The sequence below is a fragment of the Microcoleus sp. PH2017_08_TRC_O_A genome, assembly GCF_020738665.1.
GTDB lineage: Bacteria > Cyanobacteriota > Cyanobacteriia > Cyanobacteriales > Microcoleaceae > Microcoleus.
This window is the reverse complement of the sequence record NZ_JAEQCE010000032.1, coordinates 19402-77072: the sequence shown is the minus strand read 5'-3', so window position 1 is coordinate 77072 and position 57671 is coordinate 19402. Positions and strand designations below refer to the sequence as shown.

Sequence of the window (57671 nt, the reverse complement as noted above, 5' to 3'; positions counted from 1 at the left end):
CGAAGCTTGTATGGCCGTTTTGCGGCTGATGCGAGCCTTCACCGGGCGCGACAAACTGATTAAATTTGAAGGCTGCTATCACGGACACGCCGATATGTTCCTGGTAAAAGCAGGTTCCGGCGTGGCAACTCTCGGCCTTCCAGACTCTCCCGGCGTGCCGAAATCCGTTACCGCCAACACCCTCAACGCTCCTTACAATGATTTGGAAGCAGTCAAAGCTTTATTTGCCGAACATCCGGGCGAAATCGCAGGCGTGATGCTAGAACCTGTTGTAGGAAATGCCGGTTTTATTGTACCGGATGCAGGTTTTCTCGAAGGTTTGCGGGAAATTACCAAAGATAACGGTGCTTTGTTGGTGTTTGATGAAGTAATGACTGGTTTCCGCATCGCCTACGGCGGAGCTCAGGAAAAATTCGGTGTCACCCCAGATTTGACAACTTTGGGTAAGGTTATCGGCGGCGGCTTGCCCGTGGGAGCTTACGGCGGACGGCGCGATATTATGGGGATGGTGGCTCCCGCAGGCCCGATGTATCAAGCTGGTACGCTTTCGGGAAATCCTTTGGCGATGACTGCTGGGATTAAAACTTTGGAATTGCTGCAAAAACCCGGCACTTACGAACAGTTGGACAGGATTACGAAAAAACTGTCCGAGGGATTGCTGAAAATTGGTAAGGAAGCGGGACACGCTGTTTGCGGCGGACAAATTAGCGGGATGTTTGGCTTGTTTTTTGCGGCGGGCCCGGTTCACAATTACGATGATGCGAAAAAGTCTGATGTAGCAAAGTTCGGCCGCTTTCACCGGGGAATGTTGGAGCACGGAATTTATCTCGCTCCTTCGCAGTTTGAAGCTGGATTTACTTCTTTGGCCCATACTGACGAAGATGTCGATCGAACTTTAGCAGCCGCCCGCGAAGTGATGGCTAGTATTTAAGGCTTTGCAGTCAGGAATGCAAGTTCTTAAAACTCAGAGATAAAAAATTAAAGTCCTGACTGTTTTTTGCAGTCAGGACTTTAATTTTTAACAAATAGCCAATCCGCGTTAAAAACCTCTCGGGGCTGTAGCAAAAGGCGAGAAACCCGGTTTCTACAAAATTTTGTGTTTAGTAATGAGAAATCTATGAAGAAACCAGGTTTCTGAGAATTTTTTATTTTTTCGACAACCTATTTAATAACTAATGACTAATGACTGCTATTCGATCGCGGGGACAGCACTATGACTAATGACTAATGACTAATGACTGCTATTCGATCGCGGGGACAGCACTATGACTACTGTCAACTGTCAACTGTCAACTGTCAACTGTCAACTGTCAACTGTCAACTGACTAATTCACTCATTGAGAAATTCACCTTCACAGATTATCGAGTCTCTGTTCTCCAAATCCTCTTGATTCCAAATCGCATTTAATGCTGCCGAACTTAAGGAACTTGAGATCGTATTTAATGTGGTGTTGTAGTATTCTACAGCATTATTAAGTTCCATCTGTGGGGCTTCTTTGAAATAGGAATTAATATCAGGCGTGCAGCGCTGGGCTTGATAGTACAAATAAGCTTCAGCATTAATACACATTACGTGGTAAAAATCCCTATTTGCTGTTGCAATATCTCCCAATTTGTACAGCGCTAAACCCCGGTTGAGATAAGCTTTAACGTAGTTGGGTTCGAGTTCCACTGCTTTGTTAAAGTCTTCAATCGCCAGCTCCATTTGTTTTAATTTATAGCGAACGCATCCTCTGTTATAATAGGCATAAACATTGTTGTGGTCGATGCCGAGTGCTGTGTTATAATCGGCGATCGCCTGGGTGTTGTCTCCTAATTGGTGATAACAGAGTCCGCGATTTATGTAAGCTTTGATATATCTTGGATTCAACCGTAGCGTTTCGTTAAAGTTCTCCGTTGCTGCTTGTTTTTCTCCCAAAAGGTAGTAAGCGCGGCCTCGGTTGTAATAGGTTTTATAATTTTGCGAATTGATCGAGAGAGCTCGATCGTAGTCTTCTATTGCTTCTTCGTAATGTCCTAAATTAGCAAGTACGAGTCCCCTGTTGTTGTAGATAGCGTGGCTGTCAGGCTTATTTACTAAAGCACAGTTGAGATCGTCAATGGCTTTTTCGTTTTCTCCGAGATGGCGCCAAGCATTGCCTCGATTCAAGTATGCCTCGAACAAATTAGGATTGATATCTAGTGCTTGGCTGAGGTCTGCGATCGCCTTTTGGTAGTCTTTCATATAATAGTAAACCAAGCCGCGATTGTTGTAAGCTTTGGCATCGGCGGGATTGACTTGCAGTATCTGATCGAAGTCCTCAAGTGCCGCTTCGTAGTTGCCTTGCTTGGCGCTGTGCAACCCGCGCTTATAAAAATGGTTGAGGTTCGATTCTTTGATGTTCATAGGTCAACTTTCATTCCTTGCTGGATTCTGGATTGATTCCTTTGCACTCAGTGTTGAGTTCGACAGAGGTTAATCTGTTGAAAGAGCATCCACACAGCACCCCGATTAACTCTTAACTGATTCCAGGAAATCTACCCGAAACAGGATTTTAGGTTTATCTTAACAGCAGTTAAATCCTGTTAAAAGAGCCTGTAGCTCGGCTGCATTTACTTCGTGAGTTCGATTTTTTACCCGATCGACTTTTGAGCAAAAATCGAGTTTTCGTTGGCGTTATCTGTCTCTAGATGCCGAGGCGATCGGCTAATCACCAAATTTTGCTCTCGCGGCTGCGAGGCTACAAATCACTACACGTACTCTGTTCTGGTAAGATTTATATCTCGATTCTCAAATTGGTCTCAGTATTTTCCGCACCTAGTCTCTACAAACTTTTGTTGGGTAATTACCAATTCCCGATTACCCATTACCAATTAGCGATTGATTTCCTCTTCCACATAAACTCTCAATTTCTCCAAATCGGGAAGTTCGACCAATTCTTTTTCCTTTTCCTGAACAGAGATAGGCACCCTCACAGGTGTGCGCTGTTCTATCCAGCAACTCGCCAGCGGCAAAGTTTGTTCCAAATCTTCCAAAGGCCTGGGAATTACCATCACGGCGTTCAACTCGCCAATGCGCTCAGCTTCGTACATCCCGGCTTCTACGGCGACTGCGACATCTGCGACTGCACCGCGAATAATTGCCGTGCACAAACCGGCGCCAATTTTCTCGTAGGCGGCTAAGTGTACGTCGGCGGATTTGAGCATAGCATCGCAAGCGCCGACCATTGCGGGAAATCCCCGCGTTTCGAGCAAACCGATCGCCTGATTGCTCAGTCGAGAATAACTACCGCTTTCCGACAGTTGAGTTAGGCGAAAGCCGATCGGCAAAACCACTTCCAAATTAGCCAAAGGCCTAGCAATCACCAGCTTAGAAACAAACTGTCCGAATTGTTCGGCTGTCTGAGCTCCTGCTTCCACAGCCAAACGCACGTCGGAAATGCGCCCGCGGACGATCGCCGTACAGTGACCGGAACCAATTTTCTCGTATCCTACTAAAATGACCCCTGCGGACTTCAGCATCATGTCAGCAGTCCCGACAATTGCCGGAAAACTCTTGGTAGATACCAAGCCCAAAGCGGTGTCTTTGAAATATTCCTGGCGCTGCGATCGCCCGGAGTCACTGCTGTTACGATCTATTTGTCCGTCCATCTTCGATTACCCTTAGAAACTTCCAAAAATAAAAATTTGTTGATAGTTTTAGTGTCTCAGATGAGAAGACAAACTGCACGAGCTGCAAGATACATATTTATGCTGCAAGACCTTAAAAATTGCTGAGCTACAAATAATATGAGATTACCTATTTATATTTTTTTGATTCTTCCTTAAGCATAACTGCCTTTTGTAGAAATTACCATGCCCCAAAATGGATACCAGCACCAGACACTCATGAGGGTCGAGATCGAAAATTTAGACAATATTTTAACGTCTCAGATTCATCTGTGGAATAAATCTCAAATCGAAAAATGGAAAATCTCAAATCCAATGACCTCTATCCGGTACCGCCCGAGAGAGTTTGACCGTTGTCCTGCGATCGATTAAAAGCTTGTCGGTGCGGAAACAGCGTCCCCAGCAACTGATTGATGTGAGCTTGACCGTACAGAATAGTTGGGACTTCTCCTGGTTGGGGAGGCGGATTGGCGGCGGTTTCTGGTGATGGATCTGGGGCTGTCTCTGGCGGTGTTTGAGGCTGTGTTTGGGCGGGTTCGGGCGGGTCGTCGATCGGGCGATCGACGGTTGGTTCAACTGGTGGCGTAGTGCCTGTGGGGGTTTCCGGTGCAGCGGTTTGGGCTTCTGCGGTTTCTGCGGTTTCTGCGGTTGGTTCTGCTGCGACTCGGCGACTGGTATCTCCAATCAGAGAACCTGCGGGCAAAATTTGCATTTGGTCGATCGCAGGATTAATCAGCGTTGTTCCCGCGCCAATACAGGCATTTGCGCCAATCTTCCCCGCACCTACCACCAACACTCCTGCACCCAGCATTGCGCCCGCTGCGATTTCGAGAGTACCTTCGCGGGCGTGAAGGATAACTCCCATACCGATACAGGCACCGGCGGCGATCGAGATCCGGCTACCCGGATCTGCTTGGAGGATGACTCCTGGGGCGATCGCCACACCTTCATTCACAACTACATCGCCACTCAGGAAAATCTGAGAGTTGCTACTTAATTGCAGTGGCGATAAATACATTCAACTTCACCTTGAAATGAGCTATGATTTTAGATAAAACGACTTTAATTTATCGCTTTTTAGAATGATTTCTTTAACTCTATCAATCTAATAAACGATTATTTACTAATAATGAAAAGCTCGATTTGGACTTACAAATTACCCGAAATAATTGCTTGAAAGCCGGAAGCCTTTTAAGGAGTCAACTGTCAACTGTCAACTGTCAACTGTCAACTGTCAACTGTCAACTGTCAACTGTCAACTGTCAACTGTCAACTGTCAACTGTCAACTGTCAACTGATTCTCCCGCTAGCCCAACGCGAGCACTTAACGGGAGAAAGCAGCTAATTACCTGACAAATTATGGTCGTTGGATAATTTCTTCGAGTACCCGGCGCTTGGCCTTGGAGTCGATACCGAGCAAGCGGACGTAATCGCCACTGTGTTCTGTCATACAGCTTTCGAGAGCCGAAATTACTTCGGATTCGCGGTTGGTGGCGATCGGCGCGCAACTGCTCCAAGAACCTGTGCGGAAACGGCGCGCGTCGGCGTGTTCCGTGCCAATTTTGTAGCCTTGGGAGAGCAGATTGCGGATTTGGTCGATCGTCTTGCCGGTCAACTTTCCACTTCCAGCCGAACCAGTCGTCGTGGCTTTGAATGCTGATGTTGCACCCGGTTTAGCCGATTGAGCCACAGGGCCATCGGGACGCTGAATCAGTTCTTCAACTACGCGGCGCTTAGCTTTCGGGTCAATCCCGATCAAGCGCACGTATTCGCCCGGATATTGGTTCATCACAGATTCTAAAGCGGCGATCGCCTCAGATTCGTTTCTGACTTGCAGCGAAGCCCCGCTTTGCCAAGAACTGGTGCGGAAGCGGCGCGCGTCGGCGTGTTCTGTGCCAACCTTGAAGCCTTGAGCTAGCAAGCCGCGAACTTGAGCCACTGTTTCCGCGCTCAATTTGCTGGATGCGGAACCGCCATTTTGATAGGCAGTTTGTGCAACTTTACCGTTAGATTTGTGAGTTGTGGCGCCGTTACCGTTAGAGCCGTTTTCTCCCGGTCTTTGGACGATTTCTTCGAGTACGCGACGCTTGGCTTTGGTGTCAATCCCGATCAAGCGGACGTATTCTCCTTGGTGATCGGCCATACAAGCCGACAAAGCTGCGATTACTTCAGAGTCGCGAGTTGAGGAAATTGGGCCGCAAGTGCGCCAAGAACCGGTACGGAACCGACGGGCGTCGGCATATTCCGCTCCCACGCTGTATCCTTGGGCTAGCAAATTGCGGATGCTATCGGCTAGAGAGGAACTCAATTGGGTGCCGGCATAGGTAGAATAATTCATTTGAGTGATATTTGAGTTTTTAGCTTGCTCGTTGCGAATTGGTGCTAGACAAGCGATGTTGTCAGCGCAGCGATAACCCGTTCTCAGAGCGTCATTGATGCCGATGACGTGGGTCGCAAATTTAACATCTGAATCTTGAACGTCAGGCAGGCGATCGGCTTGCTGCTGATTAGTGATGATGGCTCCCGAAGGTATGTACTTACCGGGAGGAATCTCCACATCTTGAATTAATACGTGCATCATGACAATGCAGCCGTTGCCCACTCTGGCATTGAACACCGTAGAGCGAAAGCCGATAAAGCACTCGTCGCCCACGTATGCCGGGCCGTGAATTAAACTCATGTGGGTGAGGGAAGTATTTTTCCCCACCCACACAGAATAGGATTTGTCGTCGTCTCCTGTGACTCGGCCTTGTTCTAAACCGTGAATCACTACTCCGTCTTGAATGTTGCTTCCTCCTCCGATATAAAAAGGAGTGCCTTCATCGGCGCGGATAGATGTCCCGGGGGCAATCATCACATTAGAACCGATATGCACATCCCCAATAATGTTAGAAAAGGAATGTACGTAGGCGGTGTCATGAATTTTGGGCTCAGCCAAGTTTTTCGACCAAGGCGTCGGGGGAGCCGCAACGTTGCGGACTGCCATAAATTAAGTTCTCCTAAAACTGAAAATTTTTTTTAGTTGTTAGTTGTTAGTTGTTCACTGTCAACTGTCAACTGTCAACTGTCAACTGCCAACTGTCAACTGTCAACTGCCAACTGTCAACTGTCAACTGTCAACTGCCAACTGCCAACTGCCAACTGCCAACTGCCAACTGTCAACTGTCAACTGTCAACTGTCAACTGTCAACTAGCGGTACGGGTCGTCTTTTTTACTGTAAATGAGGCGATTTTCTACATTGACAGTATCTATAATGCCTACTACCAGAGCATCGATCGGACGGTTTTCGCTCCCTGGCGCGATCCGGGCCCCGCTGCCGCGGGTGACTAAAACCCATTCATCTATACCAGCGCCCACACAGTCAGCGGCTACTTCATAGCCGGGAACTGGCGAACCTTCTTCATCGATGAATTGCAGCAGTAGAAATTTCGATCCTCTCAGCGTCGGCTCTTTTTGGGTACTGACAACTGTGCCGAGAACTTTGGCCATTTGCATTTTAGGTAATAGGTAATAGGTAATTGGTAATTGTCATTTTTACACCGTCACTTGTCTTTTTTTTATGAGTTTTTTTTAGTCTAATTTCTGCATAAAATAGTAGTTTCTTCTACTAACTAATGACTAATGACTCATAACTCATAACTCATGACCCGTAAAACAAACGGATACAAGCTCTAGACGATTTTGACTGTCGATTCCAAAATCTTAGATTTAAACTTAAATCTCCCAGATTAATCTGTGGAGTCAATTTTAAAATCTAAAATCTAAAATCTAAAATCTAAAATCGACTGACTAATAACCAATATCCCATGACTACCTCAATTAAAAATTAAAAATATTAAATCAAAAACATCGCGATTTTTAATTTTTAATTTTTAATTTTTAATTACCAAACGCCCCTAACAGCCTCGGGCTTGTATTAAGATCTGTTGAGAGGACGAATGCCGCTCACGCCTTCGCGGAACTGTTCTACAGCTTCGGTGTAGCGAATGGGTAGCACGTATTCCAAGTTTTCGTGAGGGCGGGCGATAATGTGGGTGGACATCACTTGTCCGCCGTTAACGCGCTTCACTGACTCTACTCCGGCGGCTACGGAAGCTTGCACTTCCGAGACATCTCCTCTTACAATGACAGTAACGCGAGCGCTACCGATTTTTTCGTATCCTACCAAGGTGACGCGGGCTGCTTTGACCATCGCGTCAGCGGCTTCTACAACTGCGGGGAAGCCTAAGGTTTCGATCATGCCAACTGCAATTGCCATTGGTTTTACTCCTGATTGAATATTTTGGGAACTAAACTGTAAATTTTTGACGATCGCGCTGCTTTTCGTCAAACGTTTCGTCAAACGAATTTTTAGCGCGCTAAGAACTTAGTAGCCTCGGAACTGCTCTACTGCTTCTGTATAACGAATTGGTAGAACGTATTCTAGGTTTTCGTGGGGGCGAGCGATGATGTGGGTAGAGACGACTTCTCCGCCGTTCACCCGCTTGACGGATTCCACTCCTGCTGCAACTGAGGCTTGGACTTCCGACACGTTGCCGCGCACAATTACGGTGACGCGAGCGCTGCCGATTTTTTCATAGCCCACGAGGGTAACGCGAGCAGCTTTAACCATAGCGTCGGCAGCTTCCACAACAGCGGGAAAACCTTTTGTCTCAATCATTCCCACGGCAATTGACATTTTTGAATCTCCAAGTTGAGGATTAGCGGAATTACCGTAACAAATCTTTGAGAAATCTAAAAATTTGGACGGGGAGGCCCACATTATTTAGGAATGCAGTGTAAAGCTTCCTATCCTTATAGAATAGGGGAAGCTGTCCACCTTGACAATATAAACTAACATCATAATGTTTAATAACAAAAATTAAATTTTTTTATGTTACTTCAAATATTTTAATATTTATTTAATAATCTTAATATATAGAGGAGTAGATGCGGGCGGCGAGCAGGCAGTCAAGTGAGCATAAATACCTGTAAACTAGAGTTCGGTGGGTAAAAGCTGGGGCGATCGGTTTTAGGAAATTTGGGGATTTCCAAAGGGGGATCGCGGATAAACTGGCAAAAAAAGCTGTCTTGACTCATCTGCGGGCATTTTTTTTCTGTGAGTGCCGATGCTGAGAAAACTATAATTTTGTCTTGACATAATTCTCAGTTTTGATGTTTTAATGTATAGTTAATTTTGGGTGCAAATTATTTTGCTAAAGCTATACGATCGGGTTTAGTCAAAGTTTTACGTTGTGGCGCGATCGCCCGGAACTGCCTTTGTATAAAGGTAGCCGGTAATTTGAAGTTTAAGGAATAAATTAAATGACAGAATTTCTCCTCCAAACCTGTTGGTGGATACCTTTATATGGCTTAATAGGCGCGATTCTAACTTTGCCGTGGTCTACGGGAACCGTTCGCACAACAGGGCCAAGACCTGCGGCTTACTTCAATTTACTGATGAGTGTGTTGGCTTTCATCCACGGGTCAGTGATTTTTACAGCAACTTGGGATCGAGCGCCCCAACATTTGCTCCTCCACTGGGTGCAAGCAGCAGATTTAGATTTGTCTTTTGCCATAGAAATCTCCACGACCAGCGTCGGAGCAATGGAGCTAGTGACAGTTTTGAGTTTGCTAGCACAAATTTACGCTCTCGGCTACATGGAAAAAGACTGGGCGCTAGCTCGATTTTTTGGGCTGCTAGGTTTTTTTGAAGCGGCAATTAGCGGGATTGCGATTAGCGATTCGCTGCTGCTAACCTACGGTTTGCTGGAAGTGCTGACACTCTCAACTTATTTGCTAGTCGGGTTTTGGTACGCTCAACCGCTGGTAGTGACGGCGGCTAGAGATGCGTTTTTAACCAAGCGTGTAGGAGATGTACCGCTGCTGATGGGAGTAGTGACGCTTTCAACTTTAGCCGGAAGTTTGAATTTTTCTGATTTAGAAGAATGGGCGGAAACTGCAACTTTATCTCCTTTAGTTGCGACTCTTTTAGGCTTGGCTTTAATTGCCGCACCTACAGCCAAGTGCGCTCAATTTCCGTTTCACCTGTGGCTCGACGAGGCGATGGAAGGGCCGAACCCGGCTTCGATTATGCGGAATACGGTAGTTGTGGGTGGTGGGGCTTATGTTTTGATTAAACTTCAGCCTGTTTTAGCGCTGTCCCCGATAACTGGTTTGGTGCTGGTGGTTTTGGGTGCGGTGACGGCTGTTGGGGCTTCCTTAGTGGCGATCGCCCAAATCGATATCAAAAGAACACTATCGCATTCTACCAGCGCTTCTATGGGTTTAGTGTTTATCGCGGTCGGGCAGAATCACGTTGACATTGCATTGCTGCTGCTGTTCGCGCACTCGATCGCCAAAGCACTATTATTCATGAGCATAGGGTCAGTAATTGTCACAACCAACACTCAAGATTTAACAGAAATGGGTGGGTTGTGGTCAAAGATGCCCGCCACGACAATGGCTTATTTAGTTGGCGCTGCGGGGATGGTAGCCCTATTGCCGATGGGCAACTTTTGGGTAATGCGACGGTGGCTGAACGGTTTTTGGACAGTGCCATTGTGGTTGGTAGTTGTGCTGCTGTTAGTTAACGGTTTAACTGCGCTCAATTTAACTCGCGTATTCGCCTTAGTATTTGTCGGAAAACCGCAACCCAAAACTCGCAGAGCACCCGAAGTCGGTTGGCCGATGGCTTTGCCGATGGTAATTTTGACGGTGATTGGGCTGTTAGTGCCTTGGATGTTGCAGCAGTGGCAACTTTTAATTAGTTGGACTGGGCCTTGGGCGGAAACTGGGGATTTTGATAGTTTAAATTTGCTGTTGAAGACTCTGGATACTCCACTGTTGGTGTTATCTGGCTTGATTGGGGTTGGGGCTGGCGTGGCGATTTATTGGTACAACGTTTTACCTCGACCGGTACGACTGCCGATTCCAGCGGTGCAGGATTTGTTTGCTTACGACTTTTATATCGATCGAGTTTACCGCTTGACTGTGGTTTGGGCCGTAGCTTCTATTGCGAAAGTCAGCGCTTGGACTGACAAGTATGTAGTAGATGGGGCGGTGAATTTGTTCGGTTTTGCCACAATTTTCAGCGGTGAAGGTTTGAAATACAGCGGCACCGGTCAATCGCAGTTTTATGTGTTGACTATTGCGGGGGGAGTTGCGGCGTTACTGGCGCTGATTATTTGGCAATTCTAAACCGCAGATTTTGGTGGATGAACGGGGATAAACGCAGATAAATTGTTTTTGGTTTGTCTGCTTTGTCCCTAGTTTTATTCAAAGTCGATCGGCCACAATTCTATAACCGGAACTTCCCAACCGGGTAAAAGTTCGGGCAGTGAAATTATGTCGTAGTGCTGTCGCCCCCGAGCGAGTATTGTACACCTTGCTCGGGGGGGACAGCACTCCCAGAAAAGATATTTTTTGCAAAAATGAGATGCTCCCATTTAACTTGCAAATCTTCTCGATCTGTAAGACTAGAAGTCATAGGAGGATTTTCGAGAAATTTGCATCTATTGTAATAAGAAAATTAACCGATCGCTATTTTATGCAGTGGCTTTGGGTTAATCTTAAATATAGTTCTAAATATTGTGTAATAAAGGAAAGTTTTAATTGATGCTCAGTGCTTTAATCTGGATACCAATGTTGGCGGCCGCCCTGATTGGGTTTTGGCCCGGTGCGATCGCCTCTAAAATAGTTCGGAATGCCGCGATCGCCATTGCGGGTGTAACTTTTATTCTATCGGTGTTTGTGGCAGCTCAGTTTGATGCCAACAGCAGTCAATTACAGTTTTCGGAATTTATTCCTTGGATCGATGATTTGGGATTTAATTACAATCTCGGCGTTGATGGTTTGTCTCTGCCCTTAGTAATTTTAAATACCCTACTGACAGGTGTAGCGATTTACGCTACGGATGAGGCGATCCGCAGACCTCGACTTTATTATTCTTTGATGCTGTTAATTAGTGGCGGCGTCACCGGAGCTTTTTTATCTCAAAACTTGTTGCTATTTTTCCTGTTTTTCGAGGTAGAACTAATTCCGCTTTACCTGTTAATTGCAATTTGGGGAGGCGAGCGCCGAGGCTATGCCGCTACTAAGTTTTTAATCTATACGGCATTTTCGGGAATAGTATTGCTGGCTGCTTTCTTGGGTGTAGCTTGGCTCAGCGGTGCTTCTAGTTTTGATATGGTTGGTGCAGCCGGTGCATCGCATTTGGAAGGAGGCTCGCCGTTGCCTTTGGTCAGACAAATTGTGTTGCTGGCAGGGATATTGCTCGCTTTTGGGATTAAGATTCCTTTGGTGCCTTTTCATACTTGGCTGCCGGATGCTCACGTAGAAGCTTCGACTCCGGTTTCGGTGCTGCTGGCGGGGGTGCTGTTGAAGCTGGGAACCTACGGGATGCTGCGCTTTGGTTTGGGTTTGTTCCCGGATGCGTGGGCGGTGGCTGCGCCTTGGTTGGCGAGTTGGGCGGTGGTGAGTGTGCTTTACGGGGCTAGTTGCGCGATCGCCCAAAAAGACATGAAAAAAATTGTAGCTTACAGTTCGATCGCGCACATGGGCTACATTTTGCTAGCTAGCGCCGCAGCTACTGAGATTAGTATGATAGGAACTGTGTTGCAAATGGTTAGCCACGGTTTAATCTCCGGGTTGCTATTTTTGAGTGTCGGGATTGTTTACAAAAAATCCGGCAGTCGCAACATAGATGTGCTCAAAGGTTTGTTCAATCCCGATCGCGGTTTGCCGGTAATTGGCAGTTTAATGATTGTCGGTGTAATGGCGAGTGCCGGCATTCCCGGGTTGTCGGGATTTATTGCTGAATTTTTGATATTTAGGGGCAGTTTACCAGTGTTTCCGATCCAAACTTTGCTCTGCATGATCGGGACTGGTTTGACTTCAGTTTACTTCTTAATTATGGTCAACCGCGCCTTTTTCGGCCGCCTTTCCGATTTGGTGGTGAATTTACCGCAAGTCCGCTGGGGCGATCGCATTCCTTCGCTAGTTTTAGCCGTAATCATCACCATCATGGGATTGCAGCCGGGAGTTTTAGTGGCTTTGAGTGAGAAAACTGCGATCGGCTTAGTATCGACTGTACCCGCACAAGTTAAACAAGTTGCTCAAAACTTGGAGTGAAATCTTTCATAGGTATGTAGTTGCGCTTGAGCGCCGGCCGGCGAAGAGAGCAACTACAAACCTAAAACATAGTTATTCAATGTAGTTGTGCGTTGACTCGCTCTCATGAACCCTCAAGCGCAACTACGAACCAAAGCTAAAACATAGTTATTCAATTAAGGTTGAGGAAATCAAATGACAAGTACCGTATTAAAACCATCTTCCCATCCCCTATCCGCCTACATTGACATCTTGGAATCAGGCAAAGCTTTACTTCCAGAATCTACCGAAAATGTAGTAGAAGTGGTTGGAGTTCTCAAAAGTTACGCCATAGTTCTTGATGCGTATTCTCGCAATTTAAACTACATCGCTGAAGAACAATTTTTAGTGCTTTTCCCGTTTTTCAAATATTTCAACGGAGAAGTGACAGCGCCGAAATTAATGCGCTATTTGTGGCACGATCGCATTAATTTTGAGTATGCTGAGTATTGCATGAGAACCATGCTTTGGCACGGCGGCGGCGGTTTGGACAGTTATGTTGATTCTCCAGAATTTAGCAATTTGGCCGAAAAGGCGATCGCAGCTAAGTTAAAAGGCAACTTTTTGATGCAGGGACTCCACAAAGCATTCCCAGAGTTTTTACCCGAACAAGTGCGGATGTTGGCTTATTACACGGGTTTGGGGCAGTTTTGGCGGGTAATGAGCGATTTATTTATCGATTTGTCCGATCGCTACGAAGCCGGTACAATTAAGTCGATCGCAGAGATAGTAGATTTCGTCTTAGCCGGTTTAGTAAGCGCCGCAGCCCTACCAATCACCTACAGCGTCAAGATTCGCGGCGAAGTCTACGATATCCTGCCCGCATCGGCCAACTTGACATTTTTAGCAGATGTAGCAGTACCTTATGTAGAAGCAGTTTTCTTTAGAGGAACAGCTTTTTTTGGCACAGTTTCCTACAACGCCCAAGCACATCAAATCCCAGAAGAACAAAAAGAATTTAGCTACGGGGCTTTGTTTGCAGATCCTTTACCCATCGGAGGTGCAGGAATTCCACCAACTCAATTGATGCAAGATATGCGGCATTATCTGCCCGATTATTTGCACGAAATTTATCGAACTAGCTGTCGCGGTGAAGACGATTTGCGCGTACAAATTTGCCAAAGTTTTCAGAAGTCGATGTTTTGCGTGACAACAGCGACTATTTTCGGTTTAGCACCTCATCCGATGAACACCTCCGATCCTGAGGAAAAAAAGGCTAATCGGGCTTATTTAGAAGGTTGGATGGATCGATTTGGCACTTCTCGCTTGGATTGGGCAAATCAGCCAACTATCAGGGCTTGTCAGTTGTTCCCGGAAAGATGAAAGAGGCTGGATGTCTGTTGCTACGATCGGGAGCGGAAGCAATCTCGATCGGAATCCAGCACGTCACATCTATGAAAGGCTGGGCTCCGGGCTGCTACCTCTTCTTGAAGCTCTAGATTAACCTTGACAAAGGTTGTAGCATTGGTTAGTATGATAGTACAGTCATACTCGTCAGTCGCATGAAATTAATAATTTATGAGCAAAAAAGTCAGTATTACTTTGGATGACACAATTCTAGATTTTGTCGATCGGCTAGCAAGTAATCGTAGTAGTTTCATAAATGAAATTCTCTGGAAGGAAAAAAGGAGGATTATGATGCAAGAGCTGGAAAATGCTTATAAAGAGCAGGCTAGCGATCCTGATTTTCAAGAAGAGATTTCCGTTTGGGATGTTGCGGTAGGCGATGGTTTAAATGCCTAACGGGATATTAACTTACAAACGAGGAGAAATATGGTGGGTCGATCTAGAACCCACGACCGGTCATGAAACCGGTAAGCAGCGTCCTTGTCTAATTTTGCAGAATGATGTTGGCAATCAAAATGGGACAACTACAATAGTTGCCCCTTTATTGCCTTGGAAAAAAACTTATCCATTCGTTGTGAATGTTGTTCCAACTTCGCAAAATGGACTAAACGGAGAACGGCACATAAACTTAAGTCAAATGAGAGCTGTAGATGCTCAAAGAATTAAAAACAAACAGGGAGTTTTAGAAGATTTTTATTGGGAAGAAATTGAGAAGGCTGTCTGTATTGAGCTGGGTTTTAATTTGGTATTTAAAGAAACATGATTGAGGTTTCGTTTTCTCGCTTCGCTCGTTTATCTATAACGTTTGTCAAGCGCTGTGAGGTACGCTGGCTCCTCCGATGCTTTCGATCTGAGAGTACCTCATGTTACTGAGAAAGGCTATAGTTTCCCAAACTCTTTTGAACCAGCAAACGAAAATGCGGTCAGCATGATAATTTCGATCGCCGATCGCCAATCTAAAAGCTCAAATACCAAATCCCATGACGCACCTTAATGCTATCTAGATTCGGACAAGAAGACTCAGGCCGTGAGAATCAGTTCCACAAGTTCCCAGTAAACCATAGGTTTCAGCTAAATCTTTGACTAAAGCAGTTTGTTTGGGACTCGGTTTCCAAGGATTAGGATTACCGTAAGCATAGTAAATTTCTACGCCGTCAATGCCAAGACGGGCTGCTTCTGGGATTAGTTGATCTGCGATCGATCGATACCGGCAAGGATGTGCTAGAACTGCTAAACCTCCTGCTTCCTGAATCGCTTCAATTACCCTGGCTGCGGAATAAGAAGCGTGGCCTTCAGTGCCTTTACCTCGCAAGTAAGGTGTGAGACTGGGATGTTCAGGATCGAAGGCGTAAGCGAGAATGTGTACGTCGTTTTTGAGCAATTCAGCGTTAATTTCAGCGCCAGTCCAAAGAGTCGGCGCTGCGGTAGTCCTGTCGGGATGCTTTAATTTCCAGTTATCCAGCCAAATTTGAGCTTGAACGTAGCCTTTGGTGCTGTGGTGATCGGTGATAGCGAAGCCTTTGAGGCCGCCTGCGATCGCAAGTTCCATCAATTTCTCGGGCTTCAATCGCCCGTCGGAGTAGACTGTGTGCATATGGAAGTTATAGGAACCCGGACAGCTATCGGCATCAATCGTCTGCAAGACTTGTTTGAGTGCCGAGATATTCTGGGATTCTGGTTTGAGGCTAGAACTTGTTGAGGGAGCGAGATTGACCGTCATAAGCATTATTATAAAAAAAACTAGCTTTGTTAACTATATCTAATTTTTTCTTTAAATGTTGGGGGCTGATACCCACAGGTACTTTCAACAGTTGACAGTTGACAGTTGACAGTTGACAGTTTGAGAGAAACCTCTACCCTTAAGTCTGAGGATTGAAGTAATGAATAGTCTGAGTTTAATTTCTCCCGGGCGGGCGGGCTTTCAACCAATTCTTTCTGGCAAAGCGTTAGTCGCACTTTAAACCTGCGGCGGCGGCTGTCGGAAATTCGATCGGCACAAACGTAACACCAAATTGTTCTCTAGCACACGCAACAACGTGCGCTAAAGCTTTAGGAGGGTTTTTCCGATTTCCAGTTGTCAAGTCAAACTCAATTATACCCGTGGCACCGTCAGCTTTAAAGTCTGGAGATGCTAAGGTTTTTTGCATTCCTTCACGGCTGGGTTCTGGCTGTAATTCTAGGGATTTAATCAGCGTTTTAGCGGCATCGTAGGTTAAAGCCGATCGAGTATTGACTGGGCCTCCCCACAATTTTTCAGCATTAACTGGAAACTTTTTATCAAAACTGATTAACGGATGCCAAAACACGGATACGGCGAGTTTTTCAACAGACTTTACCTGTTTTACTGCTTCTAAAGTTCTCGGATCGTATAGAGTCCAAGGGCCAACAATCCAATTGAGACCATCGTTGATTTTAATCATATCGAGCGCGTGTTCGAGAGAATTAGTGACTTGACCGTCGGGAAAGAGAGCTATGGCTGTTATTTTGGCTTTCTCAACTTCTTTGATAGCTGCTTCGGCGTTAAAATCATTTTTAGATAAGTCGTAATTACTGGATCTAAAAGTCGAACCTCCTTCGGCTTCAAATTGCTTTTTGAATTCTTCCCACAAAGATGCGCTAAACGGACTATTGGGATTGTAAAAAACGGCAACTCTTTTTTGACCGACTTTAATCAGTTGATTTACTAAGCCTTCAGCTTCTTTGCTAGTTGTTGGGGCTGTCCGAAAGAAAAATTTCCGAGGTTTGCGCGTTAGTTCTTCTGTTGTGCTTCCCGGAGAAATGAGGGCCAGTTTATTTTGATTGTAAATATCTACTGTTTCTACCGTCATGTCACTGGTGTAGTGTCCGATGACTGCTAGAATATTTGGTTGAGTGACTAGATAATTTGCCCTTTGAACTGCGTAGGATTTGATATTGGCGTCATCAGCAATGATTACTTTTAGACCTTTTCCTTTAATCGATTTTGCTTCGAGAAAGCCTTGACCGGGAAAATCTCGTTCGCTGTTATTTGCAGAGAGGAGACCTAAATTAACTTCGGTTTGAGCTTGACCAATACCGCGCAGCAGTTCTTCGGCTAAACTTGCATTGACTATAGTTCCTGTCCCGTCCTGATTTCTGCGAATGGGAACAACAATTGCGATGGTATAATACTCTGCACCTATCGCCTCCAGCAGAGCATTGTTGGTGTAAATTAAAGTTTCTGGATCTCTGCGATCTTCCCGCCAGGACTGTTTGAACAATTTTAAAGCTTCAGGATAATTTGCTTCTGCAAATTCATTTATTGCCCTTTGTTTTGACCACATGGCGGCGGTTTTTACTAGGAGTTTTTCACCGGAACTTACACCATCTGGGGAGGGTGTAGGTGAGGCTGTAGGTAGGGTCGATTGCGGGGAATTTTTATGGATTATCGGGGATTTTTTGATGTTTGAAATTACGATCGCCCCTGCGGCAATTACCGCAACACCCAACAGCAGCCAGCGAAAGCGCGATCGCCCCTGCGGCGGAGTTTGGCCTGACTCGGGTTCTTTGCTCGGTGGCGAATCCTGGTTTGGCGAAACTTCATCAGAATCAGACGCTCCCAAATTCGGCGCAGGTTCGAGTAATAGAGGCGATCGCATCGCGTTCAAGTCTCGCAAAACCTCAGTCACAGATTGATATCGATTTATTCGATAGTGGAAGCGAACCATCTGATCGAGAATATTTTTTAGATTATCACTCACTGGTAGCGGAGTGCGATCGGACGTGGAGTCATGCCAGATAATTTCACCAGCACCATCGTAGTTTTTGAGCTCTGTGGGATGCTTCCCGGTGAGAACTTGAATCACGATCATCCCTACGGAGTAAATATCATTACCAGCATGGGCAGTACGCCCATTTGATTGTTCCGGAGACATATAACCGCTGGTGCCGATCGCCTGCGATGTGAATATTCTACCTGTAGAGTCAGCAGTCAAAGTGCTGATTTCTTTGACAGCCCCAAAATCAATTAAAACAATTTTGTTATCTGTTGTGCGCCGAATTAAGTTAGAAGGTGTAATATCGCGATGAATAATATTTTGTTTATGGACGAACTTTAAAATTTCCAGAATTTCCAGCAACAAGGCGATCGCCCGATCCTCTTCCCACTGTGTACCTGGAGTGAGTTCTTCCTTGAGCTGATGTCCTTCAATGTATTCTTGAATTAAGTAAAAATGGTCGTTTTCTTCAAAGTAAGCGAATAATTGGGGAATGCACGGGTGATTGCCGAGACAGCGCAAAGCACTAGCTTCCTTTTCAAATTGCGTCCTTGCCTTCTCCAAGACGTGCGGAGCATTCGATGAAGGAAAAGGAATTTCCTTAACAACGCACTCGGGATTTCCGGGTTTGGCTAGATCGTTAGCCTTGTAGGTAATCGCAAACCCTCCCTGTCCCAATTTCTTGATAATTTGGTACCTTTCGTGAAGGATATACCCTGGCTCTAGACACATATATTTTTCAGCACCTGTTGACTGGCTCCGGTCTTTGATGTTGATTATACGCTTTTTTGTTCCTAGATACACTTTGGCAACATATCAAGTTCGTCTGTGCCCATATCAAAAACATTATAACTTTCAGCAATTTCTCATTTCCAGTTGTCACTGACTAATAAATAATGATGATTGATGATCGATCGCCAATGACTAATTATGTTTCCCCTAACTTGCTAAGAACAAAAGCAGCTAAAAACCCGCAGACAGTAATTAAGCCAGCAAAATCGTGAGTTTCCTCGAATGCTTCGGGAATCATCGTATCTGAGATCGTGGCTAAAATACCCCCTGCTGCGGCGATCGCCAATCCGCTATCGCTTGATTCTGTTTTAGCAGGGTGCAAAGAGCCCGATCGCTTGCGGTGTTTTGCTCCCTGCTGATTCAAAAACCAATTGGCGGCTGTATAAACAGCAGCGCCGCCCAAAAAGCCGATCGCCGTTGAGTCAAAACCGCCGCGCTTGTAAGCTTCATCCATCAACTCAAAAGATAGCGCCCAAATCAGCACACCGGCGCCAAAAGCCATAATTGTGGCGATCGCGCGCTGGGGAATCCTGATAAAGTAACCCACCGCCGCTCCCAGTAGCAGCGCCGAACCACCCACTAAACCCCAAAATTCTGCCTGCAACCACACTGGAAACATGACTACGCACCTCAAAGCAAAAATTTTTAGACCTGCATAAAAATTATAGATCTTTTATTGGGGGGAGGCAGCGGATACAGCACTTTTCAACCCAGGGATGTACTCTCCTTTGGGCTGGTATTTTCTAATAAGTTATGACTGACATCACGTCTGGTAAAATCATCTTTATAAGTTCGTAGTGAGGACTTCAGTCCTCTAATTTTTATGAGGACTGAAGTCCTCACTACGAACCAATTTTACCTGTATTTTTAATAAATTATGATTAATGATTACTAATAAAAAAAATCCCAGGCATAACCTGGGAATGGGAAATATTAATAAAAGTAATGTTGTTTTAATAAATTGAATTTGCCGGAAAGCGGCGATAATTTGGGTAATAATCGAGCAGCACTGGTAGATTTGAGAGCGGACTGCGGGGCGGGCATTCCGGTTCCGGTGCCGCACCCATCGCATTTTCCAATCTCAATAAAACACTTGCGTTCATGTTGGATCACCCGTTATGCTTGGCTGCTGTTGCGAGTCTGGCTTGCCAGATCCAACAGTTGCGCCCAACGTTTTTGGACTTGTTTGGGGGTGCAGTTGAGTGCAGTGGCGATCGCCTTATCGCATTCTTGATTCCGCTTCATTGCTAACAGTTCTTGTTGTTCGGGCGACAGTTGAGCGCGAAATGTTTCCCATTTGTCCGAAGTCATGCCCAGTTTTTGATCTACATCAGCACCCAGCCATTCGTGAACGAGTTTCCAGTTTTGAGTGCGGGCAAATTTTTCGACGTGGTACTTAAACCGTTGTTGCAGGTAGTCGCGCTGGCGGGAGGACAAACCGAGAACGCGATCGATTTCCGAAGCCGAAAGGTCTTGCAATTTTAAAGTTAAGTAGCTAACACATTCTGGCTGATTTTGCGATTCCAGATAAGCAATCAATTCAGCGACTACTCGATCGCGCAACACAGCATCAGCCGGATCGACAGTTTCCGAAACCATTTGTTCGCGGACTTGTTGCAGCGCCGGAGAGCGGCTGTACATTTCTGCATCTTCTCCCTTGCCGGATTCTACAGCCATTTCAATGTCGATCGCAGTTTCGGGAGGTTGGCCCTTAGCAAATCCTTGAGCGCGAAGCACGATCAGGCGTTGGCGGTTGCGGCCGGGTAAACCGATTTGGCGCTTGGCGTATTGTTCGGTGAAAGCCATGTACTCAGCCAATTCAATCTGGGTGCGGGGAGTGTAGTTGAGATCCAGTTGGTGTTCGCGGCGGAAAGCGCGCAAAGCTTCGATGTAAAAGCCTTGCAAAAAGTCTTCAATCATGTTGTAGCGAGCTTGGAAGTTCAAGTTCGATCGGAAAGAAGCAACATGACGGTAAATCATCGATGCGAGGTGAGAGTGCAGTTGGACGCGGCCTTGTTTGGAACCGAGGCGGTAGAATTCGAGAGTTTTTTGCAACCGGTGTTCGGCCAAGGTGATTTGCCAAGCTTCAACTTCGCCGGAAATTTGGATGCGATCGCTTTTTTGGCAAATCCGTTCGACTTCCTTAGCAATTCGCATCGCCACTGCTTGAGCGCTGCGGCTGGCAGTTTTCATTTCTGCTTCCAACTCTTTGAGGGCGAATTCAGCCAAAGCCAAGACATCGATGCTGGAAACTGTATTGATTTCGGCGGTTTGTTCGGTGGAGGCGGCTGGAATGAAGTTGAGGTTAGAAACAGTGTTGCAGTTGACGGGGTTGGTGGCAGTTGTGACAGTCATGGCGTTTATCGGGTGGTAGCGCAGTGCGAGGACATTTTTCAGGGAGCGAGGCGGCAGTTGCTGGCGGTTTCGCTTGGCACGGCTGATTCAACTCTCTATGTATTGAATATAGGGAAATACAGATAGGCACAGTGATGCCAGTGTTCCACTCTCTCATGCAACATTTTTTGGCTGCCGAATCTGATTTTAAGCGCTGGCTGTTGACGATAGATTTTATTGCCTTCAAAGCCTTACTGTACAAGCCTTCTGAGCTGTTATGCGGGTGTGGCGATCGCGACAAAGATGGACGGTGTTCCGGGGCCGCTGAGTGGACAATTTACCAACTGGCCTTTTGAGGGGGTTTTCGGCGTCGGAGATTGCGGAATTGAGACTCGGCAGAATGTAGCGAACTGCAATGTCTTCAGAACCTACGCTACAGCAGTTGGGAAACCCGGTCAATTTAGAAATTTTCTTTTAAAAGGGGCAACGGCTTTTTTTGAACGAACCGCGAAGACGCAAAGGAGGCGAAGGAAGATAAGAGAAGTACAGAGGCCTGTCAAACCTATTCACGCCGATTCTCTCTCCAACACCAAAGTCACCGGGCCGTCATTATCTATAGACACTTGCATCATGGCTCCAAACAAACCTGTTTCGACTTTTAAGCCGCTCAGGCGCAACTTTTCGACAAATTTTGCATAAAGTTTTTCGGCGGCTTCAGGGGCGGCAGAGCGATCGAACGACCAGAAGCCGACCTTTGCGACAGTCGCCGTAGAGAGTAAACTGACTGACCGAAAAAATTGGGATACAAGCCCCGTCTTTTTAGGACGGCTTTAATTCTGGATATTGTTAGCAACTGGCAGTATATAGCGGTTCTCAGAAAGATGAGGTATGTTGTTGGGCTTGGGCCCTCTTGGTTTAAGCGGTTATATAAGCTGTCAGTCATACCTCATCTTTTTGATAAAGGCTATAGCAGTATAATAGAGTAAATAAATAGCCAGTAAAAATGAAAGCAAGGTATCAATTCCGTTTCTATCCCAGCAACCAACAGCAACAGAGTTTAGCTCAGTTGTTTGGTTGTGTGCGGGTAGTGTGGAATGATGCTTTAGCCGTTTGCAAACAATCCGAAAAAAACCGAAATCGGCAAACCTTCTTCATCAGGTTATCACTCAAGCCAAACAAACTGAGGAAAGAGCATGGTTGAGTGAAGTCTCAAATATTGCACTACAGCAATCTGTAGCAGATTTGGAGACAGCCTTTAAGAATTTTTTTGAGTCATGCAAGGGAAAAAGAAAAGGGCGCAAAGTCGGTTATCCAAAGTTCAAAAAACGCACGAATAGCCAGTCTGCCCGGTTTACTCGCGGAGGCTTCTCAATCAAAGAAGATGGGGTTTATTTAGCTAAAATTGGTATTGTTAAGCCAATTTGGTCGAGAGCACTGCCGTCAGTTCCTAGCTCTGTCACAATCATCAATGATTGTGCTAACCGCTACTTCCTGAGCTTTGTTGTAGAGATAAATCCCGATATAGTCGAAGCTAAAAAACACAGCATCGATTTGGGTATTAAAACCTTTGCAGCAATGAGCGACGGAACATCAGCTAAAAGTCCAAGCTACAAACAGTTAGACCGAAAAAATCGCAGATTGCAACGCAAGTTGGCAAGGCAGCCCAAGGACTCAAAGCGCCGAAACAAAACTCGCATTCAGATTGCTAAATTACACAACCAAATGGGGGATACCCGTAAAGACTTTCTGCACAAACTATCGACCAAAGTTGTTAGTGAGAATCAAACTATTATTTTGGAAGATTTGAATGTGTCGGGTCTGGTCAAAAATCGGAAACTTGCCAGAGTAATTAGTCAGCAAGGATGGTACGAGTTTAGAGCTTTATGTGAGGCTAAATCTGAAAAGTTTGGCAGAGAATTCAGGGTAATTAGTCGCTCTTAACCAACTAGCCAAGTGTGCTCAGATTGCGGGTTTAAGTGGGGTAAAATAGACCTATCTGTTCGTTCGCTAGTGTGCCTTAATTGTGGTACTCAGCAAGACAGGGATTTAAACGCTGCGAGAAATATAGAAAAAGTCGGGATAGGGCATTGCCACGACTCTAAATGTACGCAGAGAGAAGGTAAGACCACGAAGGAGGCACATCTCGATGAAGCGTAAAGAATCCCCGCGCGTTTACGCCGGGGAGTATGTCAAAACCAGCAACTCGCCGCCGATGTCTTGTACGGACTTGTCCCAGCGCCCGCCGTCGCTGGCCGAGTCGGGAAACAAACGCAATTATAGGCATTTCCGAGCCATCCAGTCGAGTTCTGCTTCGGTGTCGGTGTCCGCAATACCTACAAGCAAGTTGAGTCCGCAGCCAATTTTGCCGATAATTTTACCGTTAACTTGGACTTGAGATGATTTGACTCGCTGGATGATGACTCGCATGGGAAATCTCAAACAGTCCTGGACATATATAGGGATAAATTCTTAGGTACGTAGTTGCGCTTCAGCGCTCTTTCCGATATCCCAAAAAGAGCGCTTGGATTTTAAGAGCGCTTAAGCGCAACTACGTACCTGGATTTTAAGAGCGCTTAAGCGCAACTACGTACCTGGATTTTAAGAGCGCTTAAGCGCAACTACATACCTGGATTTTAAGAGCGCTTAAGCGCAACTACGTACCTGGATTTAATGTGACAGTTGCGTCCAGGTTAGTTTTTTCCGAATCCTTTGCCGCGATTGGGTGCAGGCATACAGAGACAGTTTTCGATTTGCGATCGCAAAGTCTCGGTATCCAAACCCTGACCGATCAGAACAAGTTGGTTTTTTGGCTCACCTTTCCACTGATCGTCATCCATTGAAAATCGCTTGCCGCTCAAGTGGAAAATATGCCGTTTCGGACTTTCTTCAAACCACATAATCCCTTTCGCGCGAAACACGTTTGTTGGCATTTGGTGGTCTAAGAAATATTGAAATTTCCTCAGAGAAAACGGCTTGTCGCTTTGGAAAGAAATTGAGGTAAATCCGTCATTGTCTAAATGGCCGGAGTGGTCGTGATGGGCATGATCGTGATGATCGTGATGATCGTGATGATCGTGATGGTCGTGATGATCGTGATGATCGTGATGATCGTGATCGTGATGACCGTGATCGTGATGGTCGTGATCGTGATGACCGTGATCGTGATGGTCGTGACTGCTAGCAGTTTCCTCAGATTGAAAATATTTGTCAGATTCAAACAATCCGACGCTGAGGACTAAAGGTAAGGGAACTTGCGATTTTACCGTTCGCAAAATTCGAGCGCCTTCTTTGATATCGCGAATCTTAACTTCCAACAAATCTAAATCTGCTTCTTCAACCAAATCTGTTTTGTTGAGAATAATAATATCGCCGTAAGCTATTTGACTGTAGGCTGCTTCTGAGTTGAACAAATCTAAGCTGTAGTTGGCTGCGTCTACTACTGTAACTATTGAATCTAGACGGGTCATGTCGCGCAGTTCTGTGCCTAAAAAAGTCAGAGCTACTGGCAGCGGGTCGGCGAGTCCGGTGGTCTCGACTACTAGATAGTCGAGCTTTTCTTGACGTTCTAAAACTTTGTAAACTGCATTAACCAAATCTTCGTTAATTGTGCAGCAGATGCAGCCGTTGTTCAGCTCAACCATGTTGTCGTCTGTAGTGACAATCAGTTCGTTGTCGATGCCGATTTCACCAAATTCATTGACTAAAACTGCTGTTTTCAAACCTTGCTGGTTGGTCAGGATGTGGTTGAGCAGGGTTGTTTTGCCGCTGCCGAGAAATCCTGTAATGATTGTAACGGGCAATCCGTGTTTGGGAGCGTCCATCGCCGTTTCTGTCTCGGACTGAGTTGTAGATTGCATAACTTGACTGTCAAATAATGTCGATCGCACTTTCCTTGTGGTTCTTATTGTATCTTATTTAAGCTCAGCCCCCATCAACCCGGTTTCTGGGAGAAATTTTGGGTTTCGCGGCATGGCATCTACGCATCAACCGCAAATAAGCTTCAGAGTACGAATGCTATTGGCTTACAGCCTGTTTTTCCGGTAAATCCAGCGGCGACAAATTTGGGGCAGACAATCGCTTCGTGCGATCGACCAATTCCCCCTGCTCTATGATGGTTTTTGCGATCGCGCTGCTTCATTCAGTTGACCGCTTGACAGCTTGTCGTGAGCGAAGTCGAAGGGTTGACCGCTTGACAGTTGATAGCGACATCTACCTGGAAGTCCGAGGATTGGAGTAATGAATAGTCTGATTTTAATTTCTCCTTAAAAGGGTTCCGGCTTTTAACCAATTCTTGGGTGCATCTGGTTTTTGAAGAGGGCGAAGCATGACCGCATATAAGTTATTAGTTATAATCTCATATTGATTTCGGTCATGCTTCGCCCCTACAAACATATTTACCAAAGTGAGATGCACCCCAATTCTTTATGGTAAGATATTTATTTTTAACTATCAATTAAAATCGGGCGGTGGCTAACAACAGCCACCGCCCTCAAGATAGTATTATTGCACTATCTAAATCTGTGCTTACGCAGGAAGCAAGACTGTATCGATGATGTGGATGACGCCATTATCAGCAGCAACATCGGCTGTGGTAACGGTAGAATCATTGATTTTGACGCCATTGGAAGCATCAATTTTCACTTCTGAACCTTCAACTGTTTTGGCAGATTTCAGCTTGACTACATCAGCAGCCATAACTTTGCCAGCAACGACATGATAAGTCAAGATTTTTGTGAGCTTAGGAATGTCCTTAAGCAGTGCTTCTACAGTACCTGCGGGAAGCTTAGCAAAAGCTTCGTCTGTGGGTGCGAAAACTGTGAAGGGCCCGGTGCCTTTGAGAGTATCGACTAAACCAGCAGCTTTGACGGCAGCAACCAGAGTTGTAAAAGAGCCTGCCGAAACGGCGGTATCAACGATGTCAGCCAAGTGAGTCACCTAGGTTTTGTCTTCCATAAATCAATATAACGCTTAAAAGTTAATTTAGCTACCTAAATTTTTCTTTTATTTATTCAGTTATTCTGATATAAATAGCAAAATATTCTTCTAGAAATAACTTATAAAATACCTGTCTAAAGGTAGATAAAAATATCGAAATTTTATTGTATTTTAATGCAAAACAACCTGTTCCTAAATACATTGGTAAGCCGATCGCGAATCGTGCGATCGCCCAGGCGCAGTATGAAATGTAAACGCAGAGCGATCGACATAAATAACTGAGCTGGCAAAACCTTCAAGATCGATCTTTGCCAAAAGCGCACACAAAGTTTCTGCCTGCTGAGGTCATTGGTATCCTAAAAACTGCGTTACACTTATACAGGTATCTTTACAAAACAACATACAAACATGACAGTTGCCTATCCCCGCAAGCTTCGCAACGGCATGGGAGCGCGCGAGATTTTAAGTCAAGTGGTGCGCGATCGCGAAATCCACTTGATTACCCTCAACCGCTACCGCTACAGCGAACAGCGCAGTTGCAAAGACCTCACCGACTTGATCGAGCAGCTAGACGGCGAACCGGCCGAACTCGTGCGGGATCTTTCCCGGCATATCTCGGACGAAGCGCGACACGCCATGTGGCTTACAGACTTGCTCGCAGACATCGGCGAGAAGGTGGGAACGCCGCCAGGAGTCTCCTACATTGACGAATTTGAAAGGTTGCTCGACAGCGACCAAAAAGACCCTACCAAAGACCGCGAAGATTTTGTAATTTCTTCCCTAGCGGCGATTAACGTCACCGAGAAGCGGGGATGCGAGTATTTCTCAGCGCACATCCACGCCCTCAAAAATGCTCCTCAAACCGACGAAAACGTCAAAATCCGCGAAACCATCGAAAAGATTTTTCCCGAAGAAGCTGGTCACGTCCGCTGGGGCAACCGCTGGCTGGGTAAAATTGCTGCGAAGAGCCCGGCACACCGCGAGAAGGTGGAACAGGCGAAACGCAAGTATGCAGCGATCGAACAAGCAGCATTTGCATCGGGAATGGATATCATGCTGGGAGCAGAACTGCGTCGCGTCACCCGTCTCGTGGACATTGCCAACACGATGCCGATGTGGGAACGCCCACAATACCTGATGGAACGCTTGCCAGCCACTCTGCTCGCCCCCGATTTGCAAATGACCAGAGTCGATGTAGCTCAGCGGGCCTGGAACCGAGATCCGCAAGCATTTGTGGAGAAATTTGTGCCGATGTTCCTCAATGGATTAAAACCGATTGAGAAGAAGCCCGCGGCTGCTAAGCCCAAGGCTTAGATACAGGTGAGGGAGAGCTCAGGATATGGGTTCCCAGGCTGTGCCTGGGAACCAGTCATTATTTAAGTCATACCGAATTCTTTAATGTAAAATCCAAAACCTAAAATCCAAAATCCTATAAGTCCTATTTTGCTAAGTCCTGAAGAGGAAGTAAACTGTATTGGTAAAGATTATTGGAACACTTTTCCGTTTAAATATTAATCATGACTAACAGCGAGCCAAACCCACAAACACCTTCCGCAGAAAGCCTCTCTAGCGAAAGCGCGATCGCCTCCGAGCAGGTCGAAAAAGCCACAGCAGTGAGCTATGCCGAAGAAATTGAAACTGTGATTGCCAGCATGGCTGTAGACCAAAAAGTGATGGTCGGTCAAAATGAAGCTGGCGGACATCTTTGGAAATTCAAGTACGGGAGCGTTGAAGTGTTCGTGCAACTCACGGGCGAAACCGAAAATGATACTTTAACTGTTTGGGCTTTTGTGCTTCAGTTGCCGGCAAAGAATGAAGCTGAATTAATGCGGAAACTGCTAGAAATGAATTGGCTGGCTACTTTAGAATCTCATTTTGCGATCGTTGACAACCAAGTTGCCGTAATATCAACTCGGACGATCGCCGAAATCTCTGCTGGGGAAATGTCACGCGCTATTACTATTGTAGCCACCATCGCCGATGACAACGATGACTTGCTGCAAGCAGAATTTGGTAATTAGTCATTAGTCATTAGTCATTAGTCATTGGTCATTAGTCATTAGTCATTGGTCATTGGTCATTGGTCATTAGTCATTGGTAATTTGAACCAACTGTCAACTGTCAACTGTCAACTGTCAACTGTCAACTGTCAACTGTCAACTGTCAACTGTCAACTGTCAACTGTCAACTGTTAACTAATGACTAATGACTAATATGCAGGCCCTGCGATCCAAGAAATCGCGATTCCCAGCCCCAAACCGACGAACACTTGAAAAGGAGTGTGTCCCAGCAACTCTTTCAGGCGAGCCTCATTAAAGTTGTGGTCTTCCTCAAAAAACTCGTCGATAATTTGGTTGAGGATTTGAGCTTGTTTCCCTGCTGCTTGGCGGACTCCAGCAGCGTCGTACATGACAATAATTGCAAAGATGGCTGCGATCGCAAATTCTGGACTTTCCCATCCCATCGTTTGTCCGACTCCCGCAGCCAAAGCGCCCACAAAAGATGAGTGAGAGCTGGGCATTCCGCCCGTTGTTACCAAATACCGCAGATTAAACTTACGATTTTTGATTAATTCGATCGGCAATTTAATGATTTGAGCCGACAGACAAGCGATCAAAGCAACTATCAGTACATGATTGTGTAAGATGCCGCTGCAAATTTCCTGCATATTCTTTAGTATTTCTAGTTACTGCGGCTGGTAATAAAATCGGCGATTCCCAATAAAGGCTGGGCTTTACTTCCAAACACTGCCAATTGAGCCTTAGCATCAGCAACAAGCTCTTTGGCTTGGCGCCGAGACTCCTCAATTCCCCACAAACTCGGATAAGTCACCTTTCCGGCTTGAACATCTTTGCCAGCGGTTTTGCCCAATTCTTCTTGAGTAGCAGTAATATCCAGAATGTCATCAATTATCTGGAAAGCCAGCCCAATATTTTTAGCAAAACGCGAAAGCCGCTGCAAATCCGCAGCAGAAGCCCCAGCCAGAATTCCCCCACAAACCACGCAGGCTTCTAACAGCGCGCCGGTTTTGTGAGCGTGAATGTAGGTCAAAGTTTCTATAGAAACATCTTTCAATCCTTCCGATTCCAGGTCAAGTACCTGACCGCCTACGAGTCCAGCAGCGCCGGACGCGCGCGCCAAATGGGCGATCGTCTGCAACACCTGTAGGGGGGGTACGTTCTCAGTTTTAGTGGCGATAAATTCAAAGGCATAGCTCAACAAACCATCGCCAGCCAAAATTGCGATGTCTTCGCCGTAGACTTTGTGGTTAGTCAGTTTGCCGCGCCGATAGTCATCATTGTCCATTGCCGGCAAATCGTCGTGAATTAGCGACATGGTGTGGATCATTTCCAAAGCGCAAGCTGTGGGCATTGCCATTTGGGAAGTGCCACCGGCGATTTCGCACCCAGCCAGACACAGGATCGGACGTAGCCGTTTGCCCCCTGCTAGCAGTGAGTAGCGCATGGCTTCGTAAATTTTCTCTGGGTAGATGACCTGGATCGCACCGTCGAGAGCTACCTCGATCGCCTTTTTTTGTTCGACTAGGTAAGTAGATAAGTCGAAAGCGGATTCCGGTTGAGACGAATCCATTTCTGTTGCTGCAAATACCATCCCTTGCTCTCTTGTACTGAATGTGACGAAAGGATACTGTGAGTTGTTTTGGTCGATCGCGCCGACTTTTAGGGGGGCGATCGCTCGAAATCTGAGACTCAATTTAATCATTTTACGGGTGTTGTTGCACAGAAACTTATTAGTGTGGATGTCAAGGATTTAGTTTTGCTTGAGGGTTGGGATATGAAGTTGTTGACACCGGAACAGATTCGGGACTGAATCTGCTTTTCTGAGCAGTCAAGAGATGTGCGATCGATCGCTCTGCTTCACCAAACTATTTTGTTAAATTTTATTGAGTCGAGCGCTACCGTGGATATGAACTAGCCTACTGTACAATCACAAACCACATATTGGACTTGGCTAGGCCGACGAGAGCGATCGCCAACCGCCACAACTCAGCCGTTGGTCGGCAAAAATACCAATAAGACTCAACAGAAGGTTACACGCCGATTATGCAACCATTTAAATTGCCAGAATTTTATATGCCTTGGCCGGCGCGGCTGAACCCTAATCTGGAAGCCGCGCGAGTTCATTCCAAAGCATGGGCTTACGAGATGGGGATACTTGGCTCAAAAGAAGAAGCCCAAGGCCAGCCTATTTGGGACGAACGCAAATTCGATGCCCATGACTACGCCTTGCTTTGCTCCTATACCCATCCAGACGCACCAGCAACGGAACTAGACTTAGTAACCGACTGGTATGTGTGGGTATTCTTTTTTGACGACCACTTTCTGGAAATCTACAAGCGTAGTCAAGACATGGTTGGGGCGAAGGAATACCTCGATCGACTGCCAGCATTTATGCCGATCTACCCTAACGACACCCCTCCCGTTCCCACCAACCCAGTAGAGCGGGGCTTGGCAAACCTGTGGTCTCGCACCGCCTTTACTAAGTCTGTGGAATGGCGGCAACGATTCTTTGAGAGTACCAAAAACCTCTTGGATGAGTCGATGTGGGAACTTGACAATATCAACCAAAATCGAATTGCCAACCCCATCGAATACATTGAGATGCGGCGTAAAGTTGGCGGCGCACCCTGGTCTGCGGATCTGGTGGAACACGCCGCGTTTGTAGAAGTTCCGGCCAAAATTGCCGCAACTCGACCAATGCGGGTCTTGAAAGAAACATTTGCCGATGGAGTACATCTACGCAACGACCTATTCTCCTATCAAAGAGAAGTAGAAGATGAAGGCGAGAACTCGAACTGTGTATTGGTCTTAGAACGCTTCCTCAATGTGAGTACCCAAGAGGCGGCTAACCTCACCAATGAACTGCTGAACTCACGGTTATATCAGTTTGATAATACTGCTGTCACCGAGTTACCTTCCCTGTTTGAGGAGTACGGAGTAGATCCAGTAGAGCGTGCCCATGTTCTCCTTTATATCAAAGGACTTCAGGACTGGCAGTCGGGCGGTCACGAGTGGCATATGCGATCGAGCCGCTATATGAACAAACAGGAAGCGGATAATTCTGCCACACCTACGATTCTGGGTGGGCCTACTGGACTAGGCACATCGGCGGCGCGGCTTGAGTCGTTATACGCCAACTTGGGTTTAGGAAGGTTCAAGAGCTTTACTCACGTTCCCTACCAGGCTGTAGGGCCAGTGAAATTGCCCAATTTTTATATGCCCTTCTCTACTACTTTGAATCCCAATCTGGATGCCGCGCGGAATCATTCTCAGGAATGGGCGCGCCGGATGGGGATGCTGGACTCACTACCTGGCATTCCTGATGCTTTCATCTGGAATGACCACAAGTTTGATGTTGCTGATGTAGCCCTATGCGGTGCGTGGATACATCCGAATGGGTCTGAGCATGAGCTAAATTTAACAGCTTGCTGGCTGGTTTGGGGAACCTATGCCGATGATTACTTCCCAGCACTCTACGGGAATAACCGCGACATGGCTGGCGCGAAAGTGTTCAACGCCCGACTGTCGGCGTTTATGCCTCTCGACGACTCCACCCCCCCAGCGGTGCCGACTAATCCGGTGGAACGTGGCTTGGCAGATATTTGGTCTCGAACTGCTGGCCCGATGTCTGCTAATGCGCGGACTGAGTTCCGCCGTGCGATCCAGGATATGACTGACAGTTGGGTGTGGGAACTTGCCAATCAAACTCAAAATCGGATTCCAGACCCGATCGACTATATTGAAATGCGCCGTAAGACGTTTGGTTCGGATTTGACAATGAGCTTGTCTCGACTAGCCCAGGGCGGCGAGATACCAATGGAGATTTACTACAGCCGGCCAATGCGATCGCTGGAAAATTCCGCGGCCGACTTTGCCTGTTTCACTAACGATATCTTCTCCTACCAGAAAGAAATCGAATTTGAAGGGGAAATCCATAATATCGTACTGGTTGTGCAGAATTTCCTCAACTGCGATATAATCCAGGCTGTCGAGATTGTGAACAATCTGATGACCGCGCGGGCGCAACAGTTTCAACACATTGTCGCCACCGAACTGCCAGCCCTTTTTGAGGATTTCAACCTGGATGAAAGCACTCGCGAGAAACTGCTTGCATATGTCGAGAAACTAGAACAATGGATGTGTGGCGTACTCAAGTGGCATACGAAAGTAGACCGCTATAAAGAGTTTGAATTGCGTAATAGTGCTTCGCCAATAGTGCGACTGCTCAACGGGCCCACAGGGTTTGGCACTTCGGCAGCACACATCAAATCTTTGGTCGGTGCAAGCAGTTTTTTGGCCAATAATCGGTAAATTTGAATCGAATTGTATCTTTTTGTCAAAGATACGATTTGATTGTCTCTTTTTACAAGATAATCTGTCTTGCTAACTTAGGTTTTTCTCGATCGCCCTTCGGTGAAGTAAAACCAAGTTGTTTTTTGAGTAACTAGAAAGTGAAGAATTAAGTTATGACCTATTCCAATGATTCGGGTTCAGATGTTGAGAATCAACAACCTCAGTTGAGTTTAAGTACAGCAGCAGCCCGTAATTTGGCGACGACCACCAAATCTGCACCGCAGATGCAGGAAATTACCTCACGGTGGTTGTTGAAACTGTTGCCGTGGGTGCAAACAAAGGGTGGCGTATATCGAGTTAACCGTCGTTTAAGTTATACCGTAGGTGATGGAAGAGTCTCTTTCACCAACACTGGCGCAACTGTACAAGTAATTCCCCAAGAACTTACTGAGTTGCCATTGCTCAGAGGGTTTGAGGACACAGAAGTTTTAACTGCGTTGGCCAACCAGTTTGTGCAGGAAGAGTACGCCGCCGGGGACACGATCGTTGAAATAGGTCAAGCAGCCGATCGAGTATTATTGATCGCCCGTGGTAAAGTTAACAAGATTGGTCTTGGCAAGTATGACGAGCAGGTTGTTTTAGATGTACTCGCTGATGGCGATCGTTTCGGTGATGAATCTCTAGTAGAATCTCAAGACACCTGGCAGTATACCCTCAAAGCTCTTACCAGATGTATCGTATTAGCATTACCTCAACAGGCGTTTGAGCAAATCCTTAACCAGTCCGAAGCTTTACAAAATCAGGTCGATAAGTTCCGATCCCTCCTCAGCCAGCCACAAACTACTGAAGGTGAAGCTGCTATTAATGTATCTGCCGGTCATCGCGGCGAGACTGAGTTGCCTGGTACTTTCGTTGATTACGATCTCTCACCCCGCCAATATGATTTGAGCATTGCCCAAACCGTGTTGCGGATCAGTACCAGGGTAGCCGATCTGTACAATGAACCAATGAATCAGACCGAGCAACAATTGCGTCTGACTGTTGAGGCATTACGGGAACGTCAAGAACACGAAATGATCAACAACCCCGAATTTGGGTTGCTGCATAACGCTGACCTCAAACAACGCATCTACAGCAGCAGTGGCGCACCTACGCCGGACGACATGGACGAATTGCTGGCTACGGTATGGAAAGACCCAGGCTTCTTCCTGGCTCATCCTCGCACGATCGCAGCCTTTGCTCGCGAGTGTAACCGCATAGGCATTTATCCACAAAGCATTGACATGGGCGGCCACCAAGTTCCGGCTTGGCGTGGTGTACCGATCTTTCCCTGCAACAAGATCCCCATCACAAATACCCGCACCAGTTCTATCCTCTTACTCCGCACTGGTCTTGAAAAACAAGGCGTTATCGGTTTACATCAAACTGGTATCCCTGACGAATATCAACCTAGCTTGTCTGTCCGCTTCATGGGCATCAGCGAAAAGGCAATTATGTCTTATCTCGTCACAGCTTACTACTCCGCAGCCGTCCTAGTTCCTGACGCCCTCGGCATCCTCGAAGATGTAGAAGTCGGTCGTTAATTAGACCTCGACCATATTTATTGTGGAACAGGCATCCTGCCTGTTCAAAACTTGCTTTTCCAATAATTATTGTTCCAATAATTATTGTGGAACAGGCATCCTGCCTGTTCAAAACTTGCTTTTCCAATAATTATTGTGGAACAGGCATCCTGCCTGTTCAAAACTTGCTTTTTTGGAGAGGTCTAAGAGGTCTATTGGTGCTGAGAGGTTAAGGCAAATGATTTTTGTCGATCGGTAATTACGCTCTATTTTAAGCGTTAAATCCAGTAGACTTCTCTCAAAAAGCTTGTCTGGAACAGGCAAGATGCCTGTTCCACAATAATTATGGGAGATGTCTAGTAATTATTGACAAAACAATTGCCTTAACCTCTCACCTATTAGAGCGGGTATTTTTGTTAGTAAGTAAAGGATGAGGTAATGACATATTCTAATGATTCGAGTTTGGAAGTTGAAGGTCAGCAACCTCAACTGAGTTTAGGTACAGCCGCAGCCCGTAATTTGGCGACGACAACCAAATCTGCACCGCAAATGCAGGAAATTACCTCGCGGTGGTTGTTGAAGATGTTGCCATGGGTGCAGATAAAAGGTGGTAATTATCGGGTGAACCGTCGTTTAACCTATACCGTGGGTGATGGGAGAATTACTTTCACCAATACAGGTGCAAATATTGAGGTAATTCCTCAAGAACTGACCGAATTACCCTTATTGCGAGGTTTTGATGATGTTGAAGTCTTAACAGCTTTAGCTAGTCGCTTCGTACAACAGGAGTTTGCTTCTGGTGACATTATTGTACAATCAGGTCAACCAGTCGATCGGCTTTTCCTGATCGCTCATGGTAAAGTTAATAAATTTGGTCTTCCCAAATATGAAGAAGAACCTTTATTGGGCGCGTTAGCTGATGGGGATCATTTTGGCGATGAGGTTTTAGTAGCGTCTCAAAGCAATTGGAAGTTTACGGTTAAAGCTGTGACTCGATGCACAGTATTAAGCTTACCACAACAAGCGTTTAGGGAAATTCTGAACCAGTCGGCGGCTTTGCAGACTCAGATCGATCGAGCCGTAACTCGCGCACAATTACCACAGAATAAGCAGGGTGAAGCCACCATTGCTTTATCTTCAGGACATACTGGAGAAACTCAATTACCAGGGACTTTCGTTGACTACGAACTTTCTCCCCGCGAATATGAGTTAAGTATTGCCCAAACTGTGTTAAGGATCAATACTCGCGTCGCTGATTTGTATAATGAACCAATGAATCAGATGGAACAACAATTACGTCTGACGATTGAGGCATTACGGGAACGTCAAGAATATGAATTGATCAATAACCGTGAATTTGGTTTACTGCACAATGCCGATCTTAAACAGCGTCTTCACCCCCGCACTGGTGCGCCTACTCCTGATGACTTAGATGAATTGCTTACTCGCCGCAGAAAGTCGAAGTTCTTCCTAGCTCATCCTCGCACTATTGCAGCCTTCGGTCGCCAGTGTAACCGCCTCGGTATCTATCCACAAAACATCGACATGGACGGAAGTAAAGTTATTGCTTGGCGCGGTGTACCTCTTCTTCCTTGTAATAAGATACCCATCACCAAAAACCAAACCAGTTCTATTCTTGTGCTGCGTACTGGTGAGGAAGATCAGGGCGTGATCGGTTTACAGCAAACGGGGATAGCTGACGAATACCAACCAGGCCTATCTGTTAGATTTATGGGTATTAGTGAAAAGGCGATTATGTCTTACCTTGTTACTGCATATTACTCCGCAGCCGTGCTAGTACCTGACGCACTTGGTATCGTTGAAGATGTTGAAATCGGGCGTTAGGAGAGATTTCGGTTGGGACTAATCGATCGGCGATCGAGGTCGATCGCGCCGACTTTTACGGTGGCGATCGATCGGTACGACTCTAATCCCTAATATTGAAGACTTGACAAGTCTCTGGCTGTCTGCAAAAACCGCTGCACCGCTGGCGTGGGATTGTCGCGCCAAATTAGAGCAATTGAGACGATCGGACTTGGTTCTTGTAAATGTTTGTAAACAACCCCAGTGCGCTGGAAGTTTTGCATCGATGCGGGGACGATCGCCACCCCCATCTCGGCGGCTACCAAGCTGATAATTGTCTGCATTTGAATCGCTTCTTGACCGGCGATCGGGCTAAAACCTTCTTGCAGACACAGACTGACGATCGGATCGTACAATCCTGGAGCTAGGGAACGGGGAAATAGTATGAAAGGTTCGGCAGAAAGTTCGCGCAATTCTACAACAGCGCGATCGGCTAAATAATGCGTTTCTGGCAGCGCCACGATCAGAGGTTCTCGAAAAACGATTTCGGAATTTATGCCATCTTCCTCGATCGGAGGGCGCACGAAGCCGATATCAATGCGCCCGAACCGCAGTCGCTGCAATTGTTCGTTAGTTGTGAGTTCGTGCAGTTCGAGCTTGACGGCGGGACACCGAGTGCGAAACGCCTGCAAGATGGCTGGAACTACATTGTGCGCGGCGGAACTCACAAAGCCTACAGTGAGTTGGCCGAGTTCCCCGCGGCTGGTTTGTTTGCCAAGTTGAATAGCGCGATCGACTTGTAGCAGAATTTTCTGTGATTCCTCAAAAAAAACCTGTCCGGCTTCCGTTAGCACAACTGTCCGCTTGGTGCGACGAAAAAGTTGAAAGCCCAACTCTGCCTCCAAATGCTGAATTTGTTGACTTAGCGGAGGTTGAGCCATGTGCAATCTTTCCGCTGCACGAGTGAAATTCAGTTCCTCTGCAACGGCAATAAAGTAACGCAAATGTCGCAGTTCCATAGCTTCCCAATCATTAATATTTTAAAAGTATAAGTTATTAGCTAAAAAGATATTGGACATTGATGATGGCATTTAATACAGTAATTAATAGGTGAGATTGAGAATTAAACAATGGTTAATTTGGATATTAAAATCAGAGAAGCAGAACTTGGAGATTTAGAACTAATTCTGACTTTTATCGCGCAAAAAAGCGAGTTCGATGGAGCTAAAAATCTGTTGGCAGCAACAGCCGATAAATTGCAACAAGCGTTATTTTGTCAGTCTCCGCTAGTGCGGGTAGTATTGGCTGAAGTTGCAGGCACTGCTGTAGGATTTGCGATGTTTTATGCTACCTATTCAAGTTTGTTGGCGCAGCCTTGTCTGTGGCTTGATGATTTATTTGTGCAAGCTCCCATGCGCGGTATGGGAGTGGGTACAGCTTTGTTGAAACATTTGGCACAAATTGCTGAATCCACAAATTGCGGGCGAATTGAATGGACTGTTAATGCTAAAAATTCAGCGGGAGTTGCTTTTTATGAGAAGCAGGGAGCGCGGATTTTGGAAAATATTAGGGTTTGCAGGATTGATGAAAATGCGATCGCGGAACTCGCTAGCAAATGATTCGCTCGCTTTTGTGAAGGAGGATTTTTTTATTAACCGCAGAGAACACAGAGAACACAGAGAGAGAAGAAAGGTTTAGAGTAGTTATGATGACACAAGATTCTTGGAATACGGATCTCTACGAACAGCAACACGCTTTTGTTTGGCAATACGGCGAATCGCTCTTAGAATTACTGGCTCCGCAGGCGGGAGAAGGAATTCTGGATTTGGGCTGCGGTACGGGACAGTTAACTGCAAAGATTGCTGAAAGTGGTGCTTTTGTGCAAGGTATTGATTCTTCTTTGGCGATGATTTCCACTGCTAAATCAAATTATCCTCACATTAACTTTGTGGCGGCGGATGCGAGGAATTTTCAAGTGGAAGAGCCGTTAGATGCTGTGTTTTCTAATGCGGTTTTGCACTGGATAAAACAACCGGATGCTGCGATCGCTTGCGTGGAAAAAGCGCTGAAGCCGGGAGGGCGTTTTGTGGCTGAGTTTGGCGGTAAGGGGAATGTGGGGGCGATCGCCCGCGCGCTTTTGAATGTTTTGTCGGAAATTGGCTGCGAGGAGCCCCAATCGCTTAATCCTTGGTATTTTCCGAGTATCGGCGAGTATGCTCTGCTGCTGGAAAACCACGGTTTTGATGTGAGTTATGCGGTTTTGTTCGATCGCCCGACTCCCCTAGAAGGCGGCAGCGCTGGTATGGTAAATTGGATCGAGATGTTTGCAGGCGGGTTTTTGTCGGGTTTGTCGCCGTTCGTGCGATCGCGCGCAATTAAACAAGTTGAAGAACGTTTGCGGCCCGCTCTTTACCGCGATGGTAATTGGAGTGCAGATTATCGCCGAATTCGCGTTGTTGCTGTCAAGAAATAGTCGGCATTACCCAAATTAGCCGGAATTATCTCAGTAGGAACCGCTCATTTTTGTAAAAAGCATTTGGGTACATCTGGGTTTGGAAAATATTTTTGTAGGGGCGAAGCATGACCTCCGTCAATATGAGATTATAACGAATAACTTATATGCGGTCATGCTTCGCCCTCTTCACAAGTTAGATGTACCGAAAGCATTTTCTGATTTTATTCCTGTATCCGCTCCTGCTTCTGCAATCAAAAGAGCGGATACAGCAATCTCATGTCAAGGCAAAACTGCACATTTCTGCTATGATTCGCGCGCTCGTCAAACCATCTTTTTCGTATAACTAGAAACTGTATTTTCCAACAACATAGCAACAGTCATCGGCCCGATTCCTCCCGGCACCGGCGTAATCGCTCCGGCTACTGTTTTCACAGCATTAAAATCTACATCTCCGGCCAAACGGCTAGTACCATCTGGATTGACGACGCGGTTAATGCCAACATCAATTACTACTGCTCCCGGTTTTACCATATTAGCTGCAATCATTTCGGTGCGGCCGACGGCGGCAATTAAAATATCGGCTTGGCTGGTAATTGATTCTAGGTTTTGCGATCGCGAATGAGCTACAGTAACAGTGCAATCGGCTTCTAACAGCATCAGCGCCATCGGTTTACCCACCAAAATACTGCGGCCCAAAACAACAGCATTTTTTCCTTTCAAATCAATCTGGTATTCCTGCAATAACCGCATCACTCCGGCGGGAGTACAACTCCGCAAACCTTGCTCACCCCGTACCAAGCTACCTAAATTTACCGGGTGAAGTCCGTCAGCATCTTTGTCAGGTGCAATTTGGTACAGCAGCGAAATTGCGTCTAGGTTTTCTGGTAGCGGAAGTTGTACTAAAATGCCGTCTACTCGATCGTCCTCGTTGAGTGCATGAATTGCAAGTTCGAGTTCCGCTTGAGTCACGTTTGCTGGATAATGCTGGCCAAAGGAAGCTATGCCAACTTTAGCGCAGGCTCGCTCTTTGTTGCGGACGTAAGCCGCGCTGGCTGGGTTGTCTCCCACCATCAGCACCGCAAGTCCCGGAGGACGCCCAATCTGGGGTTGTAGGGCGCGGACTTTTTCGCTCAGTTCGCTTTGAATCTTTGTCGCTAAAGCTTTGCCATCTAGTATTTGAGCAGTTTTGGCATCCATTGTAGACTCTAGGTTAGGGGCTGACGAGTTTAAATTTTAGCTTAACTGCCGTCAAGGACTACAAAGCGAGAAATTTCTGACTCGCGATCGACTCTGAGGATTCTGTTACAGTAAGTCGTATCTCACAATCTCAAATATCAAATCCTTTGACAAATGACTACTATAATTCAGCAAGTTTGGATTCAAAGATACTCCATAGGCTCTTTATTGCTAATACTGACTAGCGGTTTGCTCAGTTGTGGCAATGTACCCATGTCTCAACTCAATCTCGGTTTGAATGTTGCTAGCATTGGCGACATTCAACAAAAGCGGCAAGTTGATGGTGAAGTTTATCTCCGAGGGAAGGTGGAAAATCGCGCTCCGTTTGTGGGGAATGCGGCTTATCAAATTCAAGACGGTACTGGTAAGATTTGGATTTTAACTAAGCAAGCTTTGCCCAAGCTTGGCGATGAAGTGTTGCTCAAGGGAGAAGTCCGCTTTAAGAGTATCACCGTGAAGGAATTGGCAGGGAAGGATTTAGGTGAAGTTTATATTGAGGAAATGGAACAATTAAACCGCACTCCAGCGGCTGATAAAGCAAAATAGCTACACGCTAATTTTTTTTCAATAATTAAGTACCTGTATTTCATGAAAATCCAAGGTATGTAGTTGCGCTTGGGCGCTTTGGCTTTGGTTATTGGTGATGAAATGCGATCGCGTTTACGAGCTCTTTCGTTTATATTACAGATTGGGTGAAACAAAGTTTTGACTGGGCTTGTTTATGAGCTTGTTCGTTTTTATTACAAATTTGGGTGAACCCGTCTCTAGTCAAAATTCTTCCCTCTTCCTTCTTCCTTCTTCCTTCTCGGTGCATTTCACTTTTGAAGAGAAGAGGGCGAAGCATGACCGCATATAAGTTATTAGCTATCATCTCATATTGATTGCGGTCATGCTTCGCCCCTACACACATATTTGCCAAACGCCAAACTGAGATGCACCCCTTCCCTCTTCCTTCTTTTCTCTTCCTTCTTCCTTCTTCCCTCTTCCTTCTTCCTTCTTCCTTCTTCCTTATGACTAAAATTCACGTTGCGATCGCCATTTTACACAAAGACGGCAAATTTCTCTGCCAGTTGCGGGACGATGTTCCTCATATCAGGTATCCCGGACATTGGGCTTTGTTTGGCGGACACTTGGAACCGGGAGAAACTGCCGAAGTGGCTCTGCTGCGCGAGTTACTAGAGGAAATTTCCTGGGTTCCTGCAAGTGCCTCTTTTTTCTGTCGCGATGTCGAAGGAGATATTGTGCGCCATGTTTTTCACTCACAACTTACTGCGGATGTCAACGATTTAGTTTTGCACGAGGGTTGGGATATGCAGTTGTTGACAGTGCAGGATATTCGGGCTGGTAAATGCTATTCTGAAAAGTCTGGAGATGTACGACCTTTTGGCATTCCTCACCAGCGGATTTTATTGAATTTTATTGAGTCGATTTGATATTCTATTAATAGACCTCTTGCAAAAGTCCTTTTAATCATATTTTGGGACGGGCTAGAAGCCCATCCCACAAGAAAAAAAAATTGTGGGATGGGCTTCTAGCCCGTCCTAAATATTTTTGCAAGAAGTCTAATGATTTGTAAGGTGCTTGTGGCGCACCCTACATTAGACCTCCTGCGAAAGTATTTTATCGATCCTTTAACAGTCGCCATTTCAGCCATTATTAACTAATAATAAAAGATTGGCCAGACATACTGGTAATTATCGGTTTTGTCGATTAGGTGAGGACTTTCGCAGGAGGTCTATTAACTTAGCAGTTAAGAGCGAGCAGCAATCATTCCCGTTTGCCGTGCGTAGGCAAACAGCCCTCCGGCATCAATCACCGGCCCGACATCTCCTAAAGGCTTGAGGGAGTAAGTGAGATTTTGAGTGTGGTTGATAATTTTATCGCCCGCAAAGTCGATCGTCACTTCTTGGCCTGTTACAAATAGGTCGCAAAGTCGATCGACCGATTCGATCGGATACAATTCGCCAGTCGCCGAGCAATTGCGAAAGAAAATCCGCGCGTAAGACAAGGCTACCACCGCTGTGACGCCCGCAGCCCCCAGAGCGATCGGAGCGTGCTCCCGCGAAGAACCGCAACCAAAATTTTCGCCCGCAATGATAATCGGATACCGGGTTTTGGTTTCGCCGGCTTCCATAAACTTGCCGTAGCGATCGGGCAACCCAATCATCGCATAACTGCCTAGTTTCTCGTACTCGTCCGGCTTCGAGGGAACCAAGGTCAGGTATTCGGCTGGGATAATTTGATCTGTATCGATGTTGTCATCTAGAACAAAAATTTGACCGCTAATTACTTTACCCATAGTTTATTTCCTGTTGTCTCGCTCAATTCTGTGGCGATCGTGTTAAGTGGGATCGGTATGCAAGATTTGCATCTGTTCATTTTAACCTGGCACTGTCAGTGATAACGTGTATAGATAAAAATTAGATCCGAGACTTTGGATTAAAAATTAACAGATTGCGAAGCGTCAAAATAGTGTTATGGCGAATCAAATAGATGACATTGCTCGGCAAGCTCGCGAGGGCTCCGTTGCATCGATTATTCAAATCCTTAACGACAAACTGGCACACGTAGGTGTCAGAGCTAGAGCCGTGTTTGCTTCTGGGATACTGCAACTGCTGTGCGAAGCTGCAACACCCCAACTGCTCGAACAGTCTAGTTTGGTCGATCGCATCCGAGAAATTTTGGAGAATCTCTCGCCCCGCAATATTCGCCGAGTCAACATCAACACCCGGCTGGTGCGAGAACACCAACTGCTGTGGCTCGAAGAAATTAGCCGCGATCCAGAAAATCAATTGCTGTGGTCCCAAGAAATTAAACTCAGAAAGCCAAATTTGTTCAAGCGTTTGGCCGCCGCCCATCACGAACGCCAAGCTGAAGAGCGGGCTTTGCCCAGAATCGCTGCTCCTCGATCGATGCAGCAACCGCGGCAATTTAAGCGCGGTATCGTCGGCGGCGTCAGCTTGAGCGTGTTGTTGCTGGTTGCGGTGGCCGCCATCTACAAAGGACTCAATTCCCCAGTGCCAAACAGCACAGCCGCCACCACCCAAGCAGTTGCCAGTCCCAGTTCCTCAGAAGCAACACCTGCTGTCAAAACTTCTAAGGAAAATCCTAATTCTGCTGTTGACTCTTTTTCCCAAGCAGTGCGGGTGGCAGAGCAAGCAGCCACCCAGGGCAAAACCGCTCAATCTCGCGAAAATTGGTTAGTAGTGGCCGCTAAGTGGCAGCAAGCTTCGGATTTGATGGCCGCCGTATCCCCAAATCATCCCCGCTCTGCAACGGCTGTTAACCGGACGGTACTTTATCGCCAAAATAGCGATCGAGCCCAACAGGAAGCACAAAATAAGTAAGCAGGGAAGTCGGATAAATTTAACAATAGAACTAGCAAGCGCGTTTCTAGAACTTGCGATCGATGAGTAGTCGAGCAAAAACTTCGTAACTCTCAGATCGATCCTGAGGGAGGATTTTTTATTTTTTATTTTTTGCGATCGGCGTCACTCGATCGCATGATTTATATCACAATAAAATTTTATCAGGATCACAAACTTAAATAAGAAACATCACAGAATCAGGAGAGGGGTCTCACAAAGCAGTCTCAAAAATAAATTCATTCTCAGAACAGTTCAAATTAGTGGGAATGGGATTTATCCTCATCTGGTCAAGGATGCTAAAGTTCATCCCGTACAGATCCAAGGGTAGAAAACAGCAAAATAGAACTCGGTCGGATCTGAGTAAGTCTTTTAAAGATTTAGTTACCCGCCGACGGGCTGCGCCAACGCAGAAAGCAGGCTCATAACAGTCCAACCGACTGTTATCAGAAAACTGGGTTGAAAACCCGTCGTTCTACGACGGCTTTACAAGATTTTACAGGCAGCTTACGATTGAGGTGTGAAACTGGAAACATGACACTCAAAGCCTTCAGCTATCGATTCTACCCAACGCCAGAACAGGAAAGCCTGTTGCGACGCACGATAGGTTGTGTTCGTTTGGTCTACAACCGTGCCTTAGCTGCAAAGACTCAAGCTTGGTATGAAGAACAAAAACGGGTAGCATATACTGAGACTTCAAGTATGCTAACTTCCTGGAAGAAAACTCTTGAATTAGAATTCCTAAATGAAGTTTCTTCAGTACCGTTGCAGCAGTGCTTGCGACATTTGCAAACTGCTTACAATAACTTCTTTGACGGGCGAGCAAAATATCCCAATTTCAAGAAAAAACGCAACGGTGGCAGCGCGCAATTTGCTGCGTCGGCATTTAAGTTCAAGGACGGACAAGTTTACTTAGCCAAGTCTGTTGACCCCTTACCTATTCGTTGGAGTCGAACACTACCGGACGGTTGCCGACCATCAACGATTACGGTAAAGCTGGCACCATCTGGTAGGTGGTCAGTTTCTTTGTTGGTAAATGTGGAAATTGAAACATTACCCGACGAGTCAGACAACCAAATCGGTATTGACTTGGGAATTACCAGTTTGCTGGCACTGAGCACAGGCGAAAAAATTGTCAACCCCAAAGGATTTAAGGCAAAATATCGCCAACTTAGAAGAGCGCAGAAAGCTTTAAGTCGAAAACAGAAGGGGTCAAATAACCGACACAAAGCAAGGCTGAAAGTAGGGAGAGTGCATCAAGAAATTGCCGATGCAAGGAAAGATAATCTTCACAAGTTAACAACGCGGTTGGTGCGTGAAAACCAAACCATCGCCGTAGAAAATTTAGCTGTGAAGAACATGGTAAAAAATCGAAAACTGGCTCTTGCCATCAGCGACGCAAGTTGGGGTGAATTGGTCAGGCAACTTGAATACAAGTGCAATTGGTACGGTCGCACTTTAATCAAGATTGACCGATGGTTCCCGAGTTCAAAACGGTGTTTTGAGTGCGGATATATTGTTGAAAAACTGCCGTTAAATGTTCGGGAGTGGAAGTGTCCTAATTGCGGGTCACACCATGACCGAGACATCAACGCCAGTAAGAATATTCTGGCCGCAGGGCTTGCGGTAACAGTCTGTGGAGCGACTGTAAGACCAGAACAGAGTAAATCTGTTAAGGCAGGTGCGAAAAACCGATCCGGAAGGAAGCAGAAACCCAAATCGTGAGGCTTGGGAATCCTCGCTCTTCTAAGGCGGGGAGGATGTCAAAGATAGGTTCTATATATGCAGCACGAATCTGCTTAAACATCATTAAAAAAAAGAAAGACTTCGTTGCCATGATCGATTACCAGGGAAATCAAGACTTTACTCCGATCGACCAATCGCCTTCAGAGTCTCGCACTTTGCATCTACCACAAATGGCAGAACCAGTATCAGTCCAAAAATTTCTGGATCGTCTTATGCAGTACCAGGTCGATCCTGCCCTTGTCGGGCGGCAAATTTACCAAATTCTCGCGACCAACATCGATCGAGAAATCCTGCTGCTACAAATAGCAAAAACTTTGGGGGTTGCTTGTGGGGTAGATTTCTGTTTGGTTGCTGCTGTAGCTGACCAGAAAGTAGTAATTCCGAATGCTTGCTGGCTTCAGAAGAGCGATCTGCTAAACGCTGCGGATGCAAGTAAGATACCCGAAGACTCCCAAAGCACAAAATTAGAATCGCCTAGCATATCGCTCGAACATCCTGTTTTCGCAAACCTGCTAGCAGACGGCGAGATAGTAGGGATCTCCGACTATCTTGATACTCCTTTGACAGCTTCATCGCCCAATTCCCCTGTGACACCGCTGCCTTGTCGGGCAATTTTGGCAGCGCCTGCGCGATTTGGAGGGGCTGTAAATGGGACGATCGTTCTTGGTAAGTTGCAACCTCACGAGTGGTCAGCAACCGATCGCCAGCGCTTAGAAGCAGCATCAGAGGCGATCGGTATCGCGATTGCTCACATTCAAAAAACTCAAGAAATTGCCAGTTTAAACGAACAGTTACAGCAACAAGCTAAATACAAAAATCTACTCAGGTCAGTGGCTACTGCGATCGACACCAGTTCAGAAGTCGATCAATTTTTGCAGCAAATTATTGAAAATACCGTCAATACCTTGCAAGTAGATAGAGGTCAAATACTGCTGTTCAAAGATACAGACTTCCCCTTAACAAAAGCCTCCGTCAATCAAACTCCCAAAGCAAAAATAGTATTAATTGGCGAATCTGCATCAACCAAAAATGAAGGTAAACTAACAATAGAACCAAAAAATTCTGGAAAACAAAGCTCGAAAGCCAAACCCAAAACCCAGGCAAAAAGTGCTAATTCCAAATCCAAAAGTTCTAACTCCAAACAAAATAACTCTCCCGCTTTTTGGCTGTCGGAATCTAATTTGTGCGGTCAAGCATTCCAGAGCGCACCCCAACCTCTCGCCCTTGCTGACGCCAGCGAATTAATCGACAAGGAAGAAGAGGGAGCCGCAGAAATCTTGAAACTCCAAGGTATTCGGGGGTTGCTGGTAATTCCCATCATGCACGCAAGCAGACAGGAAATTGTCTTAGGGTTCTTGGTTTTGCAGCACTCCGAGCCGCGCCCTTGGAACCCTGAAGAATTAGAAATTCTGGAATCAGTCTGCGCTCAAGCGAGCAGGGCGATTATTCAAACTCAGATATTCAAGGAAGTGCAAACCCAAGTCCAAAAAAGAGATGCTGAGTTGGAAGAAAGTATCAACGTGCAGGAGAAACTGCACGAACAATCTGCCAATCAACTAGATCAACTACGCAAATTGAAGCTGATCAAAGACGAGTTTATCGACAATGTTAGTCACGAGTTGCGAACCCCTTTGACAATCATGAATCTGGCGATTCTGATGCTCAAACAGGCCGAACAGCCATCAGCAAGTCGGGCTAATTATCTCGACATTCTAGAGCAGCATTGTGCTAAGGAAGCCGCCCTGGTTCAGGATTTGCTAACCTTCAAGCAATTAGAGCGTCAGCCACTCCCTCTTTATCCAGTCAACATCGATCTCAACCTTTTAATTAAAGATTTAGTTGTGGATTTTGAGAAAAAGTGGGCGGATAAGGGATTGACTCTGAAGGTGGATGTGCCGAAGTTTACCCCTTCCTTGGAAAGCGACCCGGACAGTCTTAAGCGGGTACTACTGGAACTGCTGACGAATGCTGGAAAATACTCGACTTCAGAAACAACGGTAGTTTTCAAGGCGTCTGAGGTAGCCAGCGATATTGTCCTGAGTGTGTCTAATTTCGGGCGTGGCATTCCTGATGCTGATTTGCCCCACATCTTTGAAAAGTTCCGTCGCGGTACTGGCATTACCAACAAAGCGATCGCCGGTACGGGTTTGGGTCTAGCCCTGGTAAAGTCTTTAGTGCAGCACTTGAATGGTACTATTGATGTGTCTAGTTGTCCGGCAGAAAGTTCTGAATCTGACGAGTTGTGCCGCACATCTTTTACTCTGACTTTGCCAAAAATTCCAGCGGAACTGTTGAATCTATAATAATAGTTCGGTTGAGAAGCGGCCCTGAATTGCCAGCGAACAGGCTAAAACTTGCGTTAATAGGGAGATTAGAAAATATAGCAAACCTTACCAAATCATCCTTTTTGATTTGTTTGTCTGATTGCGGGAACTTCTCTGAGTTTCGCGTGGGAAGAGGGGCTGTTTACCGCATAGCCGACGACTCGACACCCGTACCGGTACCGGAGGGGACTGTAATTCCCGGCTTAGCATTGGAATTGGATTGTTGATTCAAAAACGCAAGCATCTGGCTGTGAAATAAACTGACCAGAAAGAATTGGTTAAAAGCCCCAAGTCTTTGAGGGAGAAATTAAAATCAGACTATTCATTACTCCAATCCTCTTCCTTCTAGGTAGAGTTCGCTTTCAAACTGTCCCAGGTCAACTGTCCCAGGTCAACTGTCCCAGGTCAACTGTTGAAGGTGTTTGGCTGCAAGTAAATTCCGTTATTTGTCGGGTATTTCTATCTGAGCCGATCGCTTGCTGCAATTTCCAGTTAAAATCGTTGCGGTGCACCTCAATAGATCGCGACGAATCTTATGCTCACAAAAGCTGCACCTAAACTCCTGCGTTGGCAACGTTCTAAATATTCGCCGCTGGCACGACAAATAGACGTTTTTGCTGCGACGGCAAAGTTTATGTTTTTTTTGTGGTGGGATGGACTGCTGCAAGATAAGTCTGCTCATACTAGAAGAATTCGTGCCCATTGGTTGGTCAATACTTTGCTGGATTTGGGCCCGACTTTTATTAAAATCGGGCAGTCTCTCTCCACTCGTGCGGATTTGCTGCCGCTGGAGTACGTGAAGGAGTTGGAACAGTTGCAGGATCGGGTTCCTGAGTTTAGTTCCGAAGAGGCGATCGCCCTTGTAGAATCAGAGTTAGGCAAGGATATTTACGCTTTGTACCGGGATTTTGACCCGTTGCCCATTGCTGCTGCGAGTCTGGGACAGGTGCACAAAGCGAGGCTGCACACGGGGGAAGATGTGATTGTGAAGGTGCAGCGTCCGGGTTTGGAAAGGTTATTCGATTTGGATGTCAAGGCGGTGCGCCAAGTAATGCGTTTGTGCGATCGCTATTTACCAGGGACGCGCAAGTACGACTTAGAATCTCTTTATCACGAGTTTTTTAAGATTTTATATCAAGAGATTGACTACGTACAAGAAGGCAAAAATTCCGATCGCTTCAGCCATAATTTTCAAGAATATCCTCAGATTATTGTCCCGAAAGTCTACTGGCAATACACGACTAAAAAAGTGCTGACTTTAGAATACGCGCCGGGGATTAAGGTGGACGACAGGATCAGTTTAGAGGCGATTGGAGTAGATATTACGAAGCTCAATCAACTCGGAATTTCCTGTTACTTGAAGCAGTTGTTAATTGACGGTTTTTTTCAAGCTGACCCGCATCCGGGAAATTTGGCGGTAACAGAAGATGGTAGCTTGATATTTTACGATTTTGGGATGATGGCAGAAGTGAAGTCTCTGGCTAAGGACGAAATGGTCAAGACTTTTTTTGCTGTGCTGAGAAAGGATACCGATCGGGTACTGGATACTTTAATTGCGATCGGCTTAGTGGAGCCGATGCCGGATATGATGCCGGTACGCAGGCTGATTGCTTTTCTGTTGGATAAGTTTATTGATAAGCCGATCGACTTTCAAGCATTCAATGAAATCAAGAACGAACTGTACATCATGTTCGAGCAACAACCGTTTCGGTTGCCAGCAGAAATGATGTTTATTGTCAAGTCGCTGACGACTCTCGACGGCATTGCTAGAACTCTCGACCCTCACTACAATTTCCTATCATGCGCTCAGCCTTTTGTCAAGAGTATTGCGGTGAGTAAAGGGCGCAGAAGTGCGATCGGAGAATTGGCTCTCCAAGCACGAAATTTTATCACCTACAAGTTGCAGCAGCCGAGTAAATCGCAAGTTTTTATCAAGCGTTTGGAACAGCGGATAGAAGATGGGGAGTTGCAAATTCGTGTCCGCAACATCGAGAGCGATCGCGCCCTGAAACGCATCAATCTCGCCCTGAAAACTCTGATTTTTGCCTGTATGGCTGGTTTTGGGGGGCTGACGGGTGCAGTGCTGCTGGTGGGCGGATATCAAACGGGGGCGATCGTAGCTTTTGCTGTGTCGGGATGCGCTGGCTTGTTTGTGCTGCGTTCTTTGCTAGATTTGTTGGTGAGGGAAAAGCTCGATCGAATAGCCGAAAAATAAATATACTTACTTGGTAATTAGGTTCGTAGTGAGGACTTTAGTCCTCATTTAAAACACTAAAGTAAAGACGAATTCAGCTCATGCTGTCTCCTGCATTTTTAGCAGATTTAATGCTGCAAAACGTTCATATTCTGCTTGTTGGGTCGCTAAATTTGCTTCTATTTCTGGTCGATTTGCGTGATAATAAGTCAGTGCAGCATAAACCTGCGCTAGGGTGAGATGATCCAGATCCGCTGCTATTTCCTCAGCACTATTACCTTGTTTGTATAAGACTACGATTCGCTGCACCGATGTGGCAGTACCTGCAATAATAGGGATGCCACCGCGAAGGTGCGGATCGCGGATAATGAGAGTGCCAATATCAGTTAAAGTTGGCATAGGTGAATCTGGGGTTAAAAATTAGAATTCAATTCTAGCATAAATTTATTAATTTTTTAAGCTATAATCTAATCAACCTGCCCTAAGTGTTCCAGAAGATAAGCAGCAGGAGGATTTGCTATGTCAACTACTGTTCGAGAAGTTTACGATCGCGTTCTTTCTACCCTTTCACCAAAGGATAGACTGCGCTTGGCAACTCTTATTCTCAACGATTTGGTGCAGCAAAATCTATCGGTTGTCGATGAAAGCGAGACTTGGACTGAAGAAGATAAACTCGATGTGACTACATTTTCTTTGCAGTATGCGGCCACCATTTTTCCTGAAAACGAGGAGATTTAATAGTGTCTTTTAATCCTGGTGATGTGGTGACAGTAGATTTTCCTGGTGTCACTGGCATTAAACGTCGTCCGGCGGTAATTCTATCATCAGTTACCTATAACACAACCCGCCGCGATGTAATAGCTGGACTACTGACTACACAGACAACTGCTTTAGGTATAACTGATTATATACTCCAAGATTGGGCCACAGCAGGTTTACGAGTCGTTTCGGTTTTTCGCAGTTTTATTGTCACTCTACCGCCATCTTCCAACTTAGTTCTAATTGGTCATCTGTCGGAACGTGACTGGAAGGAAGTTCGTGCTTGCTTGAAAGTCGCTCTTGCGGATTTGGAATGATATAGTTGTTACTGTTGGACGAAGAAGTGTTCGACAATATCCTCTTTAGAGTAGATTATAATTGAATTTTGCCGACTTAATTTATGAAATATTTTGTCCTACTACCGTGCTTCTAGATACTCACAGAGAGTAGTTGGTTCGGGAATTGGTAAACCCTCCTCTCGCAACCCTTCTAAGTGAAATTCGATCGCTTCTTTAATTTCCTGCTGTACTTCCGCAAGGGTAGCGCCTGTGGCTGCACATCCAGGTAAATCTGGCGCATAAGCTGAATAGTTATTGGGTGTTTTTTCAATGACGATCGCATAACGCATCATTTAGTCTCGAATTTAGAGTTGATTAGTTAATTGTAGGGTGTGTGACGGCGATAAATCTTTACATCAAAACCAGGAAAATATGTACAGACGGATAAATTCGGGGGAAGAGAGGATTTTAGATTTTCGATTTGGGATTGATTCCACGGATAAATCACGTGGCGGGTACCATCAAAAAATTATTGGTCACGCACCGCCTCAGTCGCGATCTGAATTTCAACAAAAAAATACTGCCGAATAAATGTTGTGTTTATTTATAAAACCATTGTGTTCAGGTGCGGATATCTTAAATTGTCGATAGGTAGCTAGGAATTTTTCGTGGATCCACACCCTACGAATTAAGTAAACATTATTGCATGATATATCAGCTCGATCGAGAGTTGATTCACTTGATTTGATAAATGTAAGCATCATCAATATACCTATGATTGACGCTTTGATTCGTTATCCGTCTCCCTGAAAAACTTGATTTGAAACGTTGTTGTAACTCGCGCAATCCCTGAATTAATTCATCTTTGACACTGACTGCGACAAGGGCTGTCCAATCAATTTTCAATTCTGGCTCTACCTCGCGAAAGACTGATAGTATCTCGTGGTAAGTTTTAAGTGGGCCTTTCTTATCATATGAAGGCGATGTGAGCATCAATCGCCAGGTTTCGGGTTCTGGTGCGTAGAACCAGAGAGCAGAATCAACTGATACACCTGCTGCATTAAGAGCGTCTATTAGTCTTTGACCTTCTGCTATTTCTTGACTTACCAATGTTGCTGTACCCATTGTAAAATTCCGTGATTGCTGTCGGTAATTGCTGAGTAAATATCGAGGGCTTTTTGTCGGTCATGTTTTTGGTAACGGCTTTCTTCTGACCAGTCTTTAAGAACTACCCATGCAGTTAAAAACTCTACATCTTTTAGCAGAGTTTTTAATTCGGAATCAAGTTTAGCAACTTTAACAAGTTTTTCTAAATCGTGGGTGTAACTGTCGAAAACAGTTTTTTTGTCAGGAAAGTCGAATTTCCGCGTTTGTTTTGCGATGCAAGCTTTTAAAGCGCATTCAACAACATAACCGCTGAGATAGTAAGCACCAGAGTATTGACGATTTTCGAGCAGCACTTCTACTTCTTTAAGTCGAGTGAGTGCGATGTTTTGTAAATCTCGTCTATTCACAAGTTTAGCTTACCTCCATGAAATCAGCAAGAAGACCGGGCGGTTGAAACCGCGTCTGGATTTACAATTATCCAATACGAGAGGAAGTTCAACCAACCAAATGCAAAAATGATACCTAGCGTGTGGGTTGGGGTTGTTGCCTTTACCACTTGCTAGATATCATTTTGATATCAGAGTTAGATTTTCAATACCCCCAGGGGAATTCGAATCCCCGTCGCATCCGTGAAAGGGATGTGTCCTAGGCCTCTAGACGATGGGGGCGCGTTTTTCGTTGCGTTTGCTTGTGTTCCGCACCTTTATTACCTTAACTAATCTTTCTGAATTTGTCAACTACTTTGCGAAAGTTTTTTTCTAGTCGTCCGAAAGTTGCTCGCAGTAGGCTTTGAGAATGGCGGCGCAATTGCCGATCGCCCCGAGATGAGCAATCTCGAACCCGTGGGTGTTCTGGGTGGGGAAACTCAAACAAGCGGCGCGGGCCACATGGCCGAACTTCATGGCGATCGAAGCATCGCTTCCAAAACCGCTAATTACCGCCAACTGCACCTCTACATCGACTGCTGCGGCTGCTGCGCCTAATTGGCCGTTCAATCCTTCATCGTAGACTCCGTAGCCGTCCTGAACCAGCAACACCGGGTTTTCGCCATCTGCGATCGGGTATTCCGGCGCGATCGGGCAAATTTCCAAAGCAATCAGCGCATCCAACGGCTGGCGCTGCGTGAAATACAAAGCCCCGATCGCCCCAACCTCCTCCTTCGCCGACGCCACCAAATAAACATTCACCGCAGGCTCTGTCAAATATTCCGCCAGAGCTAGCAAAATCGCCACAGAAGCCTTGTTGTCAAGGGTGTAGCTCGCGATCCAATCCTTCAAGCGAATCGGCTGTTTGCGGTGCTTTCCTACCACCATCCGCGTCCCCGGTCGAATTCCGGCCTCGGCTAATTCCTCGGTAGTACACTTGGTTTCGATCCAGGCATTTTCCCACTTGACAGCAGCATCTTCCTGCTGAGCTTTTTGAGGAGATTCGTGAGAAACGTGGCGACTTCCGAAGCTGAGAATGCCGCTAATTGTTTGCTTGTCGCCCAATAAATCGACGACGCCTTCGCCATAAACCCAAGGAAACGCGCCACCCAACCTGCGGACTTCGACGCGGCCGATCTCGCCTATTGTTTTAACTAGGGCGCCAATTTCGTCTTTGTGGGCGGTAATGGCGATCGACTTGGAGGGATTGCGCCCGGGAATGAGGGCGATCGCATTGTCAGCGCGATCGATCCAAGCATTCACTCCCAGGGCGGCGAACTTTTCCATCAACCGCTGGTTAATTTCCGACTCCGCACCGCTGGGTGAGTGCAGCATGACTAATTCTTCGATTGTTTGAAATAGGCGATCGAACTCTAACATTTTTGATTCCCGGATTTGGGAGCGTATTTTGACATATATTAAAGCAGATTTTTTCTGGGTAGGAATCGTATTTTCTGAAGTGAATCTGATTTTTTTTGAACCGCAGAGGGCGCAGAGGGCGCAGAGAGCGTTATTATAAAAATGATTTTTTTTTAATATTCTTCTATGCTTGTCAATAAAATACTGCAACTTTTGCAACGTAAAATCCGCGCCCAAAAGTTAGGTGTAGAATTCAAGAGAGTTGCTAGCTTTAATTTGCCCGGTAATTTAATTGTGCAAGGAAATCGCCAACAAGTAAACTTGCCGGAGGAGAAAGGCATGGATGGAGAATTTATTGAAGTGCTTTTAGATGACTGTTACGGAGTGGAACAATTATCTGAATCGCTGATGAAAGTTCTCGATATCGGGGCGAATGTCGGGTTATTTCCGATCGCCGCCCGGAATCGATTTCCTCAAGCTGTAATTCACGCCTACGAAGCTAATCCAAACTTAGAAATTTACCTCAAACATCAATCTGAAATTGCCAATTTTACCTATTTTATGGAGGCTGTGGGAGCCGAAGATGGTAGAGTAGTTCTGGATATTCGGGAAGTATCGGGAAAAACGCGATCGCGCGTCAGCGAAAACGGTGATGTACCGATGGTATCGTTGAAAAGGGCGATCGATCGCATTGGCGGCAGCGTCGATTTAGCCAAAGTAGACTGCGAAGGTGCAGAATGGCTGTTATTTGAAGACCGAGATTCTTGGCAACTCGTGCAAAACCTGTCTTTAGAATATCACTTGTGGTCTGGTCACACTCACGCCGAAACCCGACAAGTTATTGAAAATTTAGGATTTCGGGTCACAAAGCAAACGCCAATAGATAAATGGTACGGCTCGATCTTAGCATCCCGAACCCCCAACCCTAAATAAGGTTCGTAGTTAGGACTTCAGTCCTCAGACTTTTTGAAGGACTGAAGTCCTAACTACAAACCAATTTTAACAGAATAGGACTTACGCGCGGGAGCCAGAAACCGGGTTTTTTCGAGAAAACTTTGTTGTGATTCGCAGATTTAGGGAAAAACCCGGTTTCTTTGTCGGAGTGCGCCCAGGACTGCTGAACTTGGATTAAATCAGTTCTTCACCTTGATTAAAACTGTGCATTCCTTGATTTTCCTCGACGCGCACAATAACATCTTCGGGAGTATTGATGATGCCTTTGAATGATTCTTGACTTGCTTGCAAAGCTTGTTCCTTGTTTTTGCGATCGGCAAGTTCGCGCTGCAACTTATCAATTATCCGTTCAAAACGAGCTGCTTGCCTGAGCATTTCCTGCTCCGAAAAATCCAGCAATTGAATCAAACTAGCAATTTGATTTTCCAGTAATTGATTTTCGTAAGCATTGTGAGATTGCACAATATTTGCCGATGTTTTTGAATTATTAAAAACATCTTTTTCGTCAGACAAAGACAGAGCCGTTTTGACACTAAGTGCAAAATGTTTAAACAATTGAGCTGTGCTATGGGGAATTTTTACTTTAAGGAAAATGACTACAGTAAACAAACTTCCCGATCGCAAAAGTCCCCCAAATGCCAAGACAGACTTGACTTTGTACGGGATAATTAAGGAATCTTGTTCCGGAATAAAGGGGCTGCCTTTTGCCTCGGATACGTGAAAAATATTTAATACTGCTGGTTCTAATTGCAGAAACCTTTCTCCCTCGATGCCGAGGACTGTAGGAATATCTAAACCGAACTGTCTGATGGTTTCCGAAATCGCCGGCATTTTGGCTACTACTTCGGTGCTAACTAAGGGAATAGCTGTATTTTCTACTGCTGTGTGCCGAGAATTCCACTGCGGTTCTATGCCTGCGGTTGCTAGTAGAGTCCAGCATTTCATGTCGGCGGCAGGGGATTTGCCATTCATTAAGCGGCGGGCGGATTGTTGCAATGATTCTTCTAATTCCCCGTAGGGATGAGTTTTGAACAAACGCACCAAAACACAGCTATTTTCTCCAGTTTGCGAATCGCAAAAATGTTGGTAAATATACTTGACAATTTTCTGGCTGCTAGCTTCCATACTAGCAGAATTTCTACCGAACTGGCGCAGCACTAAACTGCATTTCGCGATGTCTTGCGGGGTAAATAGGGTAATATCGTACATTAGAAAACGCTCTCCCAGACTCAAACACTCTTTTTCATTTATCCTTACGTCCGTTACCCCATCCGGAATTCTACTGAGAGTTTTTCCAAGTGTTAGTTAAAATATGTACAAAGTTTGCCAGCCAAATGCAGCGCTTGTCTGGCAGGATACAGAAATTAAGACTAAGCAAGAGTAATAGAAAACATCTATCCCGTAGCGCGCGCACCGCGCACAGAGAGGCAGATGTATGATTTATGGCGTTTGCAAGGATTTGTGGCGGTGACTCGGGCAGAGAAATTAAAGTAGCGAGACTTTTCTACCAGAGTCAGGATGATAATCTAACAGGTTTTTAGTGAGGACTTCAGTCCTCAGCAAAAGAAGGACTTAAGTCCTCACTACGAACCTGTAGTGAGGACTTAAGTCCTCAGCAAAAGAAGGACTTAAGTCCTCACTACGAACCTTTTTTTGTTTAAGTTGAGGCTTTGTTTAAAATTTTTAATCATCCCAAACAACTCTACTGGGCTGGTTGAGACTTGGCTTGCAGAGCATCTTTAGCCGACAATCCCTGATCTTGAATGCCAAAATACCACAAACTTGCAGCAGCTTCGGCGCGAGTCACGGATTTCTTGGGCTGAAAGAGAGTAGTAAAACCAAAAACCCGACGAATATTCGCCAAATCTCCATTGTTGAAATCAGCTAAAACTGCCCGCGACGCCTGGGAATCAATCTTAGAAGCGTCTTGAAAACCCCATTTTTCTTTGACTCCCTCAATGTTGGCTGTGGGCAAAACTTGACGAGTATCTAATGGTACTTTCCAGAGAATCATTGTTTCGCGGGTTAAAGGTGCATCCGGACGAAATTTCATATCTTTCGTTTCTCCAGAAAGCGAACTCGGAATTAAACCGGCTTCTGCTAAACCTTGAATTGCTGCAAAATCTGGATCTGTTTTGGGTATGTCAGAAAAGGCCGGTTCGCTAGATTCTACTGCTAATCTAATTTGTTTTGCTTGACGGCTGGCATAAATCTGATTGTTTGCTGCTACTAACCAGCGGGCGTATTCGCGGCGGGTGACAATTTTGTTGGGTTCGGGTAAACTGTTGCCAGTTTCTAAATTGGCACCGCTTTTAGATCGCACTTTCAGTGCTTCTAACTGAGCCAAATCTGCCACGTACTGCTGCAACTGTTGAGGAATTTTGGTGTCTAGTTGGCTAACTTTTTCTGATTTTGGCGAGGCGGATGGGGTTGGAGTAGTTCCTTCTGAATTTGATGGACTTGGTGAAGCGGTTGGAGATGGGCTAGACTCGGAATTGTTAGGTTGGGGACTGGCTGCTATTTCTGGGCCCTCTTTGCTGTAGTCGATCGCAAATTCTGTAGAACCTCCTACTTTTTGAGTCCCAGAAAGCGACACTGTTACCCGCAATTTATCTCGGGTTGCTACCAAAGAACCTTGTCCTTCGGCGGTTGGGCGGCTGACTATTTGCCAATTCCTGCGCCCAAATTCTGTCTGATAAAAGTTCTGAACCGAATTAACCGGATCTGTGCTTTCCCAGCGCAGCCGCACGTTTTTTGACTGTCCATCGCTGGGCGCACCAACTTCGATTAACTGAGCATTAGGATAGAGTGGAATCTCTGTCGGGAAATCGGCAGGAAGTTTGGCGGTTGTGCTGGTTTCAACTGCTGTCGCTGGGGGAGCAACAGGGACGGGAAGCGGAGTTTCGGTTAATTTCGGATCGGCGGCTACCGATTCTTCGAGGGCTTTGCTGTTGGGGCTGTTTGCACAAGCTGTCACAGAAACCAGCAGACTGATAGCCAGCCAAGTCTTTGCAGTAGCGAGTATATTGGTTTTATTAGTTTTACTGGTTTTGGTTGGGCCGATCGAGTTGCCTCGCCGTTGAGTACGTATAATATTCAGCATAAATCCCTCGTTTGCGGATATATTTCTAGGCTAGCGCAGATCGGACAAATATAATTTTTACCCAAATGAAATTTCTGCATATAATCCTAGTTACTGCTACGTTACTTGTTTCGGCCGTCAAGTTTGGCAGTCCCGCAAAAGCTGAAGCAGCCCCGCTGCGGGCGCCACTTCCTCAGCCGGAGTGGCAGCCGTTTTGCTCGGCAATGGGTCAGTTTGCGATCGATATGCCGGGAAATCCCAAAATTAATACTGAAACTTTTTCAACTCAAATTACCACTCATACATACAGGTCGATCTTAAAAAACAAAGAAACTTATTTACTTCAATATTTTGACCTAGATTTTCGGACTAGCAACAAGAATATCAAAATTACTTTAAATAATGCAGTAAATTTTTTTGTCGTGGCTGCAAATGCTAAATTGCTGCAAGTGCGTGATATTTCCCTGGGCGGCTACCCGGGAAAAGAGTTTGAGTTTCAGCCACTTTCTCCCAAGGAACCTATAGGTGTCGGTCAAGTTTTTTTGGTCGAAAAGCGCGTTTACGGGCTGGTTGCTACTACTCCAGAGCCAGAAAATGCTCAAAAATTTCTCGACTCTTTTCGTTTGTATTGAAGCAGGAAGTTCGGCAACGGATGTCAGCGATCGGTCATCAGTCATCAGTCATTAGTCATTGGTAATTGGTAATTGGTAATTGGTAATTGGTAATTGGTAATTGGTAATTGGTAATTGGTAATTGGTAATTGGTAATTGGTAATTGGTAATTGGTAA

Annotated in this window: 54 protein-coding genes, 1 tRNA gene and 2 pseudogenes (1 of these 57 running past the window's edge); 27 read left to right on the top strand and 30 right to left on the bottom strand. The window is 45.8% G+C overall.

Going from position 1 to position 57671, the window contains the following annotated elements; translation table 11 throughout:
- On the top strand, positions 1-931 hold the 3' portion of the coding sequence (hemL, locus tag JGK22_RS13300; protein ID WP_293189571.1) for a glutamate-1-semialdehyde 2,1-aminomutase. Its footprint begins 368 nt before the window's first position; only the last 931 of its 1299 coding nucleotides appear in the window; its start codon lies off the left edge, out of view; the stop codon is at positions 929-931.
- A 399-nt stretch (positions 932-1330) separates the two neighbouring features.
- Here the strand turns inward: hemL and JGK22_RS13295 are convergent, their stop codons facing one another.
- The 7 genes from JGK22_RS13295 to JGK22_RS13265 form a co-directional block, all read right to left on the bottom strand.
- Positions 1331-2386, bottom strand: coding sequence for a tetratricopeptide repeat protein (locus JGK22_RS13295; protein ID WP_293185533.1), 1056 nt, complete (start codon positions 2384-2386; stop codon positions 1331-1333).
- A gap of 467 nt (positions 2387-2853) precedes the next feature.
- Positions 2854-3630: a BMC domain-containing protein gene (locus JGK22_RS13290; RefSeq protein ID WP_293185534.1), complete on the bottom strand. Its 777-nt coding sequence runs from the start codon at positions 3628-3630 to the stop codon at positions 2854-2856.
- A gap of 340 nt (positions 3631-3970) precedes the next feature.
- Positions 3971-4666, bottom strand: coding sequence for a carbon dioxide concentrating mechanism protein (locus JGK22_RS13285; protein ID WP_293189569.1), 696 nt, complete (start codon positions 4664-4666; stop codon positions 3971-3973).
- Between the two features lie 339 nt (positions 4667-5005).
- Positions 5006-6634 (bottom strand): ribulose bisphosphate carboxylase small subunit, encoded by a 1629-nt coding sequence (locus JGK22_RS13280; RefSeq protein WP_293185537.1) that lies wholly within the window; start codon positions 6632-6634, stop codon positions 5006-5008.
- Between the two features lie 204 nt (positions 6635-6838).
- The gene (locus JGK22_RS13275; RefSeq protein WP_293185538.1) at positions 6839-7144 is read right to left on the bottom strand and encodes a EutN/CcmL family microcompartment protein; all 306 of its coding nucleotides are present in this window, start codon (positions 7142-7144) and stop codon (positions 6839-6841) included.
- A gap of 421 nt (positions 7145-7565) precedes the next feature.
- On the bottom strand, positions 7566-7907 hold the full coding sequence (locus JGK22_RS13270) for a carbon dioxide-concentrating mechanism protein CcmK (RefSeq protein WP_006635058.1): 342 nt from the start codon (positions 7905-7907) through the stop codon (positions 7566-7568).
- Between the two features lie 108 nt (positions 7908-8015).
- Positions 8016-8327 carry a carbon dioxide-concentrating mechanism protein CcmK gene (locus JGK22_RS13265; protein WP_006635059.1) on the bottom strand — a complete coding sequence of 104 codons (312 nt, stop codon included), beginning with the start codon at positions 8325-8327 and terminating at the stop codon, positions 8016-8018.
- Between the two features lie 626 nt (positions 8328-8953).
- Here JGK22_RS13265 and JGK22_RS13260 point away from each other — a divergent pair.
- The 5 genes from JGK22_RS13260 to JGK22_RS13240 all read left to right on the top strand — a co-directional run bounded on the left by JGK22_RS13260 (position 8954) and on the right by JGK22_RS13240 (position 14888).
- Complete coding sequence (locus JGK22_RS13260; RefSeq protein ID WP_293185539.1) at positions 8954-10828, top strand: NAD(P)H-quinone oxidoreductase subunit F; 1875 nt, start codon at positions 8954-8956, stop codon at positions 10826-10828.
- Positions 10829-11245: 417 nt separating this feature from the next.
- Positions 11246-12760 carry an NADH-quinone oxidoreductase subunit M gene (locus JGK22_RS13255; protein ID WP_293189627.1) on the top strand — a complete coding sequence of 505 codons (1515 nt, stop codon included), beginning with the start codon at positions 11246-11248 and terminating at the stop codon, positions 12758-12760.
- Between the two features lie 174 nt (positions 12761-12934).
- Positions 12935-14101: a CO2 hydration protein gene (locus JGK22_RS13250; RefSeq protein ID WP_293241350.1), complete on the top strand. Its 1167-nt coding sequence runs from the start codon at positions 12935-12937 to the stop codon at positions 14099-14101.
- Positions 14102-14296: 195 nt separating this feature from the next.
- Positions 14297-14521 carry a hypothetical protein gene (locus JGK22_RS13245; protein WP_293185543.1) on the top strand — a complete coding sequence of 75 codons (225 nt, stop codon included), beginning with the start codon at positions 14297-14299 and terminating at the stop codon, positions 14519-14521.
- Positions 14514-14888, top strand: a complete 375-nt coding sequence (locus JGK22_RS13240) for a type II toxin-antitoxin system PemK/MazF family toxin (RefSeq protein WP_293185545.1) — start codon at positions 14514-14516, stop codon at positions 14886-14888. The genes JGK22_RS13245 and JGK22_RS13240 overlap by 8 nt, the downstream gene beginning before the upstream one ends.
- 237 nt (positions 14889-15125) lie before the next feature.
- Here the strand turns inward: JGK22_RS13240 and JGK22_RS13235 are convergent, their stop codons facing one another.
- From JGK22_RS13235 to JGK22_RS13215, 5 genes are all read right to left on the bottom strand, one after another.
- Complete coding sequence (locus JGK22_RS13235; protein WP_293185546.1) at positions 15126-15845, bottom strand: PHP domain-containing protein; 720 nt, start codon at positions 15843-15845, stop codon at positions 15126-15128.
- Between the two features lie 226 nt (positions 15846-16071).
- Complete coding sequence (locus JGK22_RS13230) at positions 16072-18591, bottom strand: bifunctional serine/threonine-protein kinase/ABC transporter substrate-binding protein (protein WP_293189559.1); 2520 nt, start codon at positions 18589-18591, stop codon at positions 16072-16074.
- Positions 18592-18787: 196 nt separating this feature from the next.
- Positions 18788-19270, bottom strand: coding sequence for a hypothetical protein (locus JGK22_RS13225; RefSeq protein WP_293195900.1), 483 nt, complete (start codon positions 19268-19270; stop codon positions 18788-18790).
- 334 nt (positions 19271-19604) lie between these two features.
- Positions 19605-19754 (bottom strand): hypothetical protein, encoded by a 150-nt coding sequence (locus JGK22_RS13220; protein WP_293189555.1) that lies wholly within the window; start codon positions 19752-19754, stop codon positions 19605-19607.
- Between the two features lie 13 nt (positions 19755-19767).
- Complete coding sequence (locus tag JGK22_RS13215) at positions 19768-21006, bottom strand: HetZ-related protein (RefSeq protein ID WP_293195897.1); 1239 nt, start codon at positions 21004-21006, stop codon at positions 19768-19770.
- A gap of 167 nt (positions 21007-21173) precedes the next feature.
- Here JGK22_RS13215 and JGK22_RS13210 point away from each other — a divergent pair, with 167 nt between their 5' ends.
- Positions 21174-21341, top strand: a complete 168-nt coding sequence (locus JGK22_RS13210) for a hypothetical protein (protein WP_293313010.1) — start codon at positions 21174-21176, stop codon at positions 21339-21341.
- Positions 21342-21551: 210 nt separating this feature from the next.
- On the opposite strand, the pseudogene JGK22_RS13205 reads toward JGK22_RS13210, so the two are convergent.
- Positions 21552-21774: pseudogene (locus JGK22_RS13205) on the bottom strand (D-aminoacyl-tRNA deacylase); the annotation flags it as partial.
- Positions 21775-21988: 214 nt separating this feature from the next.
- Here JGK22_RS13205 and JGK22_RS33275 point away from each other — a divergent pair.
- From JGK22_RS33275 to JGK22_RS33270, 3 genes are read left to right on the top strand one after another with little or no spacing between them, the layout of a single operon-like run.
- The gene (locus JGK22_RS33275; RefSeq protein WP_366025676.1) at positions 21989-22186 is read left to right on the top strand and encodes a helix-turn-helix domain-containing protein; all 198 of its coding nucleotides are present in this window, start codon (positions 21989-21991) and stop codon (positions 22184-22186) included.
- Complete coding sequence (locus JGK22_RS13200; RefSeq protein ID WP_366025674.1) at positions 22096-22926, top strand: transposase; 831 nt, start codon at positions 22096-22098, stop codon at positions 22924-22926. Before JGK22_RS33275 ends, JGK22_RS13200 begins: the two co-directional genes overlap by 91 nt.
- A 12-nt stretch (positions 22927-22938) precedes the next feature.
- On the top strand, positions 22939-23142 hold the full coding sequence (locus tag JGK22_RS33270; RefSeq protein ID WP_325315276.1) for a zinc ribbon domain-containing protein: 204 nt from the start codon (positions 22939-22941) through the stop codon (positions 23140-23142).
- Between the two features lie 30 nt (positions 23143-23172).
- Here JGK22_RS33270 and JGK22_RS13195 read toward each other — a convergent pair.
- From JGK22_RS13195 to JGK22_RS13185, 3 genes and pseudogenes are all read right to left on the bottom strand, one after another.
- A pseudogene (locus JGK22_RS13195) lies at positions 23173-23412 on the bottom strand (D-aminoacyl-tRNA deacylase); the annotation flags it as partial.
- A gap of 263 nt (positions 23413-23675) precedes the next feature.
- Entirely contained in the window at positions 23676-24842 is a 1167-nt protein-coding gene (locus JGK22_RS13190) for a GTP-binding protein (RefSeq protein ID WP_293195892.1), read from the bottom strand.
- 667 nt (positions 24843-25509) lie between these two features.
- Positions 25510-25911: a fasciclin domain-containing protein gene (locus JGK22_RS13185; protein WP_293185555.1), complete on the bottom strand. Its 402-nt coding sequence runs from the start codon at positions 25909-25911 to the stop codon at positions 25510-25512.
- Positions 25912-26328: 417 nt separating this feature from the next.
- On the opposite strand from JGK22_RS13185, the gene JGK22_RS13180 reads away from it, so the two are divergent.
- Complete coding sequence (locus tag JGK22_RS13180; RefSeq protein WP_293185554.1) at positions 26329-27234, top strand: ferritin-like domain-containing protein; 906 nt, start codon at positions 26329-26331, stop codon at positions 27232-27234.
- A gap of 203 nt (positions 27235-27437) precedes the next feature.
- On the top strand, positions 27438-27941 hold the full coding sequence (locus JGK22_RS13175) for a YbjN domain-containing protein (RefSeq protein ID WP_293176532.1): 504 nt from the start codon (positions 27438-27440) through the stop codon (positions 27939-27941).
- Between the two features lie 188 nt (positions 27942-28129).
- On the opposite strand, the gene JGK22_RS13170 is transcribed toward JGK22_RS13175, so the two are convergent.
- Together JGK22_RS13170 and crtE are read right to left on the bottom strand one after the other, a co-directional pair.
- A complete protein-coding gene (locus JGK22_RS13170) occupies positions 28130-28588 on the bottom strand; it encodes a divergent PAP2 family protein (RefSeq protein WP_293176530.1) in 459 nt (152 codons plus the stop codon).
- Between the two features lie 14 nt (positions 28589-28602).
- Positions 28603-29532, bottom strand: a complete 930-nt coding sequence (gene crtE, locus JGK22_RS13165; protein WP_293176548.1) for a geranylgeranyl diphosphate synthase CrtE — start codon at positions 29530-29532, stop codon at positions 28603-28605.
- Between the two features lie 452 nt (positions 29533-29984).
- Here crtE and JGK22_RS13160 point away from each other — a divergent pair, with 452 nt between their 5' ends.
- The 3 genes from JGK22_RS13160 (at position 29985) to JGK22_RS13150 (ending at position 35641) form a co-directional block, all read left to right on the top strand.
- A complete protein-coding gene (locus JGK22_RS13160; RefSeq protein ID WP_293313008.1) occupies positions 29985-32252 on the top strand; it encodes a family 2 encapsulin nanocompartment cargo protein terpene cyclase in 2268 nt (755 codons plus the stop codon).
- 155 nt (positions 32253-32407) lie between these two features.
- Positions 32408-33817 (top strand): family 2B encapsulin nanocompartment shell protein, encoded by a 1410-nt coding sequence (locus tag JGK22_RS13155; protein WP_293313007.1) that lies wholly within the window; start codon positions 32408-32410, stop codon positions 33815-33817.
- A gap of 417 nt (positions 33818-34234) precedes the next feature.
- A complete protein-coding gene (locus JGK22_RS13150) occupies positions 34235-35641 on the top strand; it encodes a family 2B encapsulin nanocompartment shell protein (RefSeq protein WP_293313005.1) in 1407 nt (468 codons plus the stop codon).
- An 89-nt stretch (positions 35642-35730) separates the two neighbouring features.
- Here the strand turns inward: JGK22_RS13150 and JGK22_RS13145 are convergent, their stop codons facing one another.
- A complete protein-coding gene (locus JGK22_RS13145) occupies positions 35731-36618 on the bottom strand; it encodes a LysR family transcriptional regulator (RefSeq protein ID WP_293189543.1) in 888 nt (295 codons plus the stop codon).
- A gap of 111 nt (positions 36619-36729) precedes the next feature.
- On the opposite strand from JGK22_RS13145, the gene JGK22_RS13140 reads away from it, so the two are divergent.
- Together JGK22_RS13140 and JGK22_RS13135 are read left to right on the top strand one after the other, a co-directional pair.
- Positions 36730-37218 (top strand): GNAT family N-acetyltransferase, encoded by a 489-nt coding sequence (locus JGK22_RS13140; protein WP_293176520.1) that lies wholly within the window; start codon positions 36730-36732, stop codon positions 37216-37218.
- A gap of 23 nt (positions 37219-37241) precedes the next feature.
- Positions 37242-38072, top strand: coding sequence for a class I SAM-dependent methyltransferase (locus tag JGK22_RS13135; protein WP_293176546.1), 831 nt, complete (start codon positions 37242-37244; stop codon positions 38070-38072).
- Between the two features lie 303 nt (positions 38073-38375).
- Here JGK22_RS13135 and folD read toward each other — a convergent pair whose 3' ends face one another.
- Entirely contained in the window at positions 38376-39251 is an 876-nt protein-coding gene (folD, locus tag JGK22_RS13130; RefSeq protein WP_293176518.1) for a bifunctional methylenetetrahydrofolate dehydrogenase/methenyltetrahydrofolate cyclohydrolase FolD, read from the bottom strand.
- A gap of 153 nt (positions 39252-39404) precedes the next feature.
- On the opposite strand from folD, the gene JGK22_RS13125 reads away from it, so the two are divergent.
- Positions 39405-39836 carry a DNA-binding protein gene (locus JGK22_RS13125; protein ID WP_293176516.1) on the top strand — a complete coding sequence of 144 codons (432 nt, stop codon included), beginning with the start codon at positions 39405-39407 and terminating at the stop codon, positions 39834-39836.
- 341 nt (positions 39837-40177) lie between these two features.
- Here JGK22_RS13125 and JGK22_RS13120 read toward each other — a convergent pair whose 3' ends face one another.
- Complete coding sequence (locus tag JGK22_RS13120) at positions 40178-40315, bottom strand: hypothetical protein (protein ID WP_293189541.1); 138 nt, start codon at positions 40313-40315, stop codon at positions 40178-40180.
- On the opposite strand from JGK22_RS13120, the gene JGK22_RS13115 reads away from it, so the two are divergent.
- Complete coding sequence (locus JGK22_RS13115; RefSeq protein WP_293176512.1) at positions 40301-40723, top strand: NUDIX hydrolase; 423 nt, start codon at positions 40301-40303, stop codon at positions 40721-40723. The genes JGK22_RS13120 and JGK22_RS13115 overlap by 15 nt on opposite strands.
- Positions 40724-41040: 317 nt before the next feature.
- Here the strand turns inward: JGK22_RS13115 and JGK22_RS13110 are convergent, their stop codons facing one another.
- Entirely contained in the window at positions 41041-41589 is a 549-nt protein-coding gene (locus JGK22_RS13110) for a 3-isopropylmalate dehydratase (protein WP_293176510.1), read from the bottom strand.
- A gap of 178 nt (positions 41590-41767) precedes the next feature.
- Between JGK22_RS13110 and JGK22_RS13105 the strand changes: the two genes are divergently transcribed.
- The 4 genes from JGK22_RS13105 (at position 41768) to JGK22_RS13090 (ending at position 48940) form a co-directional block, all read left to right on the top strand.
- Complete coding sequence (locus JGK22_RS13105) at positions 41768-42637, top strand: hypothetical protein (protein WP_293176508.1); 870 nt, start codon at positions 41768-41770, stop codon at positions 42635-42637.
- A gap of 552 nt (positions 42638-43189) precedes the next feature.
- Positions 43190-44380: an RNA-guided endonuclease TnpB family protein gene (locus tag JGK22_RS13100; RefSeq protein ID WP_293176506.1), complete on the top strand. Its 1191-nt coding sequence runs from the start codon at positions 43190-43192 to the stop codon at positions 44378-44380.
- A gap of 110 nt (positions 44381-44490) precedes the next feature.
- Positions 44491-46704 carry a GAF domain-containing protein gene (locus JGK22_RS13095; RefSeq protein WP_293176504.1) on the top strand — a complete coding sequence of 738 codons (2214 nt, stop codon included), beginning with the start codon at positions 44491-44493 and terminating at the stop codon, positions 46702-46704.
- A 556-nt stretch (positions 46705-47260) separates the two neighbouring features.
- Positions 47261-48940 carry an AarF/ABC1/UbiB kinase family protein gene (locus JGK22_RS13090; protein ID WP_293176502.1) on the top strand — a complete coding sequence of 560 codons (1680 nt, stop codon included), beginning with the start codon at positions 47261-47263 and terminating at the stop codon, positions 48938-48940.
- A 78-nt stretch (positions 48941-49018) separates the two neighbouring features.
- Here the strand turns inward: JGK22_RS13090 and JGK22_RS13085 are convergent, their stop codons facing one another.
- Complete coding sequence (locus JGK22_RS13085) at positions 49019-49318, bottom strand: DUF433 domain-containing protein (RefSeq protein ID WP_293176500.1); 300 nt, start codon at positions 49316-49318, stop codon at positions 49019-49021.
- A gap of 120 nt (positions 49319-49438) precedes the next feature.
- Here JGK22_RS13085 and JGK22_RS13080 point away from each other — a divergent pair, with 120 nt between their 5' ends.
- Both JGK22_RS13080 and JGK22_RS13075 read left to right on the top strand, forming a co-directional pair.
- The gene (locus tag JGK22_RS13080) at positions 49439-49657 is read left to right on the top strand and encodes a hypothetical protein (protein WP_293176498.1); all 219 of its coding nucleotides are present in this window, start codon (positions 49439-49441) and stop codon (positions 49655-49657) included.
- Between the two features lie 2 nt (positions 49658-49659).
- Complete coding sequence (locus JGK22_RS13075) at positions 49660-49995, top strand: type II toxin-antitoxin system PemK/MazF family toxin (protein WP_293176496.1); 336 nt, start codon at positions 49660-49662, stop codon at positions 49993-49995.
- A 101-nt stretch (positions 49996-50096) separates the two neighbouring features.
- Here the strand turns inward: JGK22_RS13075 and JGK22_RS13070 are convergent, their stop codons facing one another.
- From JGK22_RS13070 to JGK22_RS13050, 5 genes are all read right to left on the bottom strand, one after another.
- Complete coding sequence (locus JGK22_RS13070; RefSeq protein WP_325315532.1) at positions 50097-50309, bottom strand: type II toxin-antitoxin system HicB family antitoxin; 213 nt, start codon at positions 50307-50309, stop codon at positions 50097-50099.
- Between the two features lie 382 nt (positions 50310-50691).
- The gene (locus JGK22_RS13065) at positions 50692-51081 is read right to left on the bottom strand and encodes a hypothetical protein (RefSeq protein WP_293176494.1); all 390 of its coding nucleotides are present in this window, start codon (positions 51079-51081) and stop codon (positions 50692-50694) included.
- Positions 51060-51470 carry a HEPN domain-containing protein gene (locus JGK22_RS13060; protein ID WP_293176492.1) on the bottom strand — a complete coding sequence of 137 codons (411 nt, stop codon included), beginning with the start codon at positions 51468-51470 and terminating at the stop codon, positions 51060-51062. Before JGK22_RS13060 ends, JGK22_RS13065 begins: the two co-directional genes overlap by 22 nt.
- A gap of 188 nt (positions 51471-51658) precedes the next feature.
- Positions 51659-51731: transfer RNA gene (locus JGK22_RS13055), tRNA-Glu, on the bottom strand.
- A gap of 90 nt (positions 51732-51821) precedes the next feature.
- Positions 51822-52868 carry a M42 family peptidase gene (locus JGK22_RS13050; protein WP_293217181.1) on the bottom strand — a complete coding sequence of 349 codons (1047 nt, stop codon included), beginning with the start codon at positions 52866-52868 and terminating at the stop codon, positions 51822-51824.
- Positions 52869-53033: 165 nt separating this feature from the next.
- On the opposite strand from JGK22_RS13050, the gene JGK22_RS13045 reads away from it, so the two are divergent.
- Entirely contained in the window at positions 53034-53780 is a 747-nt protein-coding gene (locus JGK22_RS13045; RefSeq protein ID WP_293176488.1) for an FkbM family methyltransferase, read from the top strand.
- Positions 53781-53975: 195 nt separating this feature from the next.
- Here JGK22_RS13045 and JGK22_RS13040 read toward each other — a convergent pair whose 3' ends face one another.
- Both JGK22_RS13040 and JGK22_RS13035 read right to left on the bottom strand, forming a co-directional pair.
- The gene (locus JGK22_RS13040) at positions 53976-55010 is read right to left on the bottom strand and encodes a histidine kinase (RefSeq protein ID WP_293176486.1); all 1035 of its coding nucleotides are present in this window, start codon (positions 55008-55010) and stop codon (positions 53976-53978) included.
- Between the two features lie 493 nt (positions 55011-55503).
- Complete coding sequence (locus JGK22_RS13035) at positions 55504-56904, bottom strand: S-layer homology domain-containing protein (RefSeq protein WP_293189535.1); 1401 nt, start codon at positions 56902-56904, stop codon at positions 55504-55506.
- A 65-nt stretch (positions 56905-56969) separates the two neighbouring features.
- Here JGK22_RS13035 and JGK22_RS13030 point away from each other — a divergent pair, with 65 nt between their 5' ends.
- Positions 56970-57515 carry a hypothetical protein gene (locus JGK22_RS13030; protein WP_293176482.1) on the top strand — a complete coding sequence of 182 codons (546 nt, stop codon included), beginning with the start codon at positions 56970-56972 and terminating at the stop codon, positions 57513-57515.
- Positions 57516-57671: the final 156 nt, after the last annotated feature.

Excerpts from the sequence above, each read along its gene's own strand:
- JGK22_RS13175 (WP_293176532.1), top strand. The coding sequence starts at position 27,438 with ATGACTAACAGCGAGCCAAACCCACAAACACCTTCCGCAGAAAGCCTC.
- JGK22_RS13225 (WP_293195900.1), bottom strand. The coding sequence starts at position 19,270 with ATGTTTCCAGTGTGGTTGCAGGCAGAATTTTGGGGTTTAGTGGGTGGT.
- JGK22_RS13280 (WP_293185537.1), bottom strand. The coding sequence starts at position 6,634 with ATGGCAGTCCGCAACGTTGCGGCTCCCCCGACGCCTTGGTCGAAAAAC.
- JGK22_RS13145 (WP_293189543.1), bottom strand. The coding sequence starts at position 36,618 with ATGGAACTGCGACATTTGCGTTACTTTATTGCCGTTGCAGAGGAACTG.
- JGK22_RS13070 (WP_325315532.1), bottom strand. The coding sequence starts at position 50,309 with ATGATGCGTTATGCGATCGTCATTGAAAAAACACCCAATAACTATTCA.
- JGK22_RS13180 (WP_293185554.1), top strand. The coding sequence starts at position 26,329 with ATGACAGTTGCCTATCCCCGCAAGCTTCGCAACGGCATGGGAGCGCGC.
- JGK22_RS13150 (WP_293313005.1), top strand. The coding sequence starts at position 34,235 with ATGACATATTCTAATGATTCGAGTTTGGAAGTTGAAGGTCAGCAACCT.
- JGK22_RS13090 (WP_293176502.1), top strand. The coding sequence starts at position 47,261 with ATGCTCACAAAAGCTGCACCTAAACTCCTGCGTTGGCAACGTTCTAAA.
- JGK22_RS13190 (WP_293195892.1), bottom strand. The coding sequence starts at position 24,842 with ATGCAATCTACAACTCAGTCCGAGACAGAAACGGCGATGGACGCTCCC.
- JGK22_RS13050 (WP_293217181.1), bottom strand. The coding sequence starts at position 52,868 with ATGTTAGAGTTCGATCGCCTATTTCAAACAATCGAAGAATTAGTCATG.
- JGK22_RS13285 (WP_293189569.1), bottom strand. The coding sequence starts at position 4,666 with ATGTATTTATCGCCACTGCAATTAAGTAGCAACTCTCAGATTTTCCTG.
- JGK22_RS13250 (WP_293241350.1), top strand. The coding sequence starts at position 12,935 with ATGACAAGTACCGTATTAAAACCATCTTCCCATCCCCTATCCGCCTAC.
- JGK22_RS13080 (WP_293176498.1), top strand. The coding sequence starts at position 49,439 with ATGTCAACTACTGTTCGAGAAGTTTACGATCGCGTTCTTTCTACCCTT.
- JGK22_RS13260 (WP_293185539.1), top strand. The coding sequence starts at position 8,954 with ATGACAGAATTTCTCCTCCAAACCTGTTGGTGGATACCTTTATATGGC.
- JGK22_RS13030 (WP_293176482.1), top strand. The coding sequence starts at position 56,970 with ATGAAATTTCTGCATATAATCCTAGTTACTGCTACGTTACTTGTTTCG.
- JGK22_RS13105 (WP_293176508.1), top strand. The coding sequence starts at position 41,768 with ATGGCGAATCAAATAGATGACATTGCTCGGCAAGCTCGCGAGGGCTCC.
- JGK22_RS13245 (WP_293185543.1), top strand. The coding sequence starts at position 14,297 with ATGAGCAAAAAAGTCAGTATTACTTTGGATGACACAATTCTAGATTTT.
- crtE (WP_293176548.1), bottom strand. The coding sequence starts at position 29,532 with ATGGTATTTGCAGCAACAGAAATGGATTCGTCTCAACCGGAATCCGCT.
- JGK22_RS13040 (WP_293176486.1), bottom strand. The coding sequence starts at position 55,010 with ATGTACGATATTACCCTATTTACCCCGCAAGACATCGCGAAATGCAGT.
- JGK22_RS13290 (WP_293185534.1), bottom strand. The coding sequence starts at position 3,630 with ATGGACGGACAAATAGATCGTAACAGCAGTGACTCCGGGCGATCGCAG.
- JGK22_RS13125 (WP_293176516.1), top strand. The coding sequence starts at position 39,405 with ATGACTACTATAATTCAGCAAGTTTGGATTCAAAGATACTCCATAGGC.
- JGK22_RS13295 (WP_293185533.1), bottom strand. The coding sequence starts at position 2,386 with ATGAACATCAAAGAATCGAACCTCAACCATTTTTATAAGCGCGGGTTG.
- JGK22_RS13065 (WP_293176494.1), bottom strand. The coding sequence starts at position 51,081 with ATGGGTACAGCAACATTGGTAAGTCAAGAAATAGCAGAAGGTCAAAGA.
- folD (WP_293176518.1), bottom strand. The coding sequence starts at position 39,251 with ATGGATGCCAAAACTGCTCAAATACTAGATGGCAAAGCTTTAGCGACA.
- JGK22_RS33275 (WP_366025676.1), top strand. The coding sequence starts at position 21,989 with ATGAAAGCAAGGTATCAATTCCGTTTCTATCCCAGCAACCAACAGCAA.
- JGK22_RS13140 (WP_293176520.1), top strand. The coding sequence starts at position 36,730 with ATGGTTAATTTGGATATTAAAATCAGAGAAGCAGAACTTGGAGATTTA.
- JGK22_RS13220 (WP_293189555.1), bottom strand. The coding sequence starts at position 19,754 with ATGAACGCAAGTGTTTTATTGAGATTGGAAAATGCGATGGGTGCGGCA.
- JGK22_RS13215 (WP_293195897.1), bottom strand. The coding sequence starts at position 21,006 with ATGACTGTCACAACTGCCACCAACCCCGTCAACTGCAACACTGTTTCT.
- JGK22_RS13235 (WP_293185546.1), bottom strand. The coding sequence starts at position 15,845 with ATGACGGTCAATCTCGCTCCCTCAACAAGTTCTAGCCTCAAACCAGAA.
- JGK22_RS13115 (WP_293176512.1), top strand. The coding sequence starts at position 40,301 with ATGACTAAAATTCACGTTGCGATCGCCATTTTACACAAAGACGGCAAA.
- JGK22_RS13160 (WP_293313008.1), top strand. The coding sequence starts at position 29,985 with ATGCAACCATTTAAATTGCCAGAATTTTATATGCCTTGGCCGGCGCGG.
- JGK22_RS13035 (WP_293189535.1), bottom strand. The coding sequence starts at position 56,904 with ATGCTGAATATTATACGTACTCAACGGCGAGGCAACTCGATCGGCCCA.
- JGK22_RS13255 (WP_293189627.1), top strand. The coding sequence starts at position 11,246 with ATGCTCAGTGCTTTAATCTGGATACCAATGTTGGCGGCCGCCCTGATT.
- JGK22_RS13095 (WP_293176504.1), top strand. The coding sequence starts at position 44,491 with ATGATCGATTACCAGGGAAATCAAGACTTTACTCCGATCGACCAATCG.
- JGK22_RS13085 (WP_293176500.1), bottom strand. The coding sequence starts at position 49,318 with ATGCCAACTTTAACTGATATTGGCACTCTCATTATCCGCGATCCGCAC.
- JGK22_RS13100 (WP_293176506.1), top strand. The coding sequence starts at position 43,190 with ATGACACTCAAAGCCTTCAGCTATCGATTCTACCCAACGCCAGAACAG.
- JGK22_RS13265 (WP_006635059.1), bottom strand. The coding sequence starts at position 8,327 with ATGTCAATTGCCGTGGGAATGATTGAGACAAAAGGTTTTCCCGCTGTT.
- JGK22_RS13275 (WP_293185538.1), bottom strand. The coding sequence starts at position 7,144 with ATGCAAATGGCCAAAGTTCTCGGCACAGTTGTCAGTACCCAAAAAGAG.
- JGK22_RS13230 (WP_293189559.1), bottom strand. The coding sequence starts at position 18,591 with ATGTGTCTAGAGCCAGGGTATATCCTTCACGAAAGGTACCAAATTATC.
- JGK22_RS13110 (WP_293176510.1), bottom strand. The coding sequence starts at position 41,589 with ATGGGTAAAGTAATTAGCGGTCAAATTTTTGTTCTAGATGACAACATC.
- JGK22_RS13170 (WP_293176530.1), bottom strand. The coding sequence starts at position 28,588 with ATGCAGGAAATTTGCAGCGGCATCTTACACAATCATGTACTGATAGTT.
- JGK22_RS13240 (WP_293185545.1), top strand. The coding sequence starts at position 14,514 with ATGCCTAACGGGATATTAACTTACAAACGAGGAGAAATATGGTGGGTC.
- JGK22_RS13045 (WP_293176488.1), top strand. The coding sequence starts at position 53,034 with ATGCTTGTCAATAAAATACTGCAACTTTTGCAACGTAAAATCCGCGCC.
- JGK22_RS13270 (WP_006635058.1), bottom strand. The coding sequence starts at position 7,907 with ATGGCAATTGCAGTTGGCATGATCGAAACCTTAGGCTTCCCCGCAGTT.
- JGK22_RS13155 (WP_293313007.1), top strand. The coding sequence starts at position 32,408 with ATGACCTATTCCAATGATTCGGGTTCAGATGTTGAGAATCAACAACCT.